The sequence below is a fragment of the Amycolatopsis sacchari genome, assembly GCF_900114035.1.
Classification (GTDB): domain Bacteria; phylum Actinomycetota; class Actinomycetes; order Mycobacteriales; family Pseudonocardiaceae; genus Amycolatopsis_E; species Amycolatopsis_E sacchari.
Genome location: NZ_FORP01000006.1, coordinates 167,320 through 222,000 on the forward strand (window position 1 = coordinate 167,320; position 54,681 = coordinate 222,000).

The 54,681-nt window shown below is 69.0% G+C and carries 65 protein-coding genes and 2 tRNA genes (2 of these 67 cut by a window edge); 30 read left to right on the forward strand and 37 right to left on the reverse strand.

Annotation, left to right across the window (positions count from 1 at the left end; translation table 11 throughout):
* Positions 1–230, forward strand: partial view of an aminotransferase-like domain-containing protein gene (locus tag BMZ92_RS12920; protein ID WP_091506626.1) — the final stretch only. Its footprint begins 1,084 nt before the window's first position; 230 of the gene's 1,314 nt are visible here — the last part of the coding sequence; its start codon lies beyond the left edge, outside the window; its stop codon occupies positions 228–230.
* A gap of 36 nt (positions 231–266) precedes the next feature.
* On the forward strand, positions 267–1,217 hold the full coding sequence (locus tag BMZ92_RS12925) for a D-alanine--D-alanine ligase family protein (RefSeq protein ID WP_091506629.1): 951 nt from the start codon (positions 267–269) through the stop codon (positions 1,215–1,217).
* Positions 1,218–1,295: 78 nt separating this feature from the next.
* Here the strand turns inward: BMZ92_RS12925 and BMZ92_RS12930 are convergent, their stop codons facing one another.
* The 8 genes from BMZ92_RS12930 to rpmH form a co-directional block, all read right to left on the reverse strand.
* Positions 1,296–2,294, reverse strand: a complete 999-nt coding sequence (locus BMZ92_RS12930; protein ID WP_091506631.1) for a ParB/RepB/Spo0J family partition protein — start codon at positions 2,292–2,294, stop codon at positions 1,296–1,298.
* The gene (locus BMZ92_RS12935) at positions 2,291–3,193 is read right to left on the reverse strand and encodes a ParA family protein (RefSeq protein ID WP_245783029.1); all 903 of its coding nucleotides are present in this window, start codon (positions 3,191–3,193) and stop codon (positions 2,291–2,293) included. Before BMZ92_RS12935 ends, BMZ92_RS12930 begins: the two co-directional genes overlap by 4 nt.
* Before the next feature lie 75 nt (positions 3,194–3,268).
* A complete protein-coding gene (gene rsmG, locus BMZ92_RS12940) occupies positions 3,269–3,964 on the reverse strand; it encodes a 16S rRNA (guanine(527)-N(7))-methyltransferase RsmG (protein WP_091506635.1) in 696 nt (231 codons plus the stop codon).
* Positions 3,965–4,118: 154 nt separating this feature from the next.
* Entirely contained in the window at positions 4,119–4,661 is a 543-nt protein-coding gene (locus BMZ92_RS12945) for a Jag family protein (RefSeq protein WP_177228662.1), read from the reverse strand.
* A 27-nt stretch (positions 4,662–4,688) separates the two neighbouring features.
* Positions 4,689–5,786, reverse strand: a complete 1,098-nt coding sequence (gene yidC / locus BMZ92_RS12950; RefSeq protein WP_091506639.1) for a membrane protein insertase YidC — start codon at positions 5,784–5,786, stop codon at positions 4,689–4,691.
* 4 nt (positions 5,787–5,790) lie between these two features.
* A complete protein-coding gene (gene yidD / locus BMZ92_RS12955; protein ID WP_091506642.1) occupies positions 5,791–6,108 on the reverse strand; it encodes a membrane protein insertion efficiency factor YidD in 318 nt (105 codons plus the stop codon).
* Positions 6,105–6,500 carry a ribonuclease P protein component gene (gene rnpA, locus BMZ92_RS12960; protein ID WP_091506644.1) on the reverse strand — a complete coding sequence of 132 codons (396 nt, stop codon included), beginning with the start codon at positions 6,498–6,500 and terminating at the stop codon, positions 6,105–6,107. The genes yidD and rnpA overlap by 4 nt, the downstream gene beginning before the upstream one ends.
* A 24-nt stretch (positions 6,501–6,524) precedes the next feature.
* Positions 6,525–6,668: a 50S ribosomal protein L34 gene (rpmH, locus tag BMZ92_RS12965; protein WP_027941633.1), complete on the reverse strand. Its 144-nt coding sequence runs from the start codon at positions 6,666–6,668 to the stop codon at positions 6,525–6,527.
* 505 nt (positions 6,669–7,173) lie between these two features.
* On the opposite strand from rpmH, the gene dnaA reads away from it, so the two are divergent.
* The 9 genes from dnaA (at position 7,174) to BMZ92_RS13010 (ending at position 19,107) form a co-directional block, all read left to right on the forward strand.
* Positions 7,174–8,778 carry a chromosomal replication initiator protein DnaA gene (dnaA, locus tag BMZ92_RS12970; RefSeq protein ID WP_091506646.1) on the forward strand — a complete coding sequence of 535 codons (1,605 nt, stop codon included), beginning with the start codon at positions 7,174–7,176 and terminating at the stop codon, positions 8,776–8,778.
* An 849-nt stretch (positions 8,779–9,627) separates the two neighbouring features.
* A complete protein-coding gene (gene dnaN, locus BMZ92_RS12975; protein WP_091506648.1) occupies positions 9,628–10,761 on the forward strand; it encodes a DNA polymerase III subunit beta in 1,134 nt (377 codons plus the stop codon).
* Between the two features lie 30 nt (positions 10,762–10,791).
* Positions 10,792–11,682, forward strand: a complete 891-nt coding sequence (gnd, locus tag BMZ92_RS12980; RefSeq protein ID WP_091506651.1) for a phosphogluconate dehydrogenase (NAD(+)-dependent, decarboxylating) — start codon at positions 10,792–10,794, stop codon at positions 11,680–11,682.
* 6 nt (positions 11,683–11,688) lie between these two features.
* Complete coding sequence (gene recF, locus BMZ92_RS12985) at positions 11,689–12,843, forward strand: DNA replication/repair protein RecF (protein WP_091506652.1); 1,155 nt, start codon at positions 11,689–11,691, stop codon at positions 12,841–12,843.
* A 175-nt stretch (positions 12,844–13,018) separates the two neighbouring features.
* Positions 13,019–13,564 (forward strand): DciA family protein, encoded by a 546-nt coding sequence (locus BMZ92_RS12990; RefSeq protein WP_091507071.1) that lies wholly within the window; start codon positions 13,019–13,021, stop codon positions 13,562–13,564.
* 181 nt (positions 13,565–13,745) lie between these two features.
* Positions 13,746–15,710, forward strand: a complete 1,965-nt coding sequence (gene gyrB / locus BMZ92_RS12995; protein ID WP_091506655.1) for a DNA topoisomerase (ATP-hydrolyzing) subunit B — start codon at positions 13,746–13,748, stop codon at positions 15,708–15,710.
* Positions 15,711–15,752: 42 nt separating this feature from the next.
* Positions 15,753–18,281 (forward strand): DNA gyrase subunit A, encoded by a 2,529-nt coding sequence (gyrA, locus tag BMZ92_RS13000; protein ID WP_091506658.1) that lies wholly within the window; start codon positions 15,753–15,755, stop codon positions 18,279–18,281.
* 10 nt (positions 18,282–18,291) lie between these two features.
* On the forward strand, positions 18,292–18,999 hold the full coding sequence (locus BMZ92_RS13005) for a DUF3566 domain-containing protein (RefSeq protein ID WP_177228663.1): 708 nt from the start codon (positions 18,292–18,294) through the stop codon (positions 18,997–18,999).
* Between the two features lie 31 nt (positions 19,000–19,030).
* Positions 19,031–19,107: transfer RNA gene (locus BMZ92_RS13010), tRNA-Ile, on the forward strand.
* 122 nt (positions 19,108–19,229) lie between these two features.
* On the opposite strand, the gene BMZ92_RS13015 is transcribed toward BMZ92_RS13010, so the two are convergent.
* The 16 genes from BMZ92_RS13015 to BMZ92_RS13075 form a co-directional block, all read right to left on the reverse strand.
* Positions 19,230–20,600, reverse strand: a complete 1,371-nt coding sequence (locus tag BMZ92_RS13015) for a site-specific integrase (RefSeq protein ID WP_091506660.1) — start codon at positions 20,598–20,600, stop codon at positions 19,230–19,232.
* Positions 20,600–20,854: a helix-turn-helix domain-containing protein gene (locus BMZ92_RS13020; RefSeq protein WP_342743489.1), complete on the reverse strand. Its 255-nt coding sequence runs from the start codon at positions 20,852–20,854 to the stop codon at positions 20,600–20,602. Before BMZ92_RS13020 ends, BMZ92_RS13015 begins: the two co-directional genes overlap by 1 nt.
* A 40-nt stretch (positions 20,855–20,894) precedes the next feature.
* Entirely contained in the window at positions 20,895–22,145 is a 1,251-nt protein-coding gene (locus BMZ92_RS13025; RefSeq protein WP_091506663.1) for a DUF3631 domain-containing protein, read from the reverse strand.
* Entirely contained in the window at positions 22,145–22,663 is a 519-nt protein-coding gene (locus BMZ92_RS13030; RefSeq protein ID WP_091506665.1) for a hypothetical protein, read from the reverse strand. Before BMZ92_RS13030 ends, BMZ92_RS13025 begins: the two co-directional genes overlap by 1 nt.
* Positions 22,664–22,749: 86 nt before the next feature.
* On the reverse strand, positions 22,750–22,920 hold the full coding sequence (locus BMZ92_RS37355) for a hypothetical protein (RefSeq protein WP_177228664.1): 171 nt from the start codon (positions 22,918–22,920) through the stop codon (positions 22,750–22,752).
* A gap of 360 nt (positions 22,921–23,280) precedes the next feature.
* Complete coding sequence (locus BMZ92_RS13035; RefSeq protein ID WP_091506668.1) at positions 23,281–25,488, reverse strand: hypothetical protein; 2,208 nt, start codon at positions 25,486–25,488, stop codon at positions 23,281–23,283.
* The gene (locus BMZ92_RS13040) at positions 25,485–26,621 is read right to left on the reverse strand and encodes a hypothetical protein (protein ID WP_091506670.1); all 1,137 of its coding nucleotides are present in this window, start codon (positions 26,619–26,621) and stop codon (positions 25,485–25,487) included. The genes BMZ92_RS13035 and BMZ92_RS13040 overlap by 4 nt, the downstream gene beginning before the upstream one ends.
* Positions 26,618–26,824, reverse strand: a complete 207-nt coding sequence (locus BMZ92_RS13045; RefSeq protein WP_143249857.1) for a hypothetical protein — start codon at positions 26,822–26,824, stop codon at positions 26,618–26,620. Before BMZ92_RS13045 ends, BMZ92_RS13040 begins: the two co-directional genes overlap by 4 nt.
* Before the next feature lie 11 nt (positions 26,825–26,835).
* On the reverse strand, positions 26,836–27,174 hold the full coding sequence (locus BMZ92_RS13050; RefSeq protein WP_091506674.1) for a hypothetical protein: 339 nt from the start codon (positions 27,172–27,174) through the stop codon (positions 26,836–26,838).
* Positions 27,161–27,415, reverse strand: a complete 255-nt coding sequence (locus tag BMZ92_RS13055; protein WP_091506676.1) for a hypothetical protein — start codon at positions 27,413–27,415, stop codon at positions 27,161–27,163. Before BMZ92_RS13055 ends, BMZ92_RS13050 begins: the two co-directional genes overlap by 14 nt.
* A gap of 5 nt (positions 27,416–27,420) precedes the next feature.
* Complete coding sequence (locus tag BMZ92_RS37360; RefSeq protein WP_177228665.1) at positions 27,421–27,597, reverse strand: hypothetical protein; 177 nt, start codon at positions 27,595–27,597, stop codon at positions 27,421–27,423.
* Positions 27,594–27,854, reverse strand: a complete 261-nt coding sequence (locus tag BMZ92_RS13060; protein ID WP_091506679.1) for a hypothetical protein — start codon at positions 27,852–27,854, stop codon at positions 27,594–27,596. The genes BMZ92_RS37360 and BMZ92_RS13060 overlap by 4 nt, the downstream gene beginning before the upstream one ends.
* Positions 27,851–28,003 carry a hypothetical protein gene (locus BMZ92_RS37365; protein ID WP_177228666.1) on the reverse strand — a complete coding sequence of 51 codons (153 nt, stop codon included), beginning with the start codon at positions 28,001–28,003 and terminating at the stop codon, positions 27,851–27,853. The genes BMZ92_RS13060 and BMZ92_RS37365 overlap by 4 nt, the downstream gene beginning before the upstream one ends.
* Positions 28,004–28,012: 9 nt before the next feature.
* Complete coding sequence (locus tag BMZ92_RS13065; RefSeq protein WP_091506682.1) at positions 28,013–28,567, reverse strand: hypothetical protein; 555 nt, start codon at positions 28,565–28,567, stop codon at positions 28,013–28,015.
* Between the two features lie 45 nt (positions 28,568–28,612).
* Positions 28,613–28,879 carry a hypothetical protein gene (locus BMZ92_RS13070; protein WP_143249858.1) on the reverse strand — a complete coding sequence of 89 codons (267 nt, stop codon included), beginning with the start codon at positions 28,877–28,879 and terminating at the stop codon, positions 28,613–28,615.
* Between the two features lie 11 nt (positions 28,880–28,890).
* Positions 28,891–29,184: a hypothetical protein gene (locus tag BMZ92_RS13075; protein ID WP_091506687.1), complete on the reverse strand. Its 294-nt coding sequence runs from the start codon at positions 29,182–29,184 to the stop codon at positions 28,891–28,893.
* Positions 29,185–29,299: 115 nt separating this feature from the next.
* Between BMZ92_RS13075 and BMZ92_RS13080 the strand changes: the two genes are divergently transcribed.
* Complete coding sequence (locus BMZ92_RS13080) at positions 29,300–29,683, forward strand: GntR family transcriptional regulator (RefSeq protein WP_091506689.1); 384 nt, start codon at positions 29,300–29,302, stop codon at positions 29,681–29,683.
* On the opposite strand, the gene BMZ92_RS13085 is transcribed toward BMZ92_RS13080, so the two are convergent.
* Positions 29,680–29,880, reverse strand: coding sequence for a hypothetical protein (locus tag BMZ92_RS13085; protein ID WP_091506692.1), 201 nt, complete (start codon positions 29,878–29,880; stop codon positions 29,680–29,682). The genes BMZ92_RS13080 and BMZ92_RS13085 overlap by 4 nt on opposite strands.
* A 172-nt stretch (positions 29,881–30,052) precedes the next feature.
* Here BMZ92_RS13085 and BMZ92_RS13090 point away from each other — a divergent pair, with 172 nt between their 5' ends.
* Together BMZ92_RS13090 and BMZ92_RS13095 are read left to right on the forward strand one after the other, a co-directional pair.
* Positions 30,053–30,862, forward strand: coding sequence for an aminotransferase class IV family protein (locus BMZ92_RS13090; protein WP_245783031.1), 810 nt, complete (start codon positions 30,053–30,055; stop codon positions 30,860–30,862).
* Between the two features lie 60 nt (positions 30,863–30,922).
* Positions 30,923–31,870, forward strand: coding sequence for an SUMF1/EgtB/PvdO family nonheme iron enzyme (locus BMZ92_RS13095; protein ID WP_091506696.1), 948 nt, complete (start codon positions 30,923–30,925; stop codon positions 31,868–31,870).
* 260 nt (positions 31,871–32,130) lie between these two features.
* Here BMZ92_RS13095 and BMZ92_RS13100 read toward each other — a convergent pair whose 3' ends face one another.
* Positions 32,131–32,397 carry a hypothetical protein gene (locus BMZ92_RS13100; protein WP_091506698.1) on the reverse strand — a complete coding sequence of 89 codons (267 nt, stop codon included), beginning with the start codon at positions 32,395–32,397 and terminating at the stop codon, positions 32,131–32,133.
* Positions 32,398–32,582: 185 nt separating this feature from the next.
* Between BMZ92_RS13100 and BMZ92_RS13105 the strand changes: the two genes are divergently transcribed.
* A complete protein-coding gene (locus tag BMZ92_RS13105) occupies positions 32,583–32,762 on the forward strand; it encodes a helix-turn-helix domain-containing protein (protein WP_091506700.1) in 180 nt (59 codons plus the stop codon).
* Positions 32,763–32,856: 94 nt separating this feature from the next.
* Positions 32,857–33,711, forward strand: coding sequence for a YceI family protein (locus BMZ92_RS13110; protein ID WP_091506702.1), 855 nt, complete (start codon positions 32,857–32,859; stop codon positions 33,709–33,711).
* Here BMZ92_RS13110 and BMZ92_RS13115 read toward each other — a convergent pair.
* Positions 33,708–34,751, reverse strand: coding sequence for a MerR family transcriptional regulator (locus tag BMZ92_RS13115; protein WP_245783032.1), 1,044 nt, complete (start codon positions 34,749–34,751; stop codon positions 33,708–33,710). The genes BMZ92_RS13110 and BMZ92_RS13115 overlap by 4 nt on opposite strands.
* Positions 34,752–34,982: 231 nt before the next feature.
* Between BMZ92_RS13115 and BMZ92_RS13120 the strand changes: the two genes are divergently transcribed.
* From BMZ92_RS13120 to BMZ92_RS13140, 5 genes are all read left to right on the forward strand, one after another.
* Positions 34,983–35,171, forward strand: a complete 189-nt coding sequence (locus BMZ92_RS13120) for a DLW-39 family protein (protein ID WP_091506707.1) — start codon at positions 34,983–34,985, stop codon at positions 35,169–35,171.
* Between the two features lie 27 nt (positions 35,172–35,198).
* Positions 35,199–35,271 (forward strand) — tRNA-Ala (locus tag BMZ92_RS13125).
* A 521-nt stretch (positions 35,272–35,792) separates the two neighbouring features.
* A complete protein-coding gene (locus tag BMZ92_RS13130) occupies positions 35,793–37,139 on the forward strand; it encodes a hypothetical protein (protein ID WP_091506710.1) in 1,347 nt (448 codons plus the stop codon).
* A gap of 187 nt (positions 37,140–37,326) precedes the next feature.
* On the forward strand, positions 37,327–37,833 hold the full coding sequence (locus tag BMZ92_RS13135) for a DinB family protein (RefSeq protein WP_177228668.1): 507 nt from the start codon (positions 37,327–37,329) through the stop codon (positions 37,831–37,833).
* Positions 37,830–38,681 (forward strand): spermidine synthase, encoded by an 852-nt coding sequence (locus tag BMZ92_RS13140; protein WP_245783033.1) that lies wholly within the window; start codon positions 37,830–37,832, stop codon positions 38,679–38,681. Before BMZ92_RS13135 ends, BMZ92_RS13140 begins: the two co-directional genes overlap by 4 nt.
* On the opposite strand, the gene BMZ92_RS13145 is transcribed toward BMZ92_RS13140, so the two are convergent.
* Positions 38,674–39,621: a pyridoxal-phosphate dependent enzyme gene (locus tag BMZ92_RS13145; RefSeq protein ID WP_091506716.1), complete on the reverse strand. Its 948-nt coding sequence runs from the start codon at positions 39,619–39,621 to the stop codon at positions 38,674–38,676. The two genes, BMZ92_RS13140 and BMZ92_RS13145, sit on opposite strands and share 8 nt — an antisense overlap.
* A gap of 54 nt (positions 39,622–39,675) precedes the next feature.
* Here BMZ92_RS13145 and BMZ92_RS13150 point away from each other — a divergent pair, with 54 nt between their 5' ends.
* Entirely contained in the window at positions 39,676–40,200 is a 525-nt protein-coding gene (locus BMZ92_RS13150; RefSeq protein ID WP_091506718.1) for a DUF2020 domain-containing protein, read from the forward strand.
* Positions 40,201–40,341: 141 nt separating this feature from the next.
* A complete protein-coding gene (locus BMZ92_RS13155; protein ID WP_091506723.1) occupies positions 40,342–40,794 on the forward strand; it encodes a DUF6918 family protein in 453 nt (150 codons plus the stop codon).
* Positions 40,795–40,857: 63 nt separating this feature from the next.
* Here the strand turns inward: BMZ92_RS13155 and BMZ92_RS13160 are convergent, their stop codons facing one another.
* Positions 40,858–41,520, reverse strand: a complete 663-nt coding sequence (locus tag BMZ92_RS13160; RefSeq protein ID WP_091506725.1) for a hypothetical protein — start codon at positions 41,518–41,520, stop codon at positions 40,858–40,860.
* An 89-nt stretch (positions 41,521–41,609) separates the two neighbouring features.
* Here BMZ92_RS13160 and BMZ92_RS13165 point away from each other — a divergent pair, with 89 nt between their 5' ends.
* A complete protein-coding gene (locus BMZ92_RS13165) occupies positions 41,610–42,164 on the forward strand; it encodes a peptidylprolyl isomerase (protein ID WP_091506727.1) in 555 nt (184 codons plus the stop codon).
* A gap of 25 nt (positions 42,165–42,189) precedes the next feature.
* Positions 42,190–43,131 carry a rhomboid family intramembrane serine protease gene (locus tag BMZ92_RS13170; RefSeq protein WP_177228669.1) on the forward strand — a complete coding sequence of 314 codons (942 nt, stop codon included), beginning with the start codon at positions 42,190–42,192 and terminating at the stop codon, positions 43,129–43,131.
* Here BMZ92_RS13170 and BMZ92_RS13175 read toward each other — a convergent pair.
* Both BMZ92_RS13175 and crgA read right to left on the reverse strand, forming a co-directional pair.
* On the reverse strand, positions 43,120–43,482 hold the full coding sequence (locus BMZ92_RS13175; protein ID WP_245783034.1) for a PH domain-containing protein: 363 nt from the start codon (positions 43,480–43,482) through the stop codon (positions 43,120–43,122). The two genes, BMZ92_RS13170 and BMZ92_RS13175, sit on opposite strands and share 12 nt — an antisense overlap.
* A 119-nt stretch (positions 43,483–43,601) precedes the next feature.
* On the reverse strand, positions 43,602–43,868 hold the full coding sequence (gene crgA / locus BMZ92_RS13180) for a cell division protein CrgA (protein ID WP_091506732.1): 267 nt from the start codon (positions 43,866–43,868) through the stop codon (positions 43,602–43,604).
* Positions 43,869–43,975: 107 nt separating this feature from the next.
* Here crgA and BMZ92_RS13185 point away from each other — a divergent pair, with 107 nt between their 5' ends.
* Positions 43,976–44,812, forward strand: a complete 837-nt coding sequence (locus tag BMZ92_RS13185; RefSeq protein ID WP_091506734.1) for a class E sortase — start codon at positions 43,976–43,978, stop codon at positions 44,810–44,812.
* Entirely contained in the window at positions 44,812–44,973 is a 162-nt protein-coding gene (locus BMZ92_RS37370; protein WP_091506736.1) for a hypothetical protein, read from the forward strand. Before BMZ92_RS13185 ends, BMZ92_RS37370 begins: the two co-directional genes overlap by 1 nt.
* On the opposite strand, the gene BMZ92_RS13195 is transcribed toward BMZ92_RS37370, so the two are convergent.
* The gene (locus BMZ92_RS13195) at positions 44,960–46,276 is read right to left on the reverse strand and encodes an FAD-dependent oxidoreductase (protein ID WP_091506737.1); all 1,317 of its coding nucleotides are present in this window, start codon (positions 46,274–46,276) and stop codon (positions 44,960–44,962) included. The genes BMZ92_RS37370 and BMZ92_RS13195 overlap by 14 nt on opposite strands.
* 111 nt (positions 46,277–46,387) lie before the next feature.
* Here BMZ92_RS13195 and BMZ92_RS13200 point away from each other — a divergent pair, with 111 nt between their 5' ends.
* From BMZ92_RS13200 to BMZ92_RS13210, 3 genes are read left to right on the forward strand one after another with little or no spacing between them, the layout of a single operon-like run.
* Positions 46,388–47,029, forward strand: a complete 642-nt coding sequence (locus tag BMZ92_RS13200; RefSeq protein ID WP_091506740.1) for an aminodeoxychorismate/anthranilate synthase component II — start codon at positions 46,388–46,390, stop codon at positions 47,027–47,029.
* A 2-nt stretch (positions 47,030–47,031) separates the two neighbouring features.
* Positions 47,032–47,766, forward strand: coding sequence for an ATP-binding cassette domain-containing protein (locus BMZ92_RS13205; protein ID WP_091507080.1), 735 nt, complete (start codon positions 47,032–47,034; stop codon positions 47,764–47,766).
* Positions 47,763–48,398 carry a hypothetical protein gene (locus BMZ92_RS13210; protein ID WP_091506743.1) on the forward strand — a complete coding sequence of 212 codons (636 nt, stop codon included), beginning with the start codon at positions 47,763–47,765 and terminating at the stop codon, positions 48,396–48,398. Before BMZ92_RS13205 ends, BMZ92_RS13210 begins: the two co-directional genes overlap by 4 nt.
* A gap of 71 nt (positions 48,399–48,469) precedes the next feature.
* Here BMZ92_RS13210 and BMZ92_RS13215 read toward each other — a convergent pair whose 3' ends face one another.
* The 5 genes from BMZ92_RS13215 to BMZ92_RS13235 form a co-directional block, all read right to left on the reverse strand.
* Positions 48,470–48,793 carry a nucleotidyltransferase family protein gene (locus BMZ92_RS13215; protein WP_091506745.1) on the reverse strand — a complete coding sequence of 108 codons (324 nt, stop codon included), beginning with the start codon at positions 48,791–48,793 and terminating at the stop codon, positions 48,470–48,472.
* Between the two features lie 125 nt (positions 48,794–48,918).
* On the reverse strand, positions 48,919–50,919 hold the full coding sequence (gene pknB / locus BMZ92_RS13220) for a Stk1 family PASTA domain-containing Ser/Thr kinase (protein WP_091506748.1): 2,001 nt from the start codon (positions 50,917–50,919) through the stop codon (positions 48,919–48,921).
* A gap of 37 nt (positions 50,920–50,956) precedes the next feature.
* The gene (locus BMZ92_RS13225) at positions 50,957–52,117 is read right to left on the reverse strand and encodes a serine/threonine-protein kinase (protein WP_091506749.1); all 1,161 of its coding nucleotides are present in this window, start codon (positions 52,115–52,117) and stop codon (positions 50,957–50,959) included.
* Positions 52,118–52,120: 3 nt separating this feature from the next.
* Positions 52,121–53,590, reverse strand: a complete 1,470-nt coding sequence (locus BMZ92_RS13230) for a peptidoglycan D,D-transpeptidase FtsI family protein (RefSeq protein ID WP_091506751.1) — start codon at positions 53,588–53,590, stop codon at positions 52,121–52,123.
* Positions 53,587–54,681, reverse strand: the 3' portion of a protein-coding gene (locus tag BMZ92_RS13235) for an FtsW/RodA/SpoVE family cell cycle protein (RefSeq protein WP_091506753.1). The gene runs 393 nt beyond the window's last position; only the last 1,095 of its 1,488 coding nucleotides appear in the window; its start codon lies off the right edge, out of view — the gene reads right to left on this strand; it ends in the stop codon at positions 53,587–53,589. The genes BMZ92_RS13230 and BMZ92_RS13235 overlap by 4 nt, the downstream gene beginning before the upstream one ends.

Genomic DNA, 54,681 nt, shown 5'->3' on the forward strand with positions numbered 1-54,681 from the left:
CGGTGACCGCCCGCGTGGCCTACGCGTCGGGAACCGGTTTCTACGCCGACGGTTTCGGCAGCAGGCAGATGCGCGTGTCGTACTGCTACCCGACGCCGGAGCGGATCCGCGAGGGCGTGCGCCGTCTCGCCGGTGTGCTCGAGTCCGAAATGGACCTGGTCCGCACCTTCGGTAACGTCAGCATGAAGCCGATTTCCGGGCCGGAGAACCCGTCTCCGGACACGGCCTGATTCGCTGTCCACATCAGACACTCAGGGGAGTACGGCGTGGTTGTGCCCACCGTGGCGGTGCTGGCAGGCGGCCTCTCGCACGAACGGGACGTGTCGCTCCGATCCGGCAGGCGGCTCTCCGCCGCACTGCGTGACCAGGGGCTGACCGTTGAGGAATGGGACACCGACGCCGGGTTGCTCGACCGGCTGCGGCGGGACCGGCCGGATGCGGCCGTGATCGCGCTGCACGGCGGTGAGGGCGAGAACGGCTCGGTCCAGACCATTCTGGAGATGCTGAAGGTGCCCTACGTCGGCACCAGCTCGCAGGGCTGCCGCCGTGCGTGGGACAAGCCCACCGCCAAGGCGCTCGTCGCCGAGGCCGGGTTCTCGACGCCGGACTGGGTGGCGCTGCCCAACAGCACCTTCCGCGAGCTGGGCGCCCAGCCGGTGCTCGACGCGATCGTCGAGGACCTCGGGCTGCCGCTGATCCTCAAGCCGGACCAGGGTGGTTCCGCGCTCGGCACGCAGGTCGTGCGGGACGCGGCCGAGCTGCCCGCCGCGATGGTCGGCTGCTTCGCGTACGGCGACACCGTGCTGGCCGAGCGGCTCATCGACGGTACGGAGATCGCGGTCGGCGTCGTGGAGCGCGACGGGGGCCCGCAGGCGCTGCCCGCCGTGGAGATCGTGCCGGAGAGCGGGATCTACAACTACACGTCCCGCTACACCGCCGGCCTGACCGACTTCTTCGCGCCCGCCCGGCTGCCGGAGGACGTGGCGAAGGCGGTGGGCGAGCTCGCGGTCGCCGCGCACCGGTTGCTCGGGATGCGGGACATCTCGCGGACCGACGCGATCGTCGCGCCGGACGGCACCGTGCAGTTCCTGGAGGTGAACTCCTCGCCAGGGCTCACCGAGACGTCGACGGTGCCGATGGCGATGGAGGCGGCCGGCACGAACCTCGGTGAGGTGTTCGCCGACCTGATTTCCCGCGCGATCGCCCGCGCTGCCTGACCAGACGAACGAAGGGGCCCTCCGCGAGTCGCGGAGGGCCCCTTCAGTTATTCATCACCGTGACGAAATGGCCTGGTGTCATCCATCATCGGAATCGTGTGTCCGATTTGCCGCTTCCGGCGCCATCAGGGCGACAATCCGCTCAAGATCGTCGACCGAGCCGAACTCGACGACGATCCGGCCCTTGCGCCGTCCGAGGTCGACCTTCACGCGTGTGTCGAAGGTGTCCGAGAGGCGCGTCGCCAGCTCCTGCAGCCCCGGCGCCTGAAGCGGCTTGCGCGGCTGGGCCTTCGGCTTGGCAGGCGTCTCGCTCTTCTTGAGCGTCACCGCCTCTTCGGTCGCACGCACCGAAAGACCCTCGGCCACGATGCGGGTCGCCAGCTCCTCCTGCGCCTCCGGGTCCTCCAGGGACAGCAGGGCACGGGCGTGGCCGGCCGACAGCACCCCGGCGGCGACGCGGCGCTGCACGGGGAGGGGGAGCTTCAGCAACCGGATGGTGTTGGTGATGACGGGACGGCTGCGGCCGATGCGGGTCGCCAGCTCCTCGTGCGTCACCTCGAACTCGTCGAGCAGCTGCTGGTACGCGGCGGCCTCTTCGAGCGGGTTCAGCTGGACGCGGTGGATGTTCTCCAGGAGGGCGTCCCGCAACATCGCCTCGTCGGCGGTCTGGCGCACGATCGCGGGGATCGTCTCCAGCTCCGCCTGCTGCGACGCGCGGAGACGCCGCTCGCCCATGACGAGCTCGTACTCGTTGTCCGGCAGTTCCCGGACGACGATGGGCTGCATGAGCCCGAACTCGCGGATCGAGTGCTCCAGCTCGGAGAGCGCCTCTTGGTCGAACACCTGGCGCGGCTGCTTCGGGTTCGGCCGGATCGCATTGATCGGCACCTCCCGGTAGACCGCGCCGGCGACTTCGCCCCCGGCCGGCTTGATCTCGCTGTTGGCGGCGAACCAGTCCTTCTCGCCGTTGCGCGAGGACGCCTCGGGCCGGGTTTCGGCGGGCGTTTCACTCGCCGCGGGTCCCGTGGGGATCAACGCCGCCAGGCCGCGGCCGAGCCCTCCTCTGCGCTCCGTCATAACGTTCCGCTCCTCGATCCGTTGGTGCTGCCGCGTTCGGCGATCTCCTTCGCGGCGTCCATGTAGCTCATCGCCCCTCGCGAGCCGGGGTCGTAGGCGAGCACGGTCTGGCCGTAGCTGGGCGCCTCCGACACCTTCACGTTGCGGGGGATGACCGTCTTCAGCACGACGTCGCCGAAGTGACCGCGCACCTCGGCGGTCACCTGGTCGGCCAGCTTGGTCCGGCCGTCGTACATCGTGAGCAGGATGGTGGAGACCGTGAGCGCGGGGTTCAGGTGCTTCTGCACGAGGTCGATGTTGCTCAGCAGCTGCCCGAGACCCTCCAGCGCGTAGTACTCGCACTGGATCGGGATGAGCACCTCGCGGGCGGCCACGAGCGCGTTCACCGTGAGCAGGCCGAGCGAGGGCGGGCAGTCGATGAAGACGTAGTCGACGCCGATCTCGTTGAAGGCGTCCGCCGACAGCGACTCCTTCAGCCGGGACTCGCGGTTCTCCATCTCGACGAGTTCGATCTCGGCACCGGCGAGGTCGATCGTCGCGGGCACGCACAGCAGGTTCGGGGACTGCTCGCTGACGGCGGTCGCCTCGGCGAGCGAGACCTCCCCGAGGAGCACCTCGTAGACCGAGGGCGTCCCGGAGCGGTGCTCGATGTTGAGGGCGGTGCTGGCGTTGCCCTGTGGGTCGAGATCGATCACCAGGGTCTTGAGGCCGTGCACCGCGAGCGCGGCGGCGAGGTTCACCGCACTGGTGGTCTTCCCGACGCCACCCTTCTGGTTGGCGACCGTGAAGACGCGCCGGTGGTCCGGCCGGGGCAGGCTGTTGGGTTCGGGATGCAGAACGCGCGCCGCGCGCTCGGCTTCTTCGGCGATCGGGGTCCAGTCTGACGAAGGCGGGGTCACCGGCCGAGCCACCTCTCTGGTATCGACACTCCACCGCGCACGTCGCACGGTTTCACGTGGAACATGGCCATCTTTTCATCCCGCTCGCTTCGGCCGGGCACCGACGGTGTTGCGCCGCCGTTTCCCCTGCGCCGGTGTCCGCGGGCGGATTCGCTCGACAATCACAACGGTCGTGGGGACCTCCACGAGGCCGACCCCACATTCGGAGACCTTCGCTTCACCGCCACCGGCACGGGCGACAGCGGTCGCGTCGCGGGCGATTTCGTCCCGCGCACTGGCCCCCTTCAATGCGAGCATCATGCCACCCTCGCGCAGCAAAGGCAGGCACCAACCCGCGAGGCGGGCCAGGGGAGCGACCGCGCGGGCCGTCACGACGTCGACCTCACCGACCTCCGCCCGGACGGCACGCTCCTCCGCGCGACCACGAATCACGCGTACGTCGAGATCGAGTTCGTCGACGACCTCCGTCAGCCACTCCACCCGCCGCGCCATCGGCTCGACGAGCGTGAGCTCCAGATCGGCGCGTGCGATCGCCAGCGGGATGCCGGGCAGTCCGGCGCCCGAGCCGACATCGACCACACGCGCACCCTTCGGGACGCACTCTCCGATGACGGCGGAGTTGAGCAGGTGGCGCTCCCAGAGCCGGTCGACCTCGCGTGGGCCGATCAACCCCCGCTCGACCCCATGTCGTTCGAGCAGCGCCGCGAACCGCTCCGCGTCCGGCAGCCCGGCGCCGAACACCTCGGCCGCCGAGCCTGGCACGTCTCCCACTCGTCACCCCGTTTCACGTGAAACCACTTCTGCCGATTGTCCCTGACGCCAACATCAAGAGGGGGAGGCGGACCCGTTTCACGTGAAACAGGACGCACAAAAAAGAGCGGCCCGCCGGTTCGTCCGGCGGGCCGCTCTTCGGGTTCCTGGTTTGTCAGTCCTCGTCGTCGGGGAGGACCACCACGCGACGCTTGGGCTCCTCGCCCTCACTCTCGCTCCGCGCGCCCTTCACGGTGGCGACCGCGTCGTGCACGACCTTCCGCTCGAACGGGCTCATCGGCTGCAGGCGGACCTTCTCGCCCGTCGACACCACCGTCTCCGCCGTCGACCGGCCCAGCTCGTGAAGCTTCTCACGACGGGCGGCCCGCCAGCCCGCGATGTCCAGCATCAGGCGGCTGCGCGTGCCGGTCTCCTGCTGCACCGCCAGCCGGGTCAGCTCCTGCAGCGCCTCGAGCACCTGCCCGCGGTTGCCGACGAGCTTCTCCAGATCGTCCCCGCCGTCGATGCTGACGACCGCCCGGCCCGCCTCGACGTCCAGGTCGATGTCCCCGTCGTAGTCGAGCAGGTCCAGCAGCCGCTCCAGGTAGTCACCGGCGATATCGCCCTCCTGCACCAGGAGGTCGGCGCCCGTCGGCCCGTTCTCGTCGTCGCCGGGCTTGTCCTGCTCGGTCTCGACAGCCTCGACCGTCTCCGACATCATTCGTCTCCTTCCCCGGGGAAGCCGTCAGCGACGCTTCTGCCCCGAGCCTTTCTGTCCTGAGTTCTTGCCACCGGAGCCCGGCTTCTTCCGCTGCTGCGCCGCACCGTTCTGCGGGCGCTGCGGTTGCTGCGCGAACCGGTGGGGGGAGCCTGCCTTCGAACTGCGCTTGCCGTTACCGCTCGACGCCGCCGTGGCACCGCCGCCTTCCGGCTTGTCCTCCGTGGTCACCTTGGGCTGCTGCGCCGGCTTCTGACCGGGCTTCGGCTTGGCACCCGGCTTCGGGGCGAGCGCGTCGCGCTTCTCCTTGGCCTCGGCCTTCTTCGCGGCCTCTTCCTTGTCGATGCGGGTGTAGACCAGGCGCTGCTGCATCAGGGTCCAGCCGTTGTTCGACAGCCAGTACACGAGCAGACCGATCGGGAAGAAGGCACCGAACACGAGCACGCCCAGCGGGAAGACGTACATCGTCAGCTTCTGCATCATCGCGGCCTGCGGGTTGGCGTCGGTGGCCGCCGCCGCCTGGCGGGCCGCCGAGTGCCGCGCCGTCAGGTGGGTCAGCACGCTCGCGAGGATCATCAGCGGAACCGCGACCGGGGCCACGTGCCAGTTCCAGCCGCCACCGGTGCCGCCGAGGACCGACGCGTGGTGGATGGCGTCGCCGATGTTGACGCCGAACAGCTTCGCGTTGACGTAGGACTCGACGCCCTGCTGGTCGAAGAAGTAGTTGTTGGTCTTCGGGCCGCCACCGGCGGGCTGGATGCTGAACGCCCGGAGCACCCAGTTCAGACCGATGAAGACCGGGATCTGCAGCAGCATCGGCAGGCAGCTGCCCAGCGGGTTGACGCCGTGCTCCCGCTGGAGCTTCTGCATCTCCGCGGCTTGGCGCTGCTTGTCGTTCGCGTACTTCTTCTGGATCTTCTTCAGTTCCGGCGCGAACTCCTGCATCTTCTTCATCGACCGGACCTGGTTCACGAACGGCTTGAACATGATGCCGCGGACCGTGAACGTCAGGAACATGATCGCGAGGATCCAGGCGATCGCGTTGTTGTCGCCGAAGACGAAACCGAAGACTTTGTGCCAACACCAGAGGATGAAGGACACGGGGTAGTAGATGAAGTTGAGCACTGAGCTACTCCTCGGTTGACAAACCAGGTCTGGTGTGGCGCCAGGAGAACTTCTCGGGCACCGGGTCGCGGCCGGGTGGCGTCCACGGACCGCAGCGCAGCAACCGGCGCAGCGCGAGGTACGAACCCCGCGCGGCGCCGAACCGGGTCAGGGCCTCAACCGCGTACGTGCTGCAGCTCGGGTAGAAGCGGCAGCTCGGCGGGAGGAAGGGGGAGATGCACTTCCGGTAGAAGCGCAGGGGGAGCAGCAGGATCCAGGCGACCGGACCCGGGCGGTGAGCCTCCTGGGTCTCGTCGCCGATCGCGGTCGTGTGTTCGTTCACACCGCCGGCCCATCTTCGTCGTTGTCGGAGCAGGCCTTGCGCCGCTCCGTGAGGAGGCCGAGCCGCCGCAGTGCCGCGTCGAGGTCGGCGCCGAGTTCGGCGCTGGACGCGGTGGCCGCCGGCGGCAACGCCCTCACGACCAACGAGCTGCCGGGCGGCACGGTTCCGAGCCGGGCGGCGACGAGGTGCCGCAGTCGCCTGCTCACCCGGTGCCGCACGACGGAGTTGCCGACGGCCTTGCTCACCACAAAACCCGCCCGCGTGCTTGACGCGGGCGGGTCGGGAACCACCAGTGCGTGCACCACCAGGCGCCGCCGCCCGGCGCGGGATCCGCGGCGCATGACCTCGCGGAAATCCTCACTTCGCCGCAGGCGCGCGGCAGGGGGCAGCATGGGTTGCGCCTGGAGGTGGCGCGATCAGGCGGACAGCTTCTCGCGGCCCTTGCGACGACGGGCCGCGAGGATCGCCCGGCCGGCGCGGGTGCGCATGCGCAGCCGGAATCCGTGCGTGCGGGCGCGTCGGCGGTTGTTCGGCTGGAAAGTGCGCTTACCCTTGCTCACGACTCTGCTTCTCCTGCTCTCGACATACCGGCGGTACGAGGAACCACCGTCAGGTCTGGTGTGTCCCTGCGGCTCGTGAACGCGGACACGCGAAGGTGCCCGCGGCAAGCGGGGACTTTACGAGGGTACGCACCCGCTCAGGTGACCCGCCAGCCACCCCCCTGTAGTGCGCGGACCGGCACTTTCGGGCATTCACCGCACCGCAGGGCGCGGGCCGGGTGGCGGGCGGGGGCGGGTCGTGGAATCCTTCTGCACCAGGCGTCTTGTCTGGCAGCGCGAGGCTTTGTTAGCGTGTCTCCTCTTGAGTCACCCGTCCGTGGGGCTCGGCGCCGCCGGCGAAAGGTGCGGAGGATCTTGCTGGCGTAGGTTGCACCCGCAGGTGGAGTCGCTGTGGGTCGCCGTACATTAGTGCACAGTTGTGGACAACTCTGTGGATGGCCGCTGCCCGCGACCGTGGCCGAGGGGTGGTTCCGCCTGGGGTGACGAGGGGAGGGGAGCTGAAGCGGTGTCCGAGCACCAGATGAATCTGGGTGTCGTCTGGGAGCAGGTGGTCCGTGAGCTGTCCGACGGGACACTCTCCCCCCAGCAGCGCGCCTGGATGCGCGTCACCCGTCCGATCGGTCTGCTCGACGGCACCGCGCTGCTGGCCGCCCCCAGTGACTTCGCGAAGGAAGCCATCGAGCGCGCGCTGCGTGAACCGATCACGCACGCCCTGTCCCGCCGCCTCGGCCGTCCGGTGTCGCTGGCGGTGAAGGTCGACACGGCCGAGGTGCCGCCTCCGCCGCCGCAACCCCAGTACGCACCGTCACCCGCTCGCGTGGACAACGTGCCCGCGGAAGCCCCGGCCCGGCCGGTGATGCCGCCGCTCGACGACGGCATGCTGCCGCCGATGCGGCGCACCCGCGTCCAGGCCGAGCCCGCGAAGCCGATCCTCGCGCCCGTCGACGACGACGGAGACGAAGAAGTGGACGAAGAGGGCGACGCGCTCGCCGCCGCACACGAGATCTGGCCGATGTTCTCCGGACAGCCGGTCGCCGGCCAGCCGTACACCGCGCCGGCCCAGCCGCAGACTTCGAAGACGCGCCTGAACGAGAAGTACACGTTCGACACCTTCGTCATCGGCGCCTCGAACCGCTTCGCGCACGCGGCCGCCTTCGCCGTCGCGGAAGCGCCTTCCCGCGCGTACAACCCCTTGTTCATCTGGGGCGAGTCCGGGCTGGGGAAGACGCACCTGCTGCACGCGGTCGGGCACTACGCGCAACGGCTGTTCCCCGGGATGCGCGTGCGTTACGTGTCGACCGAGGAATTCACCAACGACTTCATCAACTCGCTGCGCGACGACCGCAAGGTGGCGTTCCAGCGCCGCTACCGCGACATCGACATCCTGCTTGTCGACGACATCCAGTTCCTGGAAGGGAAGGAAGGAACCCAGGAGGAGTTCTTCCACACCTTCAACACGCTCCACAACGCGAACAAGCAGATCGTCGTGTCCTCGGACCGGCCGCCCAAGCGGCTGGAAACCCTGGAGGACCGGCTGCGCACGCGGTTCGAGTGGGGACTGATCACCGACATCCAGCCGCCCGAGCTGGAAACCCGCATCGCGATCCTGCGGAAGAAGGCCGCGCAGGACCGGCTCGCCGTGCCTGGTGAGGTGCTGGAGTTCATCGCCTCGCGCGTCGAGGCGAACATCCGCGAACTCGAAGGCGCGCTCATCCGCGTCACGGCGTTCGCGTCGCTGAACCAGCAACCGGTCGACGTCGGCCTGGCGGAGATCGTGCTGCGCGATCTCATCCCCGATTCGCAGGCGCCGGAGATCAGCGCCCCGACGATCATGGCGACGACGGCGGAGTTCTTCGACGTGACGATCGACGACCTCTGCGGTCCCGGCAAGACGAAAGCGCTCGCCACGGCGCGGCAGATCGCGATGTACCTGTGCCGTGAACTGACCGACATGTCGCTGCCGAAGATCGGCCAGACCTTCGGTGGTCGAGACCACACCACCGTCATGCACGCGGACAAGAAGATCCGCAAGGAAATGGCGGAGCGGCGCCGGATCTACGACCAGGTGCAGGAACTGACCTTCCGCATCAAGCAGCGCGCTCGGCAGTAGCCGCGCACTGCCCCCTGATCTCCGCCAGGCCGCGTTCGACCGCGGCCTCCTTGATCCGCGCGTGTTCGTTTCCATTGCGCGACGGGGGTTTTGGAGTGTTCAAGTAGGACAGTCGCCGCAGACGTCAGGCGGCCGTTGCGGGGCAACGGTTTCCGGCGCTGCTGTCCGCGACGGCGCCCTGCACGCCGGATCCGGCCGCGCTGCACCGAGTTTTCCCGCGGACGGCACGGGTACTCGAAGCGTGCGTTCGCCTGTGATCCCGGTAACGGGACCGCATCGAAAATAGATCTCCGTCCCTCACCGGAGTGAACTCCGCGGCCCTCCGCGTCTGAGGAAAGCCTGGGCACAAACCCACCCACAGTTGGGGAAGGTTGTGTGGACAACTGTGGATGGATGTGGACGGGCTGTGGGAAGCCGGGAGTTGTCCACGGACGCCCGAAACTGTCCACGGGGAGTACTCCCCAGCTGTCCACATCCCGCCGCGCCGTCGGACCTGCGACGACACCGGCTGTCCACACAATTCACAGCCCCTATTACTGTCACTGCCCTTGTTCTTCTCAAGAAGTTCTTGCAAAGCAAAAACAGGCGGCTGTGGATCTGGGGACAAGCGGGGACGAGGCAGGACACTTGTCGACAAGTCGATGGCCTGCCCCGAATGACGGCAGGCGGGGTCACGTTCTAACGTGGGTATCCACACCCAGGCCCGCAGGTCGTTGGCGACACCGGCTGCCGGGCTCCACCACACCGCGAGATCCCTGGTCACCGCGCTGCGTACCGCGCGTCCAGGGCCGTTTGTCGATCTTCTCGAGCCCCCAAGGGGGGTGGCTCGGCTGTCGAAAGGATGGGCGCATGAAGATCCGCGTCGAGCGAGACGGGCTGGCCGACGCCGTCGCGTGGGTGGCACGCAGCCTGCCGTCCCGGCCACCGGTACCGGTACTCGGCGGCGTCCTGCTCGACGCCGGATCCGACGGGTCCACCGACGCGCTCACCGTCTCCGGCTTCGACTACGAGGTCTCCGCGACGGTGGGCGTCCCCGCGACGATCGCCGACGGCGGGCGGCTGCTCGTGTCGGGCCGGTTGCTCGCCGACATCACCAAGGCGCTGCCCGCACAGCCGGTCGAGATCTTCGTCGACGGCTCCCGCGCGTCCATCACGTGCGGCAACGCGCGCTTCTCCCTGCCGACCATGCCCGTCGAGGACTACCCGGCGCTGCCGGCCCAGCCCGCGCTCGCCGGTGAGGTCGCCGGCGACGCCTTCGGCCAGGCCGTCACCCAGGTCGCCGTCGCCGCGGGCAAGGACGACACGCTCCCCATGCTCACCGGCATGCGGCTGGAGATCTCCGGCACCACGCTCACCCTCGTCGCCACCGACCGCTTCCGGCTCGCGATGCGCGAGTTCACGTGGGAACCGGCCGAAGGTCTCGAGGACGCCGCGGTGCTCGTGCCCGCGCGGACGCTCGCCGAAGCCGCCAAGTCGCTCGGCGCGAGCGGGGCGAAGGTTTCGCTGAGCCTCGCCAGCGGTGAGGGCCTCCTCGGTCTCGCCGGCTCCGGCCGCTACACCACGACCCGCCTGCTCGACGCGGAGTTCCCGCCGTACCGCCAGCTGCTGCCCGCGCAGCACACCTCCCGCGCGGTGATCAACGTCGCCCCGCTGTCGGACGCGATCAAGCGCGTGTCCCTCGTCGCGGAGCGGGGTACCCAGGTGCGGCTGGAATTCGCGGACGGTTCACTGCGGTTGTCCGCGGGTGGTGACGACGAGGGCAGTGCCGAGGAAGAGCTGCCGGTGGACTACGAAGGCGAGCCGGTGACGATCGCGTTCAACCCGGGTTACCTGGTCGACGGCCTCGGCGCGCTGCACGCCGACCGGGCCGAGCTGACGTTCACCACCCCCAACCGTCCGGCTTTGATCAAGCCGGCAGACGAGCAGGGCCAGGTCGTTCCTGGTTACCTCTACCTGTTGATGCCGGTCCGCCTACCCGGCTGACCGGAAGCGAACGACAAAAGGGGATTTTCGATGGTTCAGCTGGGACTCGTCGGCCTCGGCAAGATGGGCTTCAACATGCGCGAGCGGCTGCGCGCCGCCGGGCACGAGGTGGTGGGCTACGACCGCAACCCCGAGGTGAGCGACTCGACCTCGCTCGCCGACATGGTGTCGAAGCTCGAGGCGCCGCGCATCGTGTGGATCATGGTGCCCGCGGGCGGCCCGACGCGCGACACGGTGGACGAGCTGGCGGGGCTGCTGTCCGACGGTGACCTGGTGATCGACGGCGGGAACTCGAAGTTCACCGACGACAAGCGCAACTCCGAGGTGCTCGCCGCCAAGAACATCGGCTACCTCGACTGCGGTGTCTCCGGTGGCGTGTGGGGCAAGGACAACGGGTACGGCCTGATGGTCGGCGGCCCCGCGGAGGACGTCGAGCGCGCGATGCCGATCTTCGACGCGCTGCGCCCGGAGGGGCCGCGCGAGGAGGGCTTCTCGCACGCGGGCTCGGTCGGCGCCGGCCACTACGCGAAGATGATCCACAACGGCATCGAGTACGGCGTCATGCAGGCCTACGCCGAGGGCTTCGAGCTGATGGAAGCCGCGAAGGTCATCGACGACGTGCCCGCCGTCATCAAGGGCTGGCAGCGGGGCACCGTCGTCCGGTCCTGGCTGCTCGACCTGCTGGTCCGCGCGCTCGACGAGGACCCCGACCTCGACGACCTCGAGGGTTACGTCGAGGACTCGGGCGAGGGCCGCTGGACGCTGGAGGAGGCCATCAACAACGCGGTGCCCGCCCCGGTGATCTCGGCCGCGCTGTTCGCCCGGTTCTCCTCCCGCCAGAAGGACTCCGCCGCGATGCGGGCCGTCGCCGCGCTGCGCAACCAGTTCGGCGGGCACTCCGTCAAGAAGGTCGGTCAGTAGGCGACCTTGTACCTCCGTCACCTCCAGGTCACCGACTTCCGTTCGTGGGAGCACGCCGACCTGCCGTTGACGCCGGGGCCGACCGTGCTGGTCGGCCCCAACGGCCGGGGCAAGACCAACCTGCTGGAGGCGATCGGTTACCTGGCGACGCTCGGTTCGCACCGCGTCGCCACGGACGCGCCGCTCGTCCGGCACGGCTGTGAGCGCGCCCTGGTGCGGGCGGCCGTGGTCAACGACGACCGCGAGCTGACCGTCGAACTCGAGATCACGCCGGGCAAGGCCAACCGCGCGCGGGTCAACCGCGGTGCGGTCGGCAAGCCGCGCGACATCCTCGGCATCCTGCGCACGGTGCTGTTCTCCCCGGAGGACCTGGCGCTCGTGCGGGGTGACCCCGGTGAGCGGCGGCGCTTTCTGGACGAGCTGCTCGTGCAGCGCGCCCCGCGCTGGGCGGGGGTGCGCTCGGACTACGAACGTGTCCTGCGGCAGCGCAACGCTCTGCTGAAAACGGCCGGTAAGAGAAAAGGTGCGCGTGACGACCCGTACGCGCTGTCGACGCTCGAAGTGTGGGACAACCACCTCGCGACGGTCGGCGCGCAGTTGCTCGCCGCGCGGCTGGACCTCGTCGCCGACCTGGCGCCGCACACGTCGGCGGCGTACGCCGGGGTCGCACCCGACTCACGCCCGGCGAAGATCTCCTACCGGTCGAGCCTGGGTGAGGCGTTGCCTGCGGGCTACGGCAGACCGGACGGGGAACGGGCGGATCCGGAGAAGCTGTCGGCCATCCTCGTCGAGGCGCTGGCCGAGGCGCGGCAGTCCGAGCTGGAACGCGGGGTGAGCCTGGTCGGCCCGCACCGCGACGAGCTGGAGCTGATCCTCGGTGAGGCACCGGCGAAGGGGTACGCGAGCCACGGCGAGTCGTGGTCCTTCGCGCTCGCGCTGCGGTTGGGGTCGTACGAGCTGCTGCGCGCGGAGAACGGTGAACCCGTGTTGATGCTGGACGACGTGTTCGCCGAGCTGGACCGCCGTCGCCGGGCGCGGCTCGCGGAGGTCGCGGCGGTCGCCGAACAGGTCCTGATCACCGCGGCGGTGGACGAGGACTTGCCCGAAGAGCTGACGGGCACGCGGTTCGCCGTCGCAGAGGGAGAGGTGCGCCGTGCCTGAGGAACCCGACCAGGTACCCCGAGTGACCGGGGCCACACAATTTACCCACCGATCTGGGGATAAGTCTGTGGATAGTGTGGATAACACGGTGAGCGCGTCATCGCCGCGGGTGAGCAAGCGGCCGAACGAGTCGGATTCGACAACCCGAGCGGGGGGTGAAGGGGCGGGAGACACCATATCCGCCACGGATCGTGACCCCGCACCCGGCCCCGTCACCGGCCGTGACCTGGCGAGGGACGCGCTGGCGGCCGCCCGTGCGAAGGCCGAGGCCCGGGGTGTGGAACCGGGCAGGCGCAAACCCGTGAAGGCGAGCGAGCTCAACCAGAACCCCCGCCGGCGCCGCTGGTCCGGCCCCGGCGCCGACCCCCGCGACCCCCAGCCGCTCGGGCGCCTGATGAACCGGGTGGCCAGCGAACGAGGGTGGAACCAGCGGCTGACGGACGGCCAGGTGTTCGGGCAGTGGGCCCGGCTCGTCGGCGAGGAGGTCGCCGAGCACGCCCAGCCGGTGTCCCTCAAGGACGGCGAACTCACCGTCCGCGCCAGCTCCACCGCGTGGGCCACCCAGCTCCGGCTGCTCCAGGGCCAGCTCCTCACGAAGATCGCCGCCGCGGTCGGGCACGGCGTGGTCAAGCGCATGCGCATCCACGGGCCCACCGCGCCCAGCTGGCGCAAGGGTCCCCGGCACATTTCCGGACGCGGTCCCCGGGACACGTACGGCTGAGGCGCGAACGCGTCCTGATGCCTCGGCATGACGCAGAGCCACCCCGGCACCCATCCGGGTTCGAGTTCGTGGCTCTGTGAGGAAATCAGGGGTGTCCTTGCCGCATGTGTGCGCGCCTGGCCAAGTAGAATGGACGAGGGAGCGGGGACCCCTTGGGCGAGACTGAGGAGAAAGCAGGCCTGTGGCAGCCAAGAACGATTACAACGCGTCCTCCATCACCGTGCTCGAGGGGCTCGAAGCCGTCCGGAAACGTCCCGGCATGTACATCGGCTCGACCGGTGAGCGCGGCCTCCACCATCTTATCCAGGAAGTCGTCGACAACTCCGTCGACGAGGCGATGGCCGGGTACGCGACCAAGGTCGAGGTGACGCTGCTGGCCGACGGCGGCGTCCGCGTCGCCGACGACGGCCGCGGCATCCCCGTCGACATGCACCCGAAGGAGCACCGGCCGACCATCGAGGTCGTGCACACCGTGCTGCACGCGGGCGGCAAGTTCGACAGCGACTCGTACGCGGTCTCCGGCGGTCTGCACGGCGTGGGCATCTCGGTCGTCAACGCGCTGTCCACGGCGCTCGACGTCGAGGTCCGCCGCGACGGCCGGCTCTGGAAGCAGCACTACGACCACGCGAAGCCCGGGGAGCTCATCGACGCCGGCCCCGCCGAGGACACCGGCACCACCACCACGTTCTGGGCCGACCCGGACATCTTCGAAACCACGACGTACAACGCTGAGACGGTCGCCCGCCGGCTGCAGGAGATGGCCTTCCTCAACAAGGGCCTCTACATCACCCTGCGGGACGAGCGCGTCACCGACGACGAGACCGAGACCGACGTCGACGGCCAGCAGGCCCGCGTGAGGGAGCGCGTCTACCACTACCCGGGCGGGCTCGAGGACTTCGTCAAGCACATCAACGGCAGCAAGGACCCCATCCACCCGAGCGTCATCTCCTTCGACGCCAAGGGCGAAGGCCTCGAGGTCGAGGTCGCGATGCAGTGGAACAACTCCTACACGCCGTCGGTGCACACGTTCGCCAACACGATCAACACGCACGAGGGCGGTACGCACGAGGAGGGCTTCCGCGCGGCGCTCACGCGTGTCGTGAACGCGTACGCGCGCGACAAGAAGCTGCTCAAGGAGAAGGACGAGAACCTCTCCGGCGAGGACGTGCGCGAGGGGCTCGCCGCGATCGTGTCGATCAAGCTGGCGGAGCCGCAGTTCGAGGGCCAGACCAAGACCAAGCTGGGCAACAGCGAGGCGAAGTCGTTCGTGCAGAGCAAGACGAACGAGTGGCTCGCCGACTGGTTCGAGCGCAACCCCGGGGAAGCCAAGACGATCATCAACAAGGCGATCGGCAGCGCGCAGGCGCGCATGGCCGCCCGGCGGGCGCGGGATCTGGTGCGCCGCAAGGGCGCGATGGACATCGGCGGCCTGCCCGGCAAGCTCAAGGACTGCCAGTCCACCAACCCGGAGGAGTGCGAGCTCTACATCGTCGAGGGTGACTCGGCGGGTGGTTCGGCCAAGGAGGGCCGCGAGTCGCGGTTCCAGGCGATCCTGCCGATCCGGGGCAAGATCATCAACGTGGAGAAGGCCCGCATCGACCGGGTGCTCAAGAACAACGAGGTCCAGTCGCTGATCACCGCGCTGGGCACCGGTATCCACGACGACTTCGACATCTCCAAGCTGCGCTACCACAAGATCGTGCTGATGGCCGACGCCGACGTCGACGGCCAGCACATCCGCACGCTGCTGCTGACGCTGCTGTTCCGCTTCATGCCGCAGCTGATCGAGCACGGCCACGTGTACCTCGCGTGCCCGCCGCTGTACAAGATCAAGTGGCCGCGGTCGGAGCCGGAGTACGCCTACTCGGACAAGGAACGCGACGGTCTGCTGGCCGCGGGTGCCGAGGCCGGCCGCAAGCTGCCGAAGGAAGACGGCATCCAGCGTTACAAGGGTCTCGGCGAGATGAACGCCGAGGAGCTGTGGGAGACCACGATGGATCCCGCACGCCGCCTGCTGCTGCAGGTGACCCTCGACGACGCCGCCGCCGCGGACGAGCTGTTCAGCGTCCTGATGGGTGAGGACGTGGAAGCACGCCGCTCGTTCATCACGCGCAACGCCAAGGACGTCCGCTTCCTCGACGTGTAGCCGTCCCGCCGTCCAGCCCGAGTTTTTCACGAGAAGGATCCCATGACGGAAACCTTGCCGCCGGAGCACGACCGCACCGAGCCGGTCGACATCCAGCAGGAGATGCAGCGCTCCTACATCGACTACGCGATGAGCGTGATCGTGTCGCGGGCGCTGCCGGACGTGCGTGACGGCCTCAAGCCGGTGCACCGCCGCGTGCTGTACTCCATGTACGACTCGGGTTTCCGGCCGGACCGCGGGTACAACAAGTGCTCGCGCGTGGTCGGCGACGTCATGGGCAACTACCACCCGCACGGTGACTCGGCGATCTACGACGCGCTCGTGCGGCTCGCCCAGCCCTGGGCGATGCGGTACCCGCTGATCGACGGGCAGGGCAACTTCGGCTCGCCGGGCAACGACCCCGCGGCGGCCATGCGGTACACCGAGTGCCGCCTGGACCCGCTCGCGATGGAGATGCTCCGGGAGATCGACGAGGAGACCGTCGACTTCTCGGACAACTACGACGGCCGCACCCAGGAGCCGGACGTCCTGCCGGCCCGCATCCCGAACCTGCTGGTCAACGGCACCTCGGGGATCGCGGTCGGCATGGCGACGAACATCCCGCCGCACAACCTGCGGGAGGTCGCCGACGGCATCGTCTGGTCGCTGGACAACTGGGAAGCCACCGACGACGAGCTGCTCGCCGCGCTGCTGATGCGCATCAAGGGCCCGGACTTCCCCACGAAGGGCCTGATCCTGGGCACCTCCGGGATCGAGGAGGCGTACCGCACCGGCCGCGGTTCGGTGAAGATGCGCGCGGTCGTCGAGGTCGAGGAGGACCTCAAGGGCCGCACCACGCTGGTCGTCACGGAGCTGCCGTACCAGGTCAACCCGGACAACCTGGTGGAGAACATCGCCGCGCTCGTGCGCGACGGGAAGCTCACCGGCATCGCCGACATCGCCGACGAGTCGAACAGCCGCCGCGGCATGCGGATCGTGATCACGCTGAAGCGGGACGCGGTCGCGAAGGTCGTGCTGAACAACCTCTACAAGCACACCCAGCTGCAGTACAACTTCGGCGTCAACATGCTGGCCCTCGTCGACGGCGTGCCCCGCACGCTGCGGCTGGACCAGGTGGTGCGGCACTACATCAAGCACCAGATCGAGGTCATCGTCCGGCGCACCCGGTTCCGCCTGCGCAAGGCCGAGGAACGGGCCCACATCCTGCGTGGGTACGTCAAGGCGCTGGACATGCTCGACGAGGTCATCGCGTTGATCCGGCGGTCGGAGACGGTCGACGTCGCGCGGACCGGCCTGATGGAGCTGCTCGACGTCGACGAGATCCAGGCCACGGCGATCCTGGAGATGCAGCTGCGGCGGCTGGCCGCGCTGGAGCGGCAGAAGATCGTCGACGAGCTGGCGAAGATCGAGCTGGAGATCGCGGACTACAAGGACATCCTCGACAAGCCCGAGCGGCAGCGCCAGATCGTCAAGGACGAGCTGGCCGAGATCGTCGAGAAGTACGGCGACGACCGGCGCACCCAGATCATCCCGTTCGACGGCGACGTGTCGGTCGAGGACCTGATCGCGGTCGAGGACGTGGTGGTCACCATCACGCGCACCGGTTACGCCAAGCGCACCAAGACCGACCTGTACCGCTCGCAGAAGCGTGGCGGCAAGGGCGTGCAGGGCGCGGCGCTCAAGCAGGACGACATCGTGCAGCACTTCTTCGTGTGCTCCACGCACGACTGGCTCCTGTTCTTCACGAACAAGGGCCGGGTCTACCGCGCCAAGGCGTACGAGCTGCCGGAGGCCAACCGCGCCGCCCGCGGCCAGCACGTCGCGAACCTGCTGGCGTTCCAGCCCGACGAGGAGATCGCCCAGGTCATCGAGATCCCGAACTACGAGGTGGCGCCGTACCTGGTGCTCGCCACGAAGAAGGGCCTCGTCAAGAAGACCAAGCTCAGCGACTTCGACTCGAACCGCTCCGGCGGCCTGATCGCGGTCAACCTGCGCGAAGGCGACGAACTGGTCGGTGCCGTGCTCGCCGGCCCGGAGGACGACCTGCTGCTGGTGTCGGCGGAGGGCCAGTCGATCCGGTTCCACGCCACCGACGAGACGCTGCGCCCCATGGGCCGCGCGACCTCGGGTGTGCTGGGCATGCGCTTCAACGAGGGCGACGAGCTGCTCGCGCTGAACGTGGTGAAGCCGGAGAAGTTCCTGCTGGTCGCCACCGACGGTGGCTACGCCAAGCGGACGCCGATCGAGGACTATCCGGTACAGGGCCGTGGCGGAAAGGGCGTGCTGACCATCCAGCACGACCGGAAACGTGGCAGGCTGGTGGGTGCGCTCATCGTCGACGTGGACGACGAGCTGTACGCCATCACCTCGAGCGGCGGGGTGATCCGGACCGCGGCGGAGCAGGTGCGCAAGGCGGGACGGCAGACCAAGGGCGTGCGCCTGATCAACCTGGGGGAGGGGACGACTCTGCTCGCGGTGGCACGCAACGCGGACGAGCCCTCAGACGTCGGTAATGGTGAAGGCAACGGAGACGAGACCGGTGCCCAGGCTCCGCAGCCTGATGCCGGGTAAGGATTATTGAGTGACTTCGCCCGAGAACTCCGAACAGCCCACGGTCGCCGCCGACAAGGCGTCCCCGCCCTGGCAGCGCTTGGGCAAGGACAGCGGCAACGGCACGGCCGAAGGTCCGACGCAGTGGCTGCCGAAGGCCGGCCAGCAGGCGGAAGCGGCGGCGCCGGCCGCGCCTGCCGCGCCCGAGCGTCCGGTCGTCAGCGGCAGCGCGGCGCAGGGCCTGTTCGGGAACGCGGCCCAGCCGGCCGACGACCCGTTCGCGGGCCTGCGCACGCAGGAGACGGTGAACGTACCGGGCACCCAGGGGAAGGGGCGGGGCACGCCGAGCGCGCTGCGCCGCCCCGGCCGCGGCCCGCGCCGGGCGAGCCTCCAGGTCAAGCGGTTCGACCCGTGGTCGGTGCTGAAGCTGTCGCTGGTGCTCGGCGTGGCGATGTTCTTCGTGTGGCTGGTTGCGGTCGGCGTGCTGTACACGGTGCTCGACGGCATGGGCGTGTGGGACAAGCTCAACGGCACCTACTCGTCCCTGGTCTCGGGTGACGGTGGCAACGCCCCGTCCGACCCGCTCATCAGCGCGGGGCGGGTGTTCGGCATAGCGGCCATCCTCGGCGCGATCAACATCGTGCTGCTCTCGGCGCTGGCCACGGTGAGCGCGTTCATCTACAACGTGTCCGCCGACCTGGCCGGTGGCCTTGAGGTGACCCTGTCGGAAAGGGAGTAGAGGGCATCCTGTAGTCTTTTCCTCGTTCCCGGGGCCCATAGCTCAGGCGGTTAGAGCGCTTCGCTGATAACGAAGAGGTCGGAGGTTCAAGTCCTCCTGGGCCCACCACCACCCCGGTAGCGCTGATCAGGCAAAACAGCGCCACCGGGGTTTTGTGGTCTTAGCGGACGTGCCGGACTTGTGGCCAATGTTGTGGCCAAACGGCCCGTTATCCGCCTGGGAAGCGAGGCTCAGGCGGCTTCCAACGTGACCTCCATCGCATCCGCCCCGAAGCCTGGTGTGCCGAGGAACAGGTTGCTGATCTCCTGAGCTGCTGCCTGGTCAAGCTCCGGGATGTCCGCGGTGTAGAGGTCCAGGGTGAACGCGACCGTGGCGTGGCCCAGTCGAGAGCTGACGATCTTGGGGTGGACTCCAGCCCGCAGCGCCGTGGTGGCGTAGGTGTGCCTGAGTTCGTGCAGAGTCAGGTGCGGCAGGCCCAGTCGGTCGGCGATACGGGCCAGCCACTCGGTGATCGTGTCCGGGTAAATCGGCCGCCCGTCCTCCCAGCAGAACACCAGTCCGTGGTCCTGGTACGCGTCGGCCCACGTAGCCTTCTCAGCCTGGATCATCTCCACATGGGTGAGTAGGGCGGCCACTGTCGCCTTGTCCAGCGAGAGGCGACGACGGCTCCGGCGCGACTTGCCGAACCCCTGTCGAACCTTGCCGTTCGTGACCACCCTCGTCGCCTTCACCGCGAGCGCCCCGTTGTCGAGGTCCAGCCCGTCCAAGCGGAGGCCGGCGACTTCCGAGCGGCGCATCCCGGTTGTGGCCAGCAGCAGCCACATCGCGTAGAGGCGGTCCGACTGGACGGCCGTGAGGAACCGTCGCAGTTCCGCCGGGGTCCAGGTCCGGTGACTTCGATTCTCCGGGGAAGGAGCCTTGACAGCCGCTACGGGATTGGTAGGCACGTATTTCCAGGTCACCGCATCGGCGAAGGCTGACCTGAGCATGATGTGGACCGAACGCACCGTCTTCTTGCTCAGGCCGTTCGTTGCGTCGGTCGGCGTGCGTCCGGCCCGGAACCTCCGCATCGCCTTGTAGGCCGCGTCGTGCGTCACGCCGACCTGCCGGGCTAGCTCCCGAGCGCTGATCTCATCACCGCGGCCAGTCACCTCCTGCCAGATCCTGAACATCTCTCCGTTCGTGTCGCGCCTCCTCCTGCCGCTGTTGAGCAGGTGCTCGTAGAGGGAGGCCACGGTGATCGCGTCGATGTCCTGGAGACGCTTCTTGCCGATCACCGGGATGACGTACGCGCGAGCCAGCGTCTCGTAGTTGTTCGCCGTCGTCGGTGATCCGATGCTGGTGCGCATCTTCGGGAACCACTCCTCGAAGAATTGGGTGACTGTCCGCTTCGACGGCTTGGTGAGCTGGCCCTCACGCAGCTTGGCCTGCGCCTCGGCCATCTTTTCCCACGCCTCGTCCTCGGACTCGAAGCCGCTTTTCCGGATCCGGTTCCGCTCACCGGTGAGCGGGTCTGCCGGACCGTCGAACGCGTACGCCCACTTGTTGCCGCGGCGGGTGACCGAGCCAGGGATACCGCGGCGCTTCCTCGTACGTGGCATCAGGCGGCCTCCGTGCCAATCGCGGACAGCTCGGACTCGTCGACTTCGAGCAGTGCAGCGAGACCAGAGCGCAGAACGAACACCCGGCGACCGAAGCGGCGCACAGGCAGCTCACCGGCAGCGGCGTACCGGTATGCGGAGGCCCGGCTGAGCCCAAGGAGCTGGGCGGCCGTAGGCAGCGGGATCAGGGGCGGAAGGGACTGACCAGTCGTCTTGGCTACCGATGTGGCGGTGTCCATGCGGTGTGCTCCCATAAGTCGAGCTGGGGTGCGGACGTGGTGATTTCAGGGGTGGTCAGGCGGTGTCGCCGACGACTTTGAGGGGGGTTGCCGTCCCAGCCGTACCAGCGTCGTTTTTGCTGGTCAGGGGCGGTACGGCTTTTTTGCTGGTACGGCTTGAGCCGTACCACTCGTCAAGCCGTACCGGGTCTGAGCTGGGGTTATGAGGCTGGTACGGCTGGGACGGCTCACCCCCTGCCGAGGTGTCGAGCTCGGGTGCGTAGCGGCTCCAGGCGTCGGCGAAGTCGGCGCGCTGGTAGCCCTTGGCTTGCCCGCTGCCGGGGAAGCGGATGGTGGCCGAGCGGATGCCGTACTCCTTGAGCAGCGTCCCGAGTTTCATGGCGGTGAGCCCGGTCGGCCCGAACTCCCGCCATGGCGATTCCTCCAGGCCGCGTAGTCGGTGCAGCAGCTCGGCGGTGGGCAGGGCGAGGTCGTCGGCGAAGGCGGTGCGGCAGTCGATGAGCAGCCGCAGCCGGTCGGAGATTTCCCCGGTTTCGTTGTGCTCGCGGGTCATCTCCACGGCGGCGGCGCGGGCGCGTTCGGGCCAGTCGCCCCCGGCGTGGTCGGCGACGGCGACCAGCGGTTCCCAGGTGTCGGCGGCCCGGTCCTCCACCGGCATCGCCGGTTCGGCCCGTTCGAGGATGGCCATGTCGCCGCGCAGCCACTCGGTGAGCTGCTGCGCCAGCGCGCGGAGCGGTTCCCGGTCGCGCCGGGCGCGGTAGGGGAAGGTCTTCTCCCCGGAGGCGCGGCGGCGCATGTGCACGACCACGGCGCGGTCCTCGATGGTGTCGGGCATCGCCCCGATCCCCGCGAGCGCGGCCATGGCGAAGGTCGGGATGGTGACGACCTTGGAGGTGGCGGCGTCGTAGCGCAGGGCTGGCCGGCCGCGCTGGTGTCCGGCGTTGAGCAGCCCGCGCAGGTCCTCGTTGTCCCCGGCCTTCGGGCCGAAGATGGTGTCGGCCTCGTCCACCAGCAGCACCGGCGGGTCCGGGGTGATCGAGCGGTACACCGCGGCCGGGCTGGCGTTGACCGTGATCAGCGGGTCGTGGCAGGTGGCCTCCACGATGTCGAGCAGCCTCGACTTCCCGCACCGCCGTTCCGGTGCCCGGATCACCAGCCGCGGGGCGTGCGCCCAGGCGGGTTGGGCGTGGGTGGCGGCGATCCAGAGCACGACGGCATCGGTGGCCTGTTCGGAGGGCATGACCACGTACCGGGTCAGTGCGTCGCGCAGCGTGTCGAGCAGCGCTGCGCCGTGGTTGGCGGGCATCAGGCGGCCACCTCCAGGTGGGTCGGGGCCGTCGTGGCGGCCTGGTAGCGGGTCCACAGTTCGTCGATGGCGGCGGTGTCGTCGGCCAGCTCGCGCAGCACCGCCGTGGACGAGCCAGCCGCGGCCTGCTCGATCCGGCGAGCGTGAGCGAGCAGCGCGCGTCGCCACGCGGCCTCCAGCAGCACGGCCTTCAGGTGGTGGGCCAGCTCGGCCGGTGGCGCGTCGCGGAAGGTGTCGATGAGCCAGCCGGACAGCCACTCGCGGCGCTTCTCGCCCGGTGCCTGCCCGGTTGTCAGGGCGTGGGCGTAGAGGGTGACCGGGGCCGGGGTGTGCTCGGCGGCCACGACCTCGATGGCGAGTTGGAGGACGTGGGCGGCCATGCCGCCGGTGAAGTCGGCGGCGCGCATCCCGGCCAGCAGCCGCCGCGCCGGGCGGGCGGGCATCTGCATCAGGCAGCCGAGAAACTGGCGCTCCGGGTCGGTCAGGGCGTCGGTCGCGGTGGCGGTGGCGGTAGTCATGGAGAACCTTTCGCGAGTGCGGATGGTCTGGGAGCTGCCGGGCCGCCCGGAGACGGTGTCGCGGACGGCCCGGCAGGGTCGGTGCGCTACTTGCGCTTGCGGGCCTCGTGGATGGCCTCGCACTGTGGGCATGCGGGCTTGATGAACCAGGGCGACTTGGCGTCACCGCGCGGGATGGTGAGCCCGCAGAGGGTCTTCACGTCGCCGGTCCACCAGGACTTGGTTCCGCGGTGCACGAGAGGCTTGTTGCTTGCCATCGGGTGGTGTCCTTTCGCGACGGTCGGCTACTTGTTGGCGCAGATCGAGCACATGACCTGGTCGGCGGGGATGCGGGCTCCGCAGTCGGAGCAGGTGGCGACGAACCGGGCGATCAGGCGAGCGAGGCGGGTGGCCATCGGTCCTCCGAATGTGACTGTGAGTGACGATCGGTGGGCGCGCGGGTAGGGAACCCGTAGGGAGTGGGCGAGGGAATCCAGTGGCGGGTAGGGAAAATTCCCTCGGCGTGCCCCTAGGCGGCTTCCCTAGGGTTGATCTGCGGTTTCAGCGTGGAAGGGAGCGAGGGAGCGGAGGGAGAACCCGCCCGCGGCGCGGGCTGGTGGGCGGGTTCTCCGGCCTGGTCAGGCGTTCCCTCCCTCGCGGGCGGCGAGCGCCTGCTGGACACGATCGGTGAACACCATGAGGACACCGACCTTGGTGACCTTGCAGCCGTGCTCGGCGAGCTGGTCGCGCAGCCCCTCAGCTTTGAGGCTGAGGTAGGGGCGGTAGCTGGGGGCCAGCTCGCGCAGCCGGGCGCACACGTCGGTGGCCTTGGCCTTGTCCTCCCCGGGCAGCAGGACCGCGGCCACGTCGGCGAGCAGGTCGCGCTGCTCGGTCTGCTCGATCGCGGCCCGGCGGACCCGGCCGCCGCGCAGCTCGACCCCGCGGGCGACGATCGCGGCTTTCTGCTCGTCGGTGAGGTTGTAGGAGCGCAGCAAGCCGGGGGTGTCCATGTACCCGACCGTGACCGAGGTGCCCACGTCGTTGAGCGCCACGATCTTGCCGCCCTTCTTCACCGCGGGCTTCAGTTCCAGCGCCGAGAGCCCGTTCTCGTACGCCTTCTCGCCGAGCACGACGTTGTTGCGGGCCTTGTCGCCGATGGCGAAGCACGCCTTGTTGGTGGTGACCGCGACCAGGTCACGCGGCAGCGACTGGTCTGAGGGGGTCGGGGTGGCGAAGTTCAGCACGATCCCGTACTTGCGGGCGGCGGAGAAGAACCGCACCACCAGGTTGACCACCTCGCGCCGGTCTTCGGGCTTGTCCTGCCGGAAGAAGCTCTGGCACTCGTCGATGACCACGAACCGGGGCCGCAGCCGGTCGTCCTTCTCCGCGGCTTCGCGGGTCACGGCGCTGATGCCGTACTCGCGCAGCAGCCGGCCACGCTCGGCCAACGACTCGTGCAGGGCGTGGATGTGGGCCATGCACGCCTGGACGTTCTCGGCGGTGTCGCCCATGGAGATGATCGAGGCGACCGGGCGCAGCCACTCGTAGTCGTTGTTCTCGGCGAAGCAGAACACGTCGATGTCCACCAGCGGATCGAGCACCGCCCCGGCCAGCTCGGTCTGCGCCAGCGTGGACTTCCCGGAGCCCATGATCCCGGCCTTGACGAAGTTGCGCTCGAACACCGGGGTGGTCACGTCGTTCCAGCGGGCGTCGATGCCGACCGGGAACCCGGTCCAGAAGTCGGTCTGGCCGCCGTCGAGCAGCGGGTAGTCCGGCACCGGCTTCCGCAGCGAGCCCGGGTCCAGGACCAGGCACTTCATTGCCATCGGGTCGTTGTCGTCGACTTCGACCCAGACCTCCTCAGGGCGTCGGCCGAGGTTGTGCGCCAGGACGGTCTTGCGGGCGTTGATGCTGGTCGCGGGCACCCCGGCCGGGAGCCGGAGGACGAACTCCCAGCCGTGGCCGACCGGCAGCGGCGGCTGCACCCAGGTCGGGGTGATCGCGGTACCCCAGCCCTCCTTGAGCTTCTTGTTCAGCGCTGGGTGGCCCAGGTTGCGCAGCGCGTTCATGATCACCGACTCGTCCACCGCCGCCTCCGGACCGCCAGCGGCGGGAGCCGAGCGCAACCAGCTCGGCAGCTCCACGTGCTTACGGCCCTGCTGGTGCAGGTAGTAGAACGCTGCTGCGGTTCCGCCAGCCAGCAGGAACACGCCGTAGGTGACCACGAACCACACAGCGAACGCGATCGCGTCCACCACCGCCGAGATCGGGCCGATCACGTCGGCGATGTGCCCGGAGCTGACCGCCAGGATCATGCCCAGGACCAGCAGGAACCCGGCCACACCGACGAGCCCGAGCGCCCCTGCCTTGATCCACTGGCCGGGCGCGGCCACCCAGTCCATGACCCGCTGGTGGCGGCGCTGCTTCTCCGCCACGTCGCGGGCTTCCCACTCCAGCAGCCGCTCGTGGTTGCCCTCCATCTCCGCGGCCAGCATCTGCCGCTCGTAGCGGGACGCGCCGTGGGTGTCGCGCCACCGCTTGATGACCACCCCAGCCCCGGCGATCGGGTAGCCGAACACGTGCCGCCCGGCCGCCTTGAGCCCCTTCTTGGTGCGGTCGTGGAAGGCGACGGTCTTCACCGCCCGCCCTGCGGTGAGGAGGTCGCGGCGGTAGCCCTTGTAGCGCTCGATGGCCTGCCCGCGCTGGGTGAACAGTCGCTGGTACTCCTCCTCGGAGATCAGCTCCCCTTCCACCACCTCGGTCTCGGAGGGAGTCGGGGTGGTGTCGGCGCGGTGGGTGGGCAGGTAGTGCACCCGCGCCAACTCGTCCTGCTCGTGCTGGGTCACTTGCGTCCTCCCTTGGTGTGTTCGTCGCGGAGCTGGCGGGCGCGGGCGATCCCGATGCGCAGGGTCTTGCGGATCGACTCGGCGGAGGTCGGGTTGACCGTCCCGGCCTCGATCGCGGCGGCCAGCTCGGCGCGGAGCTGCTCGATCGAGCGGCCCGGCTTGCGGTCGATCACCGGCCGGTCCGGGGTCGACTCATGCAGGTCAGGGCCGTGGTCGAGGGTCGCCACCTGCCCGCCCTCGATCGAGTCCCGCGGCTCCTGCTCGCCCTCGATCGACGGAGTCGGATCGGTGGCGGTGGCCGCGCCGGTGGTGGCGAGCAGGTCGGCCAGCTCGCGGTCCCAGTCGGTCGAGGCGGCCACCGGCAGGCCGGGCACGGTCGCGGGCTTCAAGGCCCGCCAGCGGGTGATGCTGTAGCGGCCGGGGGCGTAGAGCAGCCGGGCCGACCCGTCCGCGTCGATCTCGGCCACGGCGCGCCGGATCGCGGCCTTGCGGATGCGGGCGACCTTGCGGGCGGCGGCCCGCTCAATCCGCGCTTCCCGCCGCTGCTGGCCGGACTTCGGCGCGGTGGCGAGCGTGAGCTGGTGGGCGACCACCCCGGCGATCGAGGCCACGCCCATGACCACGCCGTGGTCCCAGGCGGTGGTCAGGCCGTGGGTGAAGTTGATGCCGAAGGCGACTGCGCCGAACACCAGCACCCCGGCCACCAGACCCCACACCGAGCGGTCCGGGTGGCGACGGCGCTCGATCACCACTGCGACCGCGAACGCCCACATCCCCAGTTCGGTGATGCCGGGCAGCAGAGCGCCCAGCTCGGAGGCGAACACCGTGACGCCGTACCGGGCCATCGCCGGGGCCGCCAGCACGAACGACAGCAGCGCGATCGGGTAGATCAGCAGCTCCACCACGTGCGCGGCGAGCCATCCGGAGACCGTGGACCAGGTGGCGCGCCAGCGGGCACGACGCTTATCCGCCGCCTCCTCCCGCGCCTTCTGCCGCGCCTCCTCGTCCTCACGCTTGATCCGCGCGGTGGCCTGCCGCTCGGCGATGCGCACTTGCGCGGCCGCGGCGGCATCCTCGCGGCGGATCATCGCCTCCGTGCGCTTGTTCTCGCGCCGCTCCTCGTACCAGCTCACTGCCACATCCCCCTTTCCAGCTCGGTCATCAGGTCGCGGGCCGACACCAGCGGCAGCACGCCCCGGACCAGCACGAGCCGCGCCCGGTTGGTCTCCCGTGCCCAGGTGCGGGCCTCGATCAGGTCCGGCCAGTTCCCGGCCGCGACGGTCTCTCCATTCGGGACGGTCACCACGACCGTCCACGCGTTTGCCGCATCAGCCACGCGCCTCGCCTTCATCCGGACACCTCTCCGTCCTTCGTGGACTCCTTGCGGGTGCGCAGAGCGCGCTGCTGGCGGCGCAGGCGCAGTTCGTGCGCTGCCCAGCCGAGTGCGGTCAGCACGGACACGGCGTAGAAGCCGTCCCACACCGCGACTCCAAGGCCGAGCGGCGCGACCACCCCGGTCAGCTCGCCGAAGTGCCAGCCGAGCCAGGACACGGTCTGCGTGGTGCGGGTGGGGTACTTGGCGTTGGTGTAGATCGCCAGGTCGGCCGCGCGACGGGCCTCGACCGCAGCATCGGTCGCGGACTGTCCGGTGTGGTCGGTGGTGGGCTTGGGCTCAGGCGTGCACATTGATGGCCTCCTCCCGAGTGACGGTGGGGTGGTGGAAGAACTGGTTGACCGGACCGGCCGGGGGCTTGCTGGCGTGCCGGGCCACGAAGCCGTCCAGGCGGCGCATCGTGATCTCCAGGACCTTCGCGATCAGCACGAGAGGGATGCGGACCAGGTGCAGCAGCAGGAACACCAGCACCGCGCCGGTGAACACCAGCAGCGCGAACGTCCCGAACCTGCGCAGAACCTCGAACATCGACATGCCGCTCACCTGCCCAGTCCGGAGAACAGCACGGTCACCGCGTGCACGACGCTGTCCAGCGCGTGCCGGGCCTGGTAGGGGTGCTGCACGATCCACACCACGACGGCGACCAGGACGGCGAGCCAGAGCAGCTTGCGCAGGGTGTTCTTCTTGGGCAGCACGTGGGTCTTGGTCTTGCTCATGCCGGAACCTCCGTCTCGGCGTTGGTCAGGGAGAACAGGTCGGTTTGGCCGGCGGGCTGCCACGCCCCGTCCCGCCACACCGCGTCGGCGGCGACGCCTTCCTCGGCGCGGATCACCGGCTCGGTCTTGGCCAGCCACTTCCGCTTGGCCGTGTCGGTGGCCTCCCGCCATCGCTTGCCGGTGGTGGCCTCGTAGCGGCGGATGCACAGCGTTTTGAGCTGGGCCGGGGTGGTGCCGACCGCGATACGTGCGCTCACGCGGCTTCCTCCAGCTCGGCCAGGATGGTTTGTGACACCATGTGGGTCCCCTTCGAGTCGTGTCGCGGTTGGTTGGGGAGTCCCGGCGCGGTGGCGTTCTTGGCGGAGTGCGCCGCGCTGGGACGCGAAATGGGCTGGGCGTTGGTCACGGTGGCCTCCTAGAGGCTGGCGGCGTAGGTCTCGACCGCCGAGCGGGCGGCGGTGACCATGCCCATGAGCTGGTCGACGGTGTTGCACAGCTCGGCGTAAAGGCTCAGCGCCTCCTGCACGGGTGCCTGGCTGCTGCCCCCGGCCACCGAGTGCAGGCGGCCCTGGATTTCGGACGCGGCCTGGGATGCCTGCGCGAGCGCGCCGAGCACACCCTCGGCCTGCTCGTTGCTGCCAGCCAGAACCGCGCGGATTTCCTCGATGCTCGACATGGCGGGTGTTCCTCCTGTTGGGTTGGTGGTCGCCGTAGTGCTCGGCGGCGCGGGCGTGTGCCTCTGGTTGGCGTGCGGTTTTGTCGCGGGACGGCAGTGCTCGGGCACCTCGTATCCGGCCTTGGTGAGCACCAGCCGGGCGTAGTGCTGGTACAGGGCGGGCATCCGGCGGTCGCGGTCGGTGCGGGTCCACCACAACGGGTCGTCGATCAGGCTCGGATCGGTGCTGGCGAGGTGGTCGTGGAACAGTTCCTCGCGCGGCAGCCGCCGCACTTCCACCTCCAGCCCGGTCAACTTCTGGTACCGCTCGGCGAAGGCGTCCAGGGAGTCGTGACGGCCCTAGATGTCCAGCACCGCCCCATCCGGCGCGGCCACCGCCGTGTGCACGGCCGTCCACCCCTGCTCGGGGTAGTAGAGCTTGACCCCCACCACGTCCCAGCCGGTCATGCAGCTCATCGCCGCCGCCAGCCAGTGACAGTGGCTCTGCCCGAAGAACTCCTCCTCCTGCGGGCCGATCTGCCCCGAGGTGAGCGTGAGCCTCTCCGACCCAGCACTCGTGCCACCCGGAATGTGGAGTTCCGCGGTGCCCTCGAAGTCCCCGTCCAACCGCCACATGGTCAGGCAGCCGCCTTACCCGTGCTGCCGGTCCGGATCCGGGAACGCAGCACCTCTCGCGTCACCCGCCGAACCGCCCGACGCGCGCTGACCAGGTCAGTCAGCTCCCGCGACACCCGGAACGACTCCACACGCTCAGCGGCGGCCCACTCCCGCTCGGCCTCCTCGATCAACGCGTCGATCTCGGCAACCTCCGCCGCGATCTCCTCATCCCGCATCACCGCGGAAATGTCCTCATCGACCAGCGGAAACAGCGCGTCAACGGCTTCCGGGCTGGTGATCCTTGCGAACTTCATCGGTCTCCCGTTCGTTGTAGATGATGTCTTGAGACATCGCTATGTCGCAAGACATTAAGGACGTAGCGGGGTCTTGTCAACCCCGTGTCGTGAGACATCTGGGTAAGGTGGACGAGTGGTCGATACGGCTGAGTTGAGTGGCAAACCGCCTGCAAGTCGGCAGGTCGCCGACGCCTTGCGGGCGAAGATCGAGGCGGGGGAGTACCCCGTGGGAGCGCCTCTGCCGCCCTATCGGCAGCTAGCCAGCGAGTTCGACGTAGCCGTGAACACGGCGATCGCGGCTGTGCGTTTGCTGCGCGACCAGGGGTTCGTGACGATCAAGCGGAACGCTGGAGCGCGGGTCCGCGACAGGTCGGCCGACGTGAACGAGAGCGAAGAGCTCCTGGCTATCAGGGAGCATGTCGCGGGCTTGCAGTCCGAGATTGCTGGCGCTGCTCGCCAGCTCGCAGACATCGAGAAGCGTCTGACCGAGTTGCTTCATCGGCAGTCCCAGCATTAGGCGCTGAGCTGCCGGACGAACGTGGCGATTCCGTCGATGATCGCCCCGATCCCGCTGGCGATGCTCTTGGCCCACGTCGCCGCGTCGGCGGGGTGCTTGACGACGATCGCCAAGAGTGCGAGCGCGACCAGGGCGGCGACAACCTTTGGGAGTAGGCCGCTGCCGGTCTTCAGTCCTGGGAGCGTCTGCTTGGCCATCGTGGCTCCTTTCGTCTCGGCTCTCGGCTTTCGAAGCGCCGGTGTTGCTCATGCATCAAGAGTGCGACCAAGCCGGGGTTCTGAGAACTGTCGCGAAAGCGCCCTACTACTGAACTTTCGCCGAACCTGAGGCCCTGAACTTTCACTGAACTTCGGCCCCGGAGGAGGGGCGTTGCGAGCGCTGGAATGGGAGGCTGAGGGCATGGAGTTGAACGGTTCGCCCGCCACGATCGAGCAAATGAAGGCGCTCGCCTTGACCAACTACGGGCACTTCACGTCCATGTTGGTTCAGGACGGCACTGTGAAGGGGCTGTCCCTCCACATGCAACGTCTCGCGCGAGACAGCCGCCAGCTATTCGACGTCGAGCTGGACACCGATCGGGTGCGCGAGTTCATCCGACGCGCGCTCGCCGAGTCGGAACCGGCCACAGTCGTGCGGGTGACGGTGTTTGATCCCGCGTTCGACCTGGGGACCATAGGATCAGACGCTGACCCGCACGTGCTGGTGACGACTCGGCCGGCAAGCCTGGCGACACCTGAGCCCTGGCGCCTGCAAGCCGCGTCGTACCGGCGCGAGATCCCCGCGGTCAAGCACGTCGGGCTGTTCGGCGCACTGCGGAGGCGTCGGGCCGCTCAGCGGGAGGGGTTCGACGATGTCCTGTTCCTGAACCCTGATGGCACGATCTCCGAGATCGCGACCTCGAACATCGGGTTCATCCGCGATGGACGGGTGGTGTGGCCGCGCGCCGAGTGGTTGCAAGGCATCACCATGACGCTGATCAACCAGGCGCTCGATGAGCCCGTGTTGTCGGAGCCGCTGACACTCTCGGACCTTTCGAGCATGGAGGCTGCATTCGCCACGAACGCAGCCACCGGCATCAGGCCGATCGCGTCCGTCGACAGCACGGAATGGCCTACGGATCACAAGATGCTGCACGAGCTGCGGGAGCTGTACGCGGACATCCCTTCCGAAGCTGTGTAAGCGGGTGAGGACAGCCCGCTACGCTCCACAGAGAAGGCCCAGTCCGTGGGGGAGTAGCTAGTGGCAACGGTTCAACGCTGGTCAGGGATCGAGGTGCGCGCGCTTCGCGAGGCGAAGCGCATGAGCATTCGCGAGTTCGCGGCACACCTCGGTGTGAGTGAGCGGATGATCTCGAAGTGGGAGGCAGGCCGGGAGAACATCCACCCCCGCCCTGTAAACCAGGCAGCACTCGACACCTGTTTGGCACGGTCCGATGCCGATACGCGAGCCCGGTTCTCGCACCTGACCGGCGGCTCTCTCGTGCCGGTCGACGCGGCCGGGGAAGCGATGCCCGACCTGATCGGCAGCAGCCGCGTGAGGCATCCGGCAGACGGCAGCACCATGGTGAAGGTCGATGGCAGCGTCTTCCTGTCCGGTCCGAGCAACGAGCCGATCTGGGTTCCCGACTTCTACATCGACGTCTACCCGGTCACGAACGCTCAGTACGCGCAGTTCCTCACTGCGACGGGGCGTCCCGCGCCTCAGCGTTGGAGCGATGAGAACGTGGAGAAGCTCGGCGACCATCCTGTGGTGTTCGTGACCTGGAATGACGCAACGGCCTACGCGGAGTGGGCTGGTAAGGCCCTGCCGACCAGCCAGCAGTGGGAGAAGGCAGCCCGCGGCACCCGGGGAGCCGTCTATCCGTGGGGAGACCAGCCAACGCCCGCCAAGTGCAACGTCCGGGAGAACGGCGTCGGCTCGACCACGCCCGTGGACTGCTACCAGACGGGCATCAGCCCGTACGGCGTCTACGACATGTGCGGCAATGTCTGGGAGTGGTGCTCGACCGAGACGCGCCACGGCCGATACGAGTTGAAGGGTGGGGCCTGGACGAGTCCGTTCGACCGGGCCACGCCCTCGTCCTTCAACGACGCTGCCGCAGCCATGTGCGACGACGACACGGGCTTTCGTTGTGCGACACCGGCCGAGACGCTGGAGATGCTGCTCGCCCGCCAACCCGGTGGCTAGGAGGCAGCGGCCCCGAGGCGGTGTCCAATCCTGTGTCCACAACGGCTCGTGACAGCGTGTGAATCCTGAGACGAGGTGAGACGGGCCGCGCGCCGCGATGGCGTGCGAACAGGCCGTTTGAGACCGCGTGGAACGACTGAGACGCGACCCGTTCTTCTGATAACGAAGAGGTCGGAGGTTCAAGTCCTCCTGGGCCCACCGGACACCATCAGGCCCCGTCTCCTCGCGAAGGAGACGGGGCCTGATTTCGTGCTGGGCGCTCACGCGTCGGGGTGCGGAAACCTGAGCAGTTTCAACGCGGGCCTGCGCCAGCCGGGTCCGATGTCCTCGACCTCGCCGTGGAGCAGGTCGATCATGACCGCGCCGTGGTGCCTGGCGCAGGTGTCCCACACCGACTCGAGGAGATCGACGGCGTAGAGCGTCGCGGGGGCGCCACATCGGACGCACACCCTTCCGTCCGGGCGCTCCGGGTCGACGAGGCCGCTGCCCAGCTCACGCAGGAGCGAGGGATCGACAGCGCTGCCCATCGGCGGTCTCCTCCGCTCGGAATCACATGCCGGGCAAGGATGACGTACCGCTGCTCACCTCTTTGCTCCTGTGATAACTGCGGCTAGTCGCTGCGAATGCGACTAACTGCCATAACTTGCTGTCTTTGTTGTCAAGCGCGCCAGCGGGGTGGACGATCGCGACATACGCAGGCAAGAGTAGGTAAGTGCCCGGTGATCTTGTCCCGACCAAGGATGCCGCGAAAGCCGTCGGAGTCGACCGGCGCACCCTCCAGCGTTGGGTCAGCGAGGGCTCGGTCAAGCCCACGTTGACCACTGCGGGAGGGCACCACCGCTGGAACATCGAGGACCTCAAACGCCAGCTCGACGAGCGGAACCGCAGGTAGGCCCGGGTGTGGTCTGCCTAACGTGTGGGCGCACCTCCTTCCGCCGCTTCGTTAGTGTCCGATGGGGCACCTACGAGTGACGGGAGATGCAGTGATGTTCGGCCGCCTACTGCGCAGGGATGGTCGGCAGGGGGAGCCGGTCACCTTCGACCCCGGGGCGGGGCTGGTCAGCGCCCGCGTGCGGGACGAGAACGGACGTCCGCTGGCGGGCGCCGAGCTCGTGCTGCGGCACCGGCGCACCCAGCGCACCAGCCGTGCGACCTCCGACGACTATGGTCTCGTCGTCTGCACCGCGGCCGCCGGGGTGTACGCCGTGACGATCAGCGCCGGCGGATACCGGGAAAGCGTCCACAACGTCGAAGTCGTGAGCGGCGACCACACCGCGCTCGGTGAGGTCGAGCTGCAGCCGGACGCGAGCCTGCGCCTGCCCGAGCCCGGTGAGTGGGTGCTCGACCCCGACCACACGTCGATCCGGTTCGTGGCGCGGCACATCGGGCTGTCCCTCGTGCACGGCCGGTTCACCAGCTTCCGCGGCAGCATCAACGTGGCCCCGCGGATCGAGGACTCCTCCGTCGAGGTGGTCATCGACGCGGCGAGCATCGACACGGCGGCGCCGAAACGGGACGAGCACCTGCGTTCCGCCGACTTCCTCGACGTCGAGAACCACCCCCGGCTGCACTTCTTCAGCAACCGCGTCACCCGGGCCGCGGGCGACCGCTGGTACCTCGACGGCACGCTGAACCTGCGTGGCGCGAGCCGCGGCGTGCGGCTCGACGCCGGGTACCTCGGCCTGCGCTCGTGGAACGGGGACCGCCTGGGCGCCCGCGCCACCACGGAACTGCACCGGGAGGACTTCACCATCAACTGGCAGCAGACGCTGGCCAAGGGACTGGTGGTGGTCGGGTCGACGGTGGAGGTCCGGCTGGACGTCCAGGCGGTCCGCGCCTAAGCCACGTCCGCGACGACGCAGGCGATGTTGTCCGGACCGCCGCGGGAGTTGGCGAGGTCGACGAGTTCGCGCACCGCCTCCCCGGGATCGGCGACGTCCGTCATCACCTCGCGCAGTGCCGCTGGTTCGAGGGCGGTGTAGAGGCCATCCGAACAGAGGAGGTAGCGGTCGCCGGGCTGGGCGTCGCGGAGTTCGAGATCCGGTTCGGCGGACCCGTCGCTGTGCAGCGCCTTGACGAGGAGGCTGCGCTGAGGGTGTGAAAGCGCTTCCTCGGCGGTGAGGCGTCCGTCGTCGATCATCGACTGGACGAGCGTGTGGTCCTGGGTGATCTGGAAGAAGCGACCGTCGCGCAGCAGGTAGACGCGCGAATCGCCGATGTGCACGAGTGCGAGCCGCGAGCCAGACCGGACGAGCGCGGTGAGTGTGGTCCCGACGTGCTCGCCGAGCTCCCGGACGGCCGTGCCGGCGCGTTCGACCGCGTCGGACAGCGCGTTGAGCAGATCACCGGCGGGAACGGTGTCGTCGAGGGGCTTCAGCGCGTCGATGGCGGCGGCACTGGCCGTGGCGCCGCCGAAACCGTCGGCGACGGCGAGCAGGTTCGGCCCGGCGTAGGCGACGTCCTGGTTCTCCTCGCGGACGAGGCCGCGATCGGTGCGGACGGCGTAGCGGATGGTCAGCGGTGACATGGGTTCGTCCTTCCTCGAGAGGTGGTTCATGAGGAAGGAAGCGAGCTTTTCGCGAGACCGCACATCGGCCTCGACCTCGCGCCAGTAGTCGGCGACCTCGTCCGCGGCCGCAGGTCCGTCCAGTTCACAGACCCGCCGGATCCGGGCCAAGGGCATGCCCAGCCGGCGAAGCCACGCGACCAGCCGGGCCCGTTCGAGCTGTTCGGGCGCGTAGAAGCGGTAGCCGGACCGCGGATCGACGGAAACCGGGCGCAACAGCCCGAGCTCGTCGTACAGCCGCAACGCCTTCGGCGACAGGCGGGACGCCCGCGCGAACGCCCCGATCGTCAGCAGTCCCAAGCTCGCCCTCCTCATGCCACCACCGTGTGGCCTGCCCCGAGGTCAAGGTCAAGACTGCCGTGGTTCCACGTGGAACGGCCAGGGACGACGGGGAACGACGCCGCGACGACCCTGGCCGTAGTCAGTGGGTTACTGCTCGGAGCGCTCGCGCCCCGTCTTCAGTCGGCTACCCAGCCCTCGAACGTGGTATGCCTCGGGTCCGGTAGCATCGTGAAGTCAGCGGAAACGTCGAAAAAGGGGCTTCAGGTGAAGAAGCTGTTGGCGCTCGCGGTGGTCGCGGGTGGTGTGCTGTTCGTTCTCAAGCGCAACAAGGACGCCAAGGCCGAAGCCGAGCTGTGGCGCGAGGCCACCGCCCCCACCGACAAGCCGCTCGGCGCCGTCTCGACGAACGGCACCGCCCCGGCGCGCGCCGCGGGTGCGGGCCAGAACAACTGAAACTCCCCGCGGGTCCGCCCGCGGTCCGGGGCTGTAGCTCAATTGGTAGAGCGCTGCTTTTGCAAGGCAGAGGTCAGGGGTTCGATTCCCCTCAGCTCCACGTAGTGCGATGCCGCCACCGCATCACCGTCGTTCTGGATGGCTCGGCTCGCGTGCTCTCCGGCGTCTCTCAGCTGCCGGCTTTCTGGGTGTTCGCCTAGCGCTCATGTCAACTGTGTGGCCTATCAAAAGTTCGCACCGGCAACACTTCACACTCGCTCAAACTTCACGAATTGAAAATTTCCAACACTCCGGCTCGAGCAGAGGCGGTAGACGTAGAAGGAAATGTGGAGATTCTTGAGTTAGCCGTGTAGCCTGCCAGGGCAGTCGACCTCAGGGGAATCCTTGCTGACCAGAAATAATCTCCAGTCCTTCAAGGCAGCGTTGTCTGCGGCCCTGCGGACTACTAATCAGGCTGACGATGCACTGAGTGAGCGTTTTGTCGAACTCCGCCCGGGGACGGTCGCCACACTGGAGTCGGCTGTCAATCATCTGGTCACCGGACGTCGTGGTGTCGGCAAGTCCACGACACTCGCTGTTCTTCAACGCCGAGCTGAGCGGGCCGGAGCGAGAGTTATTTTCGTGGACGTCGAGCAGCACAAGTCTCGCGAATACCCAGACGTCCTCATAGAGATCATCATGGATGTGCTGGAGGCTATCGAGCCGGGCGGGTGGAAGAAGCCGCAGCGCTTGCTGCGCAAGGAGGTAAAGCAACTCCTCGCGGTCCTCTCCGCACTTCGTGATGCGGGGGTTGAGGTCACTACGAGCACGGAGCGGGACACGACCGAGAAGAGCGATCTCGGCGTCGCGCTCCATGGTGGGGTGGCGAAACAGTACGCAAAGTTGAGCGCGACGGCCGGCGGTACAAGATCGAAGCAGACAAAAACCTCTCATAGATCGACTCAAACACGGAGGAAGGAAGACTTCCTGCGCGACTTGGCCCCAGCGATCTCTCACGCGTTAGAAGATGCTGCCAAGCTCGATGGTCGCAACTCCCTACTGGTCGTGCTGGACGACTTCTATTTCATTGCGAAGGAGACCCAGCCGTTCGTCCTTGATCATCTTCACGGCATCACCAAGCGGAGTAATGTCTGGCTCAAGATCGGTAGTGTGCACTCGAGGACGCAGTCATTTGTTGACGGTGATCCGCCTCTTGGTATGCAGCCACCGCACGACCTCCAGCACCTCTCACTCGACGTTGGTCTTGCTGACTTCGCCACGGCAAAAACGTTTCTCGAAGAGGTAGCGAACGGGGTACTCGGACCGGCAGGGTTCAAGATCCGTGACGTCCTGACCGATACGGCTCGCGAGCGAGCTGTTCTTGTCGCGGGTGGGGCAGTCGCGCGTGACTACTTCGACCTCCTTATCGCCGCAGCGGACGCTGGCTGGGAAGCGACGCAGCGCAGTGACAAGAACGCGGATGCGTTCACAATCGGGGCTGAGCATGTCCAGGCTGCAGCCGGTCTTCGGCTGCAGAGGAAGCAGACTGACCTGCGCAATGACGCGGGGCGTGAAGCTCCGGTGCTGGAGAAGCGGTTTGATGACCTGGTGAAATTTGTTCGGAACCGCAACACGTTCTTCTTCCTGATCCGCCGTGAACATCTCGACACGCCTTGGGGGCAGGAGATCGTCGAACTTGAAGACCTTCGCTTCGTGCATCGCATAGTGACGACCAGGCCGAACACCACCGCATGGCGAGGAGTGGACACAGTAGTTTTCATGGTGGATTTCGCCGCACTGGTGGGAAAGCGGATGCGTAAGGCTCCTGTTGAGTTTTGGAAGCCCGGCAAGTCCGATGAACTGCGTCGGGCAGAGTGGGTGTACGACCCAGATTGGACCAAGACGCCGAAGAAGTTGGTGCAAACGAGGGCTGAAAAGGACGATTCGGAGTTGCTTGAACTGCCCTTCAACAGCTCTGACCGACTGTAGACACGGTTGGCCACCAGCGGGTCACCTGATCCGCTGCTAGACGAGCGCGTGGTGCTGGAGACAGACTCATGAGCCACTTCGCGTGACAAGTGAGGGTCAAAGCGCACTGCACAGCTCGATCGTGCGCCATCTGCAGGTGCACACCGTCCGAACCTCCCGGGACAACCTCGCCAGCTAGGCTGGGGCCGTGACCTGGACAGCTCCCCAAGTCGAGATCTTCTCCGGCTCGACTGCGGCCGACGAGCGGACCATGCTCGCCGGCTACCTCGCCTGGCACCGCAGCGTGTTGTTGCACAAGTGCGCCGGGCTCACCGGCGAGGAGCTGGCCCGCCGCACCGTCCCGCCGTCGTCGCTTTCGTTGCTGGGGCTCGTGCGGCACATGGCCAAGGTCGAGCGCATCTGGTTGCGTGAGCGGTTCGCGGCCGAGGGGGTCGAACGGCTGCACCCCGGCAAGGACGTCGACTTCGATGACGCCGATCCCGCCGACGCCGCCGCGGACTACGAGCGGCTGCTGGAGGAACAGCGCCTCGCCGACAAGATCTTCGCGAGCGCCGCCCTCGACGACACCTTCACCCACGACGGCCAGGTCTTCTCCGTGCGCTTCCTCTACCTCCACCTCATCCAGGAGTACGCGCGCCACAACGGGCACGCCGACCTCCTGCGTGAACGCACCGACGGGGCCACCGGCGCTTGAGCAAGCGGCGCAAACCAGCCGAACCCGTGCCGGGCCTCTACCCAGTGCGCTTCGGCACCGCGGAACTCCTCGCCGACGCCGACCGGCCCGGCGGGTGGCTGCTCAGCGTCGACGGCGTCGCACAGTCCTATGTGGACATCGACGATCCCCGGCACCTCGAATTCGACTACATCCGGCGGATGGCCGACGTCGTCGACGCGCTCGACCGCGGGCCGCTCGACGCGTTGCACCTCGGCGGCGCCGGCTGCACCCTGCCGCGCTACATCGCCGCGATGCGGCCCGGTTCCCGCCAGCTCGTCTTCGACGCCGACGGGCCCCTCATCGAGCTCGTCCGCGAGCACCTCGACCTGCGCAGCGTGCCGCAACTCCGCGTGCGCATCTCCGACGGCCGCGAGGGGGTCGCGACGCGGCACGACGACTCCGCCGACCTCGTCGTCGCCGACGTGTTCAAACAGTTCAGCATGCCCAGCGAAATCGCGACCGTCGAATTCACCGCGGACGTCGCCCGCGTCCTGCGGTCCTCGGGTGTGTACCTGATGAACATCGCGGACGGTCCGGGCCTGCTGTTCACGCGCCGCGTCATCGCGACGATCGCCGAAGTCTTCCCGCACGCGTTGATGCTCGCCGAACCCGGCGTCCTGCGCGGCCGCCGCTACGGCAACATCGTGCTCGCCGCGTCGATGAACGAACTGCCCGTGCGGGCCGTCGCCGGCCGGGCGGCGTCCGCGGCCTTCCCCGCGCGCTGCCTCGCCGGCGACGACCTGAAATCCTTCCACGGCAAAGCGAAACCACTCACCGACGAGAACCGGATGACCGCTCCGGTACCGCCGCCGAACTCGTTCAGCTGAGCAACGCCGCGAACCGCTCCGCCGACACGTTGCCGCCGGAGATGATCACGCCGACGCGCTTCCCCGCCGCGCGCACCTTCCCGGTCAGCAACGTCGCCACCCCCACGGCACCGCTCGGCTCCACCACGATCTTCAAGCGGTCGAACAGGAACCGCATGGCCTCGACGATCTCCTCGTCGGTCACCGTCGTGATCTCCGAAACCAGTTTCCGGTTGATCTCGAACGTCTGCTCGCCGGGCTCGCTCGTCGCGATGCCGTCCGCGATCGTGCGCGGCACGTCGATCCGCACCCGCTTCCCGGCGGCGAGGGACTGCCGGTAGTCGTCGCCCTCTTCGGGCTCCACGCCGATCACCTTGATGCCCGGCCGCAACGCGGTCGCCGCCGTCGCGCTGCCCGCCATCAGCCCGCCGCCGCCCATCGGGGCGATCAGGACGTCGAGCTCGCCCGCGTCCTCCAGCAGTTCCAGCGCCGCGGTGCCCTGGCCCGCCATGACGTCCGGGTGCTCGTACGGCGGGATGATCGCCATGCCGCGCTCCCCGGCGTACTCCCCGGCGAGCGCCGCCCGGTCGTCCCGGTACCGGTCGAAGCGCCGCACCTCAGCGCCGTACCCGAGCACAGCGTCCACTTTGGACGTCGGCGCGTCCTCCGGCATGAAGATCGTCGCCTTGGTCCCGAGCAGCGCCGCGCTCAACGCGACCGCCTGCGCGTGGTTCCCCGACGAGTACGCGCACACGCCGCGCCCCAACTGCTCCGGGGACAACCGGGAAAGCGTGTGGTACGCCCCGCGGAACTTGAAGGCGCCCACGCGCTGGAAGTTCTCGCACTTGAGCAGCACCCGCGCGCCCACGCGGTCGTCCAGGGTGCGGGAGGTCAGCACGGGGGTGCGGTGGGCGATGCCGGCGAGCCGGGTCGCGGCCGCGCGAATGTCGTCGAGGTTCACTCAGACAGCATGTCAAAGTGCTGGACTGACCGTCCATGGCTTTACTGTCGGCCCATGCGTCGACTCGCGCTCGCCCTCGGCACCGCCGCCGTGCTGGCCGGCTGCTCGCAACCGCAGTCCGCCGCGCCCGCCCCCTCCAGCGCGCCTCCGCCCGCCACCACCGCCGCGCAACCGCCGCCCGATCCGCAGCCGACCGGTCCCGGCCCGTGCCCGTACCTGGAGACCTCGTTCGTCGCGGACGCCAACGGCCAGCACGTGTCGAAGGTGCAGACCTCCGCCGACAAACCGCATCCGGCGTGCTTCTTCTACGCCCGCAGCGGCAAGCTCCAGCTGACCGTCCGCGTGTACGTCGGTGACCCGGCGACCGCGAAGGCCTTGGTGGACAAGGCGGCACCCGTGAACAGCAGTAATCCCGCCACGGACCCCGCGGGCTGGGAGGGTGGCTACCAGGCGACGGCGGCCGGCGCGGTGTACGCGGTGGCGAAGGCGGGCACGGCGGTCGTGGTCTCGACCGACCAGACGCAGACGGTCAAGGCGAGAACCGTTGCGAAGCAAACAATTTCTTCACTCGGGCTTTAGCACCCAGTGGCTGAAGTGGCCACTTGATCTTGTACTACGCTGACCCCCACCTGCGGCCGGGGAGGACCAGCACCCGGTCTCGGCGTGCCAAGGGCCGCAGCGAACCTCCGTGTACCTCGAAGTGAAGAAGGACAGACACCAGTGGCTGACACCCTCAAGGAAATCCTGCTCGACTCCAGCAGGCGTCCGGCTGTCGTGAGCGACCTGGAGACCCTGGTCGACCAGGAGGTCTCGGACAAGGGCGGCGTTTCCGGTGCCGTGATCAAGACCGGTTTCGCCGCGGTCAAGAAGATCAAGCCGGGCATCATCGGGTCCGCGGTCGACAGCCTGCTGGACGACTTCACCGCGAAGCTCGAGCCGTTCTACGCCGACTTCAAGGGCCAGGGCGGCGGCGACTTCGGCGCCTACCTGTCGAGCCGGGGCGACCAGGCGGCCGACGCGCTGCTCGAGGTCACCGACGCCCGCGCCGAGAAGAGCAGCCGGGACAGCATCAAGAAGGTCTACTCGAAGCTGCGCCCGAACGGCAAGAAGAACGTCGAGGAAGCGCTTCCCCGCCTCGGCCAGCTGATCGACAAGCACGCGGCCAACGCCTGAGCCGCGGCTGCGCACGCCGAAGGCCGCCTCCGGGAGGGTTCCGGAGGCGGCCTTTCGCGTTGCTCAGCCCTGTTTCGGCGCCGGCGACGGCGTCGAAGCCTGACCGTTCGTGGCCGGCTTCGGGTCCGCCGGGGTCGGCGTGGCCTTCGGGGGCTCGGTGGCGACCGGCGGCTGCTCCTTGGCGCGCAGCGCGTAGGCGGCGGCCGCGGCGGCCAGGCCGATGCCCAGCAGCCAGGGCCAGCGGCGGCGCTTGCGCTCACCCTTCGCCGCGGCCTTGGCCTCGGCGACCGCGACCTTGAACTCCTTCTTCGCGGACTTGAAGTCGCGCTTGGCCTTGCGCTTGGACTCGCCCGCGGCCTTGGCGGCCTTGATCGCGGCGGCACGCGCCTTGCGGCCCGGCGCCCGCATCTCGGCCAGCCGGGCGGCGGCCTCCTTGCGCGCCTCGGCGCTCGCCCTGGCCAGCTCCTTGCGGGTCTGGCCCGACTTCTTGGCCAGCTCCTTGCGCTTCTGCGCGCCGGCCTTGGCGAGCTCCTTGCGTGCCTTGCGGCCCCGCTTGGTGGCCTCCTTGCGGAGTTCCTCGGTGTTCTCGGCGAGCAGTTGCTCGGCCGCCTGTGCCGCACGGGCCGTCGCTTCCGCGCCCACCTTGCCCGCCTCCACGGCGCGCTCACGCAGGCCCAGCAAGCCGGTCCGCACCGACTCGCCGACCGAGTCTGCGGCTCGGGTCATGGCCTTCACCTCGTCAATCGTTGCGTCTTCGGATGTATCCCCGGCATCTATCCTGCCCGTTTCCGCCGGATCTCGCTGCGGATGGCACGATGAGGCGCGTGACTGAGAGCAACGAATCCCCCGTGGGGACGAAGGTGCGCGCCGTGCTGCACACCAACCACGGTGACATCCGGCTGAACCTCTTTCCCGATCACGCGCCCAAGACCGTGGCCAACTTCGTGGGCCTGGCCGAAGGGACGAAAGAGTACACCCAGCCGAACGCCAAGGGTGGCAAGTCGGGGCCGTTCTACGACGGTTCGATCTTCCACCGCGTCATCTCCGGTTTCATGATCCAGGGCGGTGACCCGACGGGCACCGGCCGCGGCGGTCCCGGCTACCGCTTCGGCGACGAGTTCCACCCGGAGCTGCAGTTCAACCGCCCCTACCTGCTCGCGATGGCGAACGCGGGCCCCGGCACCAACGGGTCCCAGTTCTTCATCACGGTGGCGCCCACGACGCACCTGAACTTCAAGCACACCATCTTCGGCGAGGTCGCGGACCAGGACTCGCAGAACGTGGTGGACACGATCGCCAACACCGCGACCGGTGTCGCCGACCGCCCGCTCGCCGACGTGGTCATCGAGAAGATCGACATCGAACGCTGAATACGCGGGTAACGTGGGCGGCATCGTGAACGAGCCGATACCGCACACGCCGCCCGCCGCACTGCCCGGCTGCTGGTGGCACCCCAGCCGCCAGACCGGGCTGAGCTGCACCCGCTGCGGCCGGCCTGCGTGCCCGGACTGCCTCCGCGAGGCAGCCGTCGGTGCCCAGTGCATCGACTGCGTGCAGGCCGGCCGGCGGGAGCACGAGACCTCCCGCCGGCAGCACCGCGCGCTGGGCCACGGCGCGCGGACGATCGCCGGTGCCCGGGTTTCCTCCCGGCTAGTCGTCACGCCGGTGCTCATCGCGCTGAACGTGCTGGTCTACGCCATCACGGCGGTCGAGGCGCACGACCCGATGAACAACCGGTTGTCGAGCCTGTTCAACGCCTGGGTGCTGTGGCCGCCGGGAATCGCGGGCGGCGAGTGGTGGCGCCTGCTCACCGCCGGGTTCCTGCACTACGGGCCCATCCACCTCGTGGTGAACATGTTCTCGCTGTGGATCATCGGCCGGGAGCTGGAGGTGCTCCTCGGCAAGGTCCGCTACCTCGCGCTGTACGGGCTGTCGCTGCTGGGCGGCAGCGTGCTCGTGTACCTGTTCGGCGCGTTCGACGGGCCGACGGCCGGCGCGTCCGGCGCGATCTACGGGCTGCTGGGCGGCATCCTCGTCGCGGTGCTGCGGCTGCGGCTCAACCCCGTGCCCGCGATCGGCACGATCGTGCTGAACCTGATCATCACGGTGACGCTGCCCAACATCTCGCTGTTCGGGCACCTGGGCGGGCTCGTCGTGGGTGCGCTGGCCACGGCGGCGCTGGTGTACGCGCCGGAGAAGAACCGCGTGGCCTGGCAATCGGGTGCGCTGGCCGTGCTGCTGGTGGCGCTGCTGGGGGTCTTCTTCCTGCGTGACGCCCAGCTGGCGAGCGTCGTGTGCACCGGGTCCGGAGCGGGCCTGCAGTGCTCAGCGCCGTAGGGCACCCAGCACGTCGAGCACGTCCCGGGGGTCGGTGCCCAGCTCCAGCCAGCCGAACACGAACAACTGCTCGCCGACGGAGATCTCCAGCGTCGTGCTGTCCCTGCCGAGGCGCCGCGTGCTGCGCAGCCTCGTGTGCGTCTCGGGCCAGCTGAACTCGTGCACGCCGCCGGTGGTCCGGATGCGCACGCCCCTGTCGTCGGCCGCCAGCCGGGGCCGGACGAACAGCCCGTGTGCGGACAACGCGGCGAGGACGACCGCCGCGACCCCGAACAGCACCGCTCCCATCCGATCGGGGGAGAAGACCGCACCGGCGAGCGCCGCGAGGGCGCCGAGTAGCGCGACCGCCACCAGAGCCGGCCGTGGGGCCCAGCTGGAAGGGTTATCCACAGGAGTTATCCACAATGGGGATGAGTCACAGTGGTGTAATTCGGTGTCAATAGGCCGAGCGGGTCAACATCGAAGCCGACCTAGCGCCACCGCATCGTCATCAGCAGCCCGGAGATCATCAGCGCGAAGCCGATCGCGAAGTTCCAGTTGCCGAGGTCGGCCATGAACCCGATCTTGTCGCCCGCGATGTAGTTGACCACGAGCCAGGCGAGCCCGATGACCATGAGCCCGAACATGACGACCTTGTAGACCGGGTGCGACGGTCCCGCGGCACGCACCTTGACCGGGGTACGCCGGTCGGCGGGCGGGGTATACGCCGTCTTCTTGCGGACCTTGGACTTCGGCATCGGGACCTCGCGTACTCGACAGGAACTCGCCGGTGGCGCGCGGGTTCAGCGCGCAACCACGTCTACCTCCACACGTTAACGTAAGCAGGCAGTGGAGAGGAGCGTGCGTGGCGATACTGGAAGCGCCGCCGGCCGGATCGTCGCGCGGGCGCGGCGGCCGGGTGGTGCGGACCATCGGCGAACTGCTGATCACGGCCGGTCTGGTCGTGCTGCTGTTCGTGGTCTACGAGCTCTACGTCACCGACCTCTTCTCCGCGCAGAAGCAGGCCAGCGCGACCGCGGACCTGGACCAGGACTGGGCGCAGGGCCGCGAGCTGCATTCGGAGCTGATCGACGGCAAGGCGTTCGCGAAGCTGTACATCCCCAGCTTCGGCGCCGACTACCACTTCACGATCCAGGAGGGCACCGACGCCGCCGCGCTCGAGGTCGGGCCCGGGCACTACAAGGGCACCGCGCTGCCGGGGGAGCCCGGCAACTTCTCGGTCGCGGGGCACCGGGTCGGCAAGGGCGCGCCGTTCAACGACCTCGACCTGCTCAGCTCGTGCGACGCGATCGTCGTCGAGACCCAGACCGACTTCTTCGTCTACCGCGTGCTGCCGCACAGCGACGAGCTCGCGAACTGGGCCAACGGCAAGGGGAAGCAGCCGCAGTGCGCGAAGGTCAGCACCCTGCGCACGGACGCGCCCGGCGGCGGTGCCTACGGGCAGACCGTCGGCCGCGAGGTGGTGAACCCGGACCAGGGCGACGTCGTCGCGCCGGTGCCGCACCAGCCCACCGACGTGCTGCCCGCCGCGCAGCAGGTCGCGCTGCTCACCCTGACCACCTGCCACCCGCAGTTCTCGGACAAGCAGCGGCTCATCGTGCACGCCGTGCTGACCAACCAGTTCCCGAAGACACCCGGCGCGACCTACGCACAACTGCTCCAGGCGATCGGAGGGGCCTGATGTACTCCTGGATCTGGCGGCACCTGCCGGGACCGGTGGCCGCGAAGCTCGTCCTCGCGGCCATCCTGGTCCTGGCGGTGGTGGCGCTGCTGCTCTTCGTGGTGTTCCCCTGGCTGGACCCGCTGCTGCCGTTCAACCAGGTTTCCGTCACCGGCGGCTGACGCGCACCATCTCGTCGCGCTCGACGACCTTCACGCGCTCGCGGCCCTGCGGCTCGCCGAGCGAGCGCTCGTGCGCGTCCAGCTTGCCCCAGCCCTCCCAGGTGGTGAACGGGACACCGCGCTCGGTCAGGAAGGCCAGGATCGCGTCCGGGTCGTCGTGCTTCGGGCGGGCCAGCGAGTCCGCGTCCGCGAGCAGGTTCGCGATCGTCTCGGCCGCGTCGCCCTTGGTGTGCCCGATCAGGCCCACCGGGCCGCGCTTGATCCAGCCCGTGACGTACACGCCGGGCACCTGGTTCTCGTCCATGTCCAGCACGCGGCCGCCCTTGTTGGGCACGGTGCCGGTGCCGTGGTCGAACGGGACCTCCGTCAGCGGTGAGGACAGGTAGCCGACGGCGCGGTAGACCGCCTGCACGTCCCAGTCGTGGAACTCGCCGGTGCCGCGGACGTTGCCGTCGCCGGTCAGCTCGGTGCGCTCCGTGCGGAGGCCGGTGACCCGGTCCTCGCCGAGGATCTCCGTCGGCGAGTGGAAGAAGTGCAGGTGCAGCCGCTTCGGCCGGTCGCCCTGGTCGCGGATCGCCCACTCCTGCAGCGTCTTCACGACCATGTCGACCTGCTTCGAGGACCGGATCGCGGCCATCGAACCCTCGTCGAACTCGATGTCCTCCGGGTACACGATGACCTCGACGTTCGGCGAGTGGTCCAGCTCCCGCAGCTCCAGCGGGGTGAACTTGGCCTGCGCGGGACCGCGGCGGCCGAACACGTGCACGTCGGTCACCGGGCTGGCCTTGAGGCCCTCGTAGACGTTCGGCGGGATGTCGGTGGACAGCAGCTCGTCGGCGGTCTTCGCGAGGATGCGGGCGACGTCGAGCGCCACGTTGCCGACGCCCAGCACGGCGACGCTGGTGGCCTCCAGCGGCCAGGTGCGCGGCACGTCGGGGTGCCCGTCGTACCAGGAGACGAAGTCGGCGGCGCCGAAGCTGCCGGGCAGGTCGATGCCCGGGATCTCGAGCGGGCGGTCGCTCATCGCGCCGGTCGCGAAGATGACGGCGTCGTAGTACTCGCGCAGGTCGTCGAGCTTGATGTCGGTGCCGTAGTCGATGTTGCCGAGCAGGCGGATCCCCGGCCGGTCCAGCACCTTGTGCAGCGCGGTCACGATGCCCTTGATGCGCGGGTGGTCGGGCGCCACGCCGTAGCGGATCAGGCCGAACGGTGCCGGCATGCGTTCGAAGAGATCGACGCTGACCTCGGCTTCGGACTTGTCGAGGATGTCGGCGGCGTAGATGCCGGCCGGACCGGCGCCCACGATCGCAACACGAAGAGTTCGGCTCACCGTTCCACGGTAAAGTGAGGTGACCCTAACTATCACTGTGATATGGCGTACGGTCCACGCTCTGGAATCGGTACGCTGGGTCTCATGCGTGTCCTCGTCGTCGACAACTACGACAGCTTCGTCTACAACCTGGTGCAGTACCTGGCGCAGCTCGGCGCCGACTGCACGGTGTGGCGCAACGACGTCGTGGACACCGAGCGCCTCGGCGAGTTCGACGGCGTGCTGGTCTCGCCGGGCCCCGGCACGCCGGAACGCGCGGGGCAGAGCATCGAGGTCGTGCGCCGGTGCGCGGAGCAGCGCACCCCGCTGCTGGGCGTCTGCCTCGGCCACCAGGCGATCGGCGTCGCGTGGGGTGCCACGGTCGACCGGGCGCCCGAGCTGCTGCACGGCAAGACGAGCCAGGTGCACCACGAGGGGACGGGTGTCCTGGCCGGGCTGCCGGACCCGTTCACCGCGACCCGCTACCACTCGCTGACCGTGCTCCCGGAGACCATCCCGGCCGAGTTCGAGGTCACCGCCCGCACGGAGTCGGGTGTGGTGATGGGCATGCGGCACCGCGAGCTGCCGGTCGAAGGCGTGCAGTTCCACCCGGAGTCGGTGCTGACGCAGCGCGGGCACCGGATGCTCGCGAACTGGATGGCCGCCGCGGGCCACCCGGTTCCCGACGCGACGGTGGATTCGCTCGTGCGCGAGGTCGAGGCGTTGCAGAAGGCCGCGGTGGCGTGACGCTGGTCCGGCTCGACCGGGTCGGCAAGAGCTACGGCCGCGGCCGTCCCGTGCTGTCCGGGGTGGACCTGGAGGTGCGCGGCGGTCAGGTGACCGGGCTGGTCGGGACGAACGGTTCCGGCAAGTCCACGCTGCTGCGCATCCTCGCGCGGATTTCCGAACCGACTTCCGGCAGCGTCGTCGGCACCCCTTCGACGGGCTACGTGCCGGACCGCTTTCCCGCGTCCACGCGGATGAGTGCGGTGGCGTACCTGCGGCACCTCGGGCGGATCTCTGGGGTGCCCGGCGCCGGGCAGCGGGCCGAGGCTTTGCTGGAGCGGCTCGCGCTGGAGGGTGGCCCTGGCGCGCCGATCCGCCGGTTGTCGAAGGGCAACGCGCAGAAGGTGGGCCTGGCGCAGGCGCTGCTGGCGGAGCCGGAGCTGCTGGTGCTGGACGAACCGTGGTCGGGCCTGGACCCGGCGGCGCACGGCGTGCTGGGCGAACTGATCGCGGAGGCACGGGACCGCGGCGCCGGCGTGGTGTTCACGGCGCACGACGAGCGCGTCGCACGGGTCCACGCCGGCCAGGTCTTCCGGTTGGCCGACGGCGTGCTGAGGGAGGCGGCCGATTCGGTCGCGCGGGTCGTGCTCTGCCGGGACGGTGACCGGAAGGAGCTGGCGGTGCCCTCCGAACAGGTCGACGAGGTGCTGCTGGACGCGTTGCGGAGCGGTTGGTCGGTGCGGGAGGTCCGGCGGTGATCCGGTACCAGCTGGCCCTGCTCGGGCACTCGCAACGCTGGCTGCCGCCGTCACTGCTGTTCGCGCTGCTGCTGGGCGTCGTGTACGCGGACCCGGGCACGCCGGTGCTGCCGGAGTTCGCGTTGAGCGCCGGTGGGCTCGCGGTGATCACCTGCTGGCTGACGATCGCACTGGTCGACGCCGAGGACCCGGTCCAGCGGCTGATCACGCGCGTCCACGCCCGCCGGCTGTCGACCGTGCTCGGCGGCGTGGTGGGCGCGGTGCTGGTCTGCGGGGCGCTGCTCACGGTCGCGCCGCTCGTGTGGTCGTCGGTGGTGCACGGCGGGAACCCGCCCGGCACCCTCGGTCTGGGGATCCTCGCGCACCTCTCCGCCACGGCGACGGGCATCGCGGTCGGCCTGCCGTGCTCGCGGCTGCTGTTGCCGCGGATCGGTTACACGGTGCTGACCGCCCCGGTGGTGCTCGCGGTGGTGCTGCTGATCCGGCAGGTCCCGCTGCTCAACCCGATGCTGCGAGCCCTGGCGGCGGAGGCTCCCGCCACGGGACCGTTGGTGCTCGGCGCGGTGACGTCGGTGGGGTTACTGGTGGTGAGTGGTGTCGCGGTCGGGGCCGTCGTCCAGCGCCGGAGTTGAGTCGGCGAGGACGTGCTCTGCCGTCGCGGCGGCCTCGATGATGTCCCGCAGGCGTTCGGGCGTCTCCCGCTTCACACGGGGACCGCTTCTGCCAGCACCCGGTCCCGGATCCGGGCCTTGAGGCCGTTCGGCGTCGCTACCTGGGTGAAGACGTTCAACAGCTCCTCCACGTCCAGTGCGAAGCCGGACATGGCGAAGTAGCCGCGGCCGGGCTCCATTTCCACCAGCAGGTCCAGGTCGCTGTCGTCGTCGGCTTCGTCTCTTGCCACCGAGCCGAACACGCGGACGTTCCGCACCCCGTACTTCTCGGCGATGCGGTAGATCTCCTCGCGGTGGGCACGCACCTCCGCCAGCGTCACCCGGCGGTGCGGGGCGTCGACGACTGCTCCGGCCATGACGCCAGTATCGCAGTCCCGCCACCGGCCCCGCCACGGCGAACGCGGTGGGCCGCGACGTGCCCCGGACAGCAGTGAGGCCAGGTCCCGCGCGGGGACCTGGCCTCAGTCAGCCTTCAGACGGATCACGGGAATCCGGGGATCCCCGTCCGCGGTGATGACGTCGTCGTCGGCGTCGTGGTGTTGCCGCCGCCTCCGCCGTTGCGCCGCTCGCCGATGAACAGAGTGATCGTCTGGTTCTTGGCGATCTGGGTACCCGCCGCGGGCGCGGTGCGGGTGACCTTGCCGTCCTCGTCGGGATCGTTGACCTGGTCCACCTGGTAGTTCAGCGTGCCGTCCCAGCCCGCCTGCCCCAGCCGCTGCTGCGCCTGCTGCTGGGTCAGGCCCGTCAGGTCCGGCATGGTGATCTGCTGCTGCGAACCGTCGGACACGTACAGCGTCACCGTGGTGCCCTCCGGCTGGAGACCCGCGTTCGGCTTCTGGTTCACGACCGTGCCCTCGGCCTCACCCGACGCCTGCGTCTCCTTCTTCACCACGAACCCGGCGGCCTGCAACGCGGCCTGCGCCTCGGAGAACTGCTTGCCCGTGTAGTCGGTGATCTGGACCATGTTCTTGGTCTTGCCCACGGTGATCGTCACCGTGGTGCCCTCGTCCACGGTCGCGTTGGCCGCGACGCTCTGCCGGACGACCTTGCCGTACTGGTTCGGGTCGCTGACGTCCACCTCGGGCACGTTCGGGTCGAGGTACAGGCCCACCGCCTGCAGCGCCGCCGTCGCCTCGTCCCTGCTCTTGCCCGCCAGGTTCGGCACCGACACCTTCTTCGGCGCCGTGCCGACACTCAGCTTGATCTCGGTCGACGTGGCCACCGTGGCCCCGGCCGCCGGGTCGGTGGACAGCACCTTGCCGACGTCGTCGGGGTTCGCGCACGCCGGCTGCTGGTTCGGCAGCATCTTGCACGACACCGGCACGATCGAGACCTTCGTGAAGCCCGCGTTCCGGAGCGTGTCCGTCGCGACGTTCTGCTGCTGGCCGCGCACGTCCGGCACCGCCGCCGCCGGGGCCTTCGTGTCGAACGCGCCCGACAGCCACACGATGAACGCGACCAGCGCGAGCCCGATCACGGTGAAGATCACCGCGGTCCACGCCCTGCGCCGCCGCCTGCGGGCCGGGTCGTCGGCGTAGGAGTCGCTGTACTCCTCGTAGTCCGCGGCGTGCCCGGCCGGGCCACCGCCGTTGAGCACCTGCGTGCGCTCGTCCGCCGTCATCACCATCGGCGCCGACGGGCGCTGCCCCGACAGCACCCGCACCATGTCCGACCGCATCTCCGCGGCCGACTGGTAGCGGTTCGCCGGGCCCTTGGCCAGCGCCTTCAGCACGATCGCGTCCAGCTCCGGCGACACCGCCGGGTTCACCGTCGACGGGGCCTTCGGGTCCTCACGGACGTGCTGGTAGGCCACCGCGACCGGCGAGTCCCCGGTGAACGGCGGCTCGCCCGTGATCAGCTCGTACAGCACGCAGCCCGCGGCGTACACGTCCGACCGCGCGTCCACGCCCTCGCCGCGCGCCTGCTCCGGCGACAGGTACTGGGCGGTACCGATCACCGCGGCGGTCTGCGTCATCGCCGCCTGGCCGTCGTGCATTGCCCGCGCGATGCCGAAGTCCATCACCTTCACGGCGCCGTGGTTGGTGATCATCACGTTCGCCGGCTTCACGTCGCGGTGCACGATGCCGTGCCGGTGCGAGAAGTCGAGCGCGGCGCAGACGTCCGCCATGACCTCCATGGCCCGCTTCTGCGACATCGGGCCCTCGGTCTTGACGATGTCGCGCAGCGTCCGACCGTTGACGTACTCCATCACGATGTAGGGGAGCGGACCGTACTCGGTCTGCGTCTCACCCGTGTCGTAGACGGCGACGATCGCCGGGTGGTTGAGCGCCGCGGCGTTCTGCGCCTCGCGGCGGAACCGCTCCTGGAACTGCGGGTCCCGCGCCAGGTCCGCCCGCAGGATCTTCACCGCGACCTCGCGCCCGAGGCGGATGTCGGTGCCGTGGTGCACCTCGGACATGCCGCCGTAGCCGAGCGTGTCGCCCAGTTCGTAGCGGTTGGAGAGCAGTCGGGGTGTGCTCATCGGAGAAAGCCTGTCCATTCCGTCCAAGGTGTACTCATCATGCCCCGTAGGTCGTCGGTTCGGGGGGAGGTGCCTGCCCGTGGCCCGGCACCAGTTCGCTCGTGCCCACTCTCCCCGGCTGGACCGGCTCGTCCCGTGAGCCGAGCAACCGGGGCAGGACCAGCACCGCGGCGACGACCAGCCCCACGACCACCACGGCCAGCACCACCCACAACGCTGTCAGGTTCCGTCTCCGCGGCGGCACGGGCATCGGCACCACGCCGCTCGGGTGCCCCATCGGCGGGGGCGCCACGGGCTGCAGCACCGGGTGCGAGACCGGGCCCACCGGGGGCGCGTACGCCTGCACCAGCCCGGACGGCGTCGGCAGCGGGAGCCCCGCCCGCACCGCGGCGACCGCGGCCGCGAACTCACCGCCGGTCCGGTACCGCTGGCGCGGGTCCTTGACCATCGTCGCCTCGATCAGCGCCCGCGCGCCGGGCGGCACGTCCGGCGGCAGCGGCGGCGGCAGGTCCCGGATGTGCATCATCGCGACCGTCACCGAGTGCTCCGACAGGAACGGCCGGTGCCCCGCGAGGCATTCGTAGCCGCACACCGCGAGCGAGTACACGTCGCTGGCCGGCTCCGCGTCCTGGCCGAGCGCCTGCTCCGGGGCGATGTAGTGGGCGGTGCCCATGACCATGCCCGAGCGGGTCACCGGCGCGGCGTGCGCGGCCTTCGCGATGCCGAAGTCGGTGATCTTGACCTTGTTGGCGGGCGTGACCAGGATGTTGCCCGGCTTGATGTCGCGGTGCACCAGCCCGCGCTCGTGCGCGGCCTGCAGCGCGTGGCCCGCCTGCTCCAGGATGTCGAGCACGCGGTCCGCGGCGAGCCTGCCCTCGCGCGCCAGGATGCCGGCCAGTGGCTCGCCCTCGACGAGCTCCATGACCAGGTACGCGATCGAGTGGTCGTCCGCGGCGGATTCACCGTAGTCGTGCACGGCCGCGATCCCGGGGTGGTTCAACGAGGCCGTCGTGCGGGCCTCCGTGCGGAAGCGGTGCAGGAACTCGGCGTCCCCCGACAGCTCCGACTTGAGCACCTTGACGGCGACGGTGCGGTCCAAACGGGTGTCACTGGCCTGCCAGACCTCGCCCATCCCCCCGACGGCGATCCGGCTGACCAAGCGGTAGCGCTCCGCCACCAGCTGACCCGTGGACAGCATCCGCTACCCACCTCCGAGCTGCGCGTTGATCGCGGCCCGGCCGATCTCCGCGGCGACGCTGCCACCGGTGGCCTCCAGGCCCCGGTTGCCACCCGACTCGACGATGACCGCGACGGCGATCTGCGGGTCGTCGGCCGGGGCGAACGCGGTGTACCAGGCGTGCGGCGGGGTGTTCTTCGGGTCGTTGCCGTGCTCGGCGGTACCGGTCTTGGAGGCGATCTTGATGTTCGCCTTCTTACCGCCGCCCTTCGTGTTGTCCTCCGACGCCTCCATCATCTGCTTGAGGATCTCGGCGTTGGCGGCGGACAGCGCCGGCGTGCCGGTGAGCTCCTCGGGCGTGAAGCCCTGCAGGTCGGACAGGTCGGGGGCGAGCAGCTTCTTCACCAGCTGCGGCTTCATCGCCATGCCGCCGTTGGCGACGGTCGCGGCGAGCAGGCAGTCCTGCAGCGGGGTCAGCCGGACGTCGCGCTGGCCGATACCGCTCTGGTACAGCGCGGCGGTCGAGTCGAGCGCGCCGAGGCCGGACGCGGCGACCTTCGTCGGGATCGCCAGGTCGGTCTGGCCGATGCCGAAGTTCGCGGCGGTCTGGCGCAGCTTGTCGGCACCCAGCTCACCCGCGAACGTCGCGAAGGGGACGTTGCACGAGTGCGCGAGGGCATCCTTGAAGGTCGTGCCGGGGCACGTCTCGCCGCCGTAGTTCTCCAGCGTGACGTTGGTGCCGGGCAGCTTGACGTTCGGCGCGTTGCTGACCGGGGTGTCCGGGCCGGCGCCGTTCTGCAGCTCGGCGGCCGCCACGACCAGCTTGAACGTCGAGCCCGGCGGGTAGGTCTCCGAGATCGCCCGGTTCAGCATCGGGTTCTTCGGGTCGTTGGTGAACTGCTTCCACGCCTTCTGCTGCGCGTCCCCGTCGTGCGAGGCGAGGCCGTTCGGGTCGTAGGAGGGCGTGGAGACCATGGCGAGGATTTCGCCGGTCTTCGGGTTCATCGCGACGACGGCACCGGTGTAGCCCCTGGACGTCATGGCGTTGTAGGCCGCCTGCTGGACCGCCGGGTTGATGGTCAGCTGGACGTTGCCGCCACGCGGGTCCCGGCCGGTGACCATGTCCGACAGCCGCCGCACGAACAGCCGCGGGTCCGAGCCGGTGAGGATGTCGTCCTCGACCCGCTCCAGGCCCGCCGAGCCGTAGCGCACCGAGTAGTAGCCGGTCACGGGCGCGTACAGCGGGCCGTTGACGTAGTGCCGCTCGAACTTCAGCTTGTCGTCCGTCGCCACGACGTCGGCGATGACCTGGCCGTTGTACTGCGACACGAAGCTGCCGCGCTGCCGCGAGTACTCGTCGAGGAGCACCCGCTGGTTGCGGGAGTCCGTGCGGTAGTCGTCGGCCTTCACCACCTGGATGTAGGTGCTGTTGATCAGCAGCAGCACCACCATGACGAGCATGGCGATGCCGACGCGGCGCATGGGCTTGTTCACCGGGCACCCCCTGCTTCCGGATCGGCGGGCGGGCGCTGCACCAGCACGGTGCTCGCCTCCGCGATCGGCGCCTGCTGCGGCGGCGCCTTCGGCCGCGCCTTGGGAGCGGGCCGGCGGGCGGCGTCGGAGATGCGCAGCAGCAGCGCCACCAGGATGTAGTTCGCCAGCAGCGACGAACCACCGTAGGACAGGAACGGCGTCGTGATACCGGTCATCGGGATCAGCTTGGTGACCCCGCCGACGATCACGAACACCTGCATGACGATCGAGAACGACAGGCCGCAGCCGAGCAGCTTGCCGAACGTGTCGCGCACCGCGAGCGCGCTGCGCATCCCGCGGGTGGCGAGGATCAGGTACACCATCAGGATCGCGGCGAGCCCGACGAAACCGAGCTCCTCGCCGATCCCGGCGGTGATGAAGTCGGTGTTGGCCTCGGGCACGATGTCCGGCCGCCCGGCACCGAGCCCGGTGCCGCCGACCCCGCCGGTGCCCAGCCCGAACAGGGCCTGCGCGATCTGGTAGCCGCCGCCGTCGTCCATGTAGGTGGCCAGCGGGTCGACCCAGTTCGCCACCCGCTGCTGGACGTGCGTGAACAGCTTGTAGGCGATCAGGCAGCCGACCACGAAGAAGCCGAGCCCCGTGACCACCCAGATCGCGCGCTCGGTCGCGATGTAGATCAGCACCAGCACGATCGCGAAGAACAGCAGCGACGTACCCAGGTCCTTCTCGAACACCAGGACCAGCAGGCAGACCGCGGCGGCGATGAGCAGCGGGCCGAGGTCGCGGGCCCGCGGCAGCTCGACGCCGAACACCTTCTTGCCCGCGATCATGAACAGGTCGCGTTTCGCCACCAGGAACGTGGCGAAGAAGACCATCAGCAGGATCTTCGCGAACTCACCCGGCTGGATCGAGAAGAACGGCAGCTTGATCCACACCTTCGCGCCGTTCGTCTCGGACAGCGAGCGCGGCAGGATCGCGGGCAGCGCGAGCGCGGCGATGCCGACCAGCCCGCACGTGTACCCGTAGCGGGTCAGCGTCCGGTGGTCCTTCACCCAGATCAGCACCGCGAGGAACAACACCAGCGAGAGCGC

Bases quoted from the DNA above. Each gene is read 5' to 3' on its own strand.
- BMZ92_RS12930 (WP_091506631.1), bottom strand. From the start codon at position 2,294: ATGACGGAGCGCAGAGGAGGGCTCGGCCGCGGCCTGGCGGCGTTGATC.
- BMZ92_RS12945 (WP_177228662.1), bottom strand. From the start codon at position 4,661: ATGTCGGAGACGGTCGAGGCTGTCGAGACCGAGCAGGACAAGCCCGGC.
- rnpA (WP_091506644.1), bottom strand. From the start codon at position 6,500: ATGCTGCCCCCTGCCGCGCGCCTGCGGCGAAGTGAGGATTTCCGCGAG.
- dnaN (WP_091506648.1), top strand. From the start codon at position 9,628: ATGAAGATCCGCGTCGAGCGAGACGGGCTGGCCGACGCCGTCGCGTGG.
- gnd (WP_091506651.1), top strand. From the start codon at position 10,792: ATGGTTCAGCTGGGACTCGTCGGCCTCGGCAAGATGGGCTTCAACATG.
- gyrA (WP_091506658.1), top strand. From the start codon at position 15,753: ATGACGGAAACCTTGCCGCCGGAGCACGACCGCACCGAGCCGGTCGAC.
- BMZ92_RS13015 (WP_091506660.1), bottom strand. From the start codon at position 20,600: ATGCCACGTACGAGGAAGCGCCGCGGTATCCCTGGCTCGGTCACCCGC.
- BMZ92_RS13020 (WP_342743489.1), bottom strand. From the start codon at position 20,854: ATGGGAGCACACCGCATGGACACCGCCACATCGGTAGCCAAGACGACT.
- BMZ92_RS13025 (WP_091506663.1), bottom strand. From the start codon at position 22,145: ATGCCCGCCAACCACGGCGCAGCGCTGCTCGACACGCTGCGCGACGCA.
- BMZ92_RS13030 (WP_091506665.1), bottom strand. From the start codon at position 22,663: ATGACTACCGCCACCGCCACCGCGACCGACGCCCTGACCGACCCGGAG.
- BMZ92_RS37355 (WP_177228664.1), bottom strand. From the start codon at position 22,920: ATGGCAAGCAACAAGCCTCTCGTGCACCGCGGAACCAAGTCCTGGTGG.
- BMZ92_RS13050 (WP_091506674.1), bottom strand. From the start codon at position 27,174: ATGTGCACGCCTGAGCCCAAGCCCACCACCGACCACACCGGACAGTCC.
- BMZ92_RS13055 (WP_091506676.1), bottom strand. From the start codon at position 27,415: ATGTCGATGTTCGAGGTTCTGCGCAGGTTCGGGACGTTCGCGCTGCTG.
- BMZ92_RS37360 (WP_177228665.1), bottom strand. From the start codon at position 27,597: ATGAGCAAGACCAAGACCCACGTGCTGCCCAAGAAGAACACCCTGCGC.
- BMZ92_RS13075 (WP_091506687.1), bottom strand. From the start codon at position 29,184: ATGAAGTTCGCAAGGATCACCAGCCCGGAAGCCGTTGACGCGCTGTTT.
- BMZ92_RS13085 (WP_091506692.1), bottom strand. From the start codon at position 29,880: ATGGCCAAGCAGACGCTCCCAGGACTGAAGACCGGCAGCGGCCTACTC.
- BMZ92_RS13100 (WP_091506698.1), bottom strand. From the start codon at position 32,397: ATGGGCAGCGCTGTCGATCCCTCGCTCCTGCGTGAGCTGGGCAGCGGC.
- BMZ92_RS13110 (WP_091506702.1), top strand. From the start codon at position 32,857: ATGTTCGGCCGCCTACTGCGCAGGGATGGTCGGCAGGGGGAGCCGGTC.
- BMZ92_RS13115 (WP_245783032.1), bottom strand. From the start codon at position 34,751: ATGAGGAGGGCGAGCTTGGGACTGCTGACGATCGGGGCGTTCGCGCGG.
- BMZ92_RS13150 (WP_091506718.1), top strand. From the start codon at position 39,676: ATGCGTCGACTCGCGCTCGCCCTCGGCACCGCCGCCGTGCTGGCCGGC.
- BMZ92_RS13160 (WP_091506725.1), bottom strand. From the start codon at position 41,520: ATGACCCGAGCCGCAGACTCGGTCGGCGAGTCGGTGCGGACCGGCTTG.
- BMZ92_RS13165 (WP_091506727.1), top strand. From the start codon at position 41,610: ATGAGGCGCGTGACTGAGAGCAACGAATCCCCCGTGGGGACGAAGGTG.
- crgA (WP_091506732.1), bottom strand. From the start codon at position 43,868: ATGCCGAAGTCCAAGGTCCGCAAGAAGACGGCGTATACCCCGCCCGCC.
- BMZ92_RS37370 (WP_091506736.1), top strand. From the start codon at position 44,812: ATGTACTCCTGGATCTGGCGGCACCTGCCGGGACCGGTGGCCGCGAAG.
- BMZ92_RS13200 (WP_091506740.1), top strand. From the start codon at position 46,388: ATGCGTGTCCTCGTCGTCGACAACTACGACAGCTTCGTCTACAACCTG.
- BMZ92_RS13215 (WP_091506745.1), bottom strand. From the start codon at position 48,793: ATGGCCGGAGCAGTCGTCGACGCCCCGCACCGCCGGGTGACGCTGGCG.
- pknB (WP_091506748.1), bottom strand. From the start codon at position 50,919: ATGAGCACACCCCGACTGCTCTCCAACCGCTACGAACTGGGCGACACG.
- BMZ92_RS13225 (WP_091506749.1), bottom strand. From the start codon at position 52,117: ATGCTGTCCACGGGTCAGCTGGTGGCGGAGCGCTACCGCTTGGTCAGC.